The sequence below is a fragment of the Candidatus Pelagibacter sp. PS_37 genome (genome assembly GCF_059417825.1).
Map to the genome: position 1 here is coordinate 286,972 of NZ_CM182067.1, position 56,702 is coordinate 343,673.

At 27.8% G+C, this 56,702-nt stretch carries 63 protein-coding genes, 2 pseudogenes and 1 riboswitch (2 of these 66 only partly in view); of the genes and pseudogenes, 32 read left to right on the top strand and 33 right to left on the bottom strand.

Going from position 1 to position 56,702, the window contains the following annotated elements; genetic code table 11:
* The 7 genes from purF to rpsF form a co-directional block, all read right to left on the bottom strand.
* Nucleotides 1–647, bottom strand: partial view of an amidophosphoribosyltransferase gene (purF, locus tag AC5SL9_RS01505; protein ID WP_051316545.1) — the start only. Its footprint begins 835 nt before the window's first position; 647 of the gene's 1,482 nt are visible here — the first part of the coding sequence; the start codon lies at nt 645–647; its stop codon lies off the left edge, out of view.
* On the bottom strand, nt 601–1,146 hold the full coding sequence (locus AC5SL9_RS01510; RefSeq protein WP_494574211.1) for a CvpA family protein: 546 nt from the start codon (nt 1,144–1,146) through the stop codon (nt 601–603). The genes purF and AC5SL9_RS01510 overlap by 47 nt, the downstream gene beginning before the upstream one ends.
* Before the next feature lie 7 nt (nt 1,147–1,153).
* Nucleotides 1,154–3,538, bottom strand: coding sequence for an efflux RND transporter permease subunit (locus AC5SL9_RS01515; RefSeq protein ID WP_494574212.1), 2,385 nt, complete (start codon nt 3,536–3,538; stop codon nt 1,154–1,156).
* A gap of 21 nt (nt 3,539–3,559) precedes the next feature.
* Nucleotides 3,560–4,978, bottom strand: a complete 1,419-nt coding sequence (locus AC5SL9_RS01520; protein ID WP_006997211.1) for a replicative DNA helicase — start codon at nt 4,976–4,978, stop codon at nt 3,560–3,562.
* 67 nt (nt 4,979–5,045) lie between these two features.
* Complete coding sequence (gene rplI, locus AC5SL9_RS01525; protein ID WP_006997210.1) at nt 5,046–5,504, bottom strand: 50S ribosomal protein L9; 459 nt, start codon at nt 5,502–5,504, stop codon at nt 5,046–5,048.
* The gene (gene rpsR, locus AC5SL9_RS01530) at nt 5,505–5,783 is read right to left on the bottom strand and encodes a 30S ribosomal protein S18 (RefSeq protein WP_006997209.1); all 279 of its coding nucleotides are present in this window, start codon (nt 5,781–5,783) and stop codon (nt 5,505–5,507) included.
* A gap of 2 nt (nt 5,784–5,785) precedes the next feature.
* Nucleotides 5,786–6,151, bottom strand: coding sequence for a 30S ribosomal protein S6 (gene rpsF / locus AC5SL9_RS01535; protein WP_271625803.1), 366 nt, complete (start codon nt 6,149–6,151; stop codon nt 5,786–5,788).
* A gap of 86 nt (nt 6,152–6,237) precedes the next feature.
* On the opposite strand from rpsF, the gene fabD reads away from it, so the two are divergent.
* From fabD to gmk, 4 genes are read left to right on the top strand one after another with little or no spacing between them, the layout of a single operon-like run.
* The gene (gene fabD, locus AC5SL9_RS01540) at nt 6,238–7,170 is read left to right on the top strand and encodes an ACP S-malonyltransferase (RefSeq protein ID WP_271617137.1); all 933 of its coding nucleotides are present in this window, start codon (nt 6,238–6,240) and stop codon (nt 7,168–7,170) included.
* Nucleotides 7,163–7,900, top strand: coding sequence for a 3-oxoacyl-[acyl-carrier-protein] reductase (gene fabG / locus AC5SL9_RS01545; RefSeq protein ID WP_011281882.1), 738 nt, complete (start codon nt 7,163–7,165; stop codon nt 7,898–7,900). Before fabD ends, fabG begins: the two co-directional genes overlap by 8 nt.
* Before the next feature lie 48 nt (nt 7,901–7,948).
* Nucleotides 7,949–8,188 carry an acyl carrier protein gene (locus tag AC5SL9_RS01550; protein ID WP_006997205.1) on the top strand — a complete coding sequence of 80 codons (240 nt, stop codon included), beginning with the start codon at nt 7,949–7,951 and terminating at the stop codon, nt 8,186–8,188.
* Nucleotides 8,189–8,195: 7 nt separating this feature from the next.
* Nucleotides 8,196–8,828, top strand: coding sequence for a guanylate kinase (gene gmk / locus AC5SL9_RS01555; RefSeq protein ID WP_494574213.1), 633 nt, complete (start codon nt 8,196–8,198; stop codon nt 8,826–8,828).
* On the opposite strand, the gene rsmA is transcribed toward gmk, so the two are convergent.
* Genes rsmA through AC5SL9_RS01585 form a run of 6 tightly spaced genes read right to left on the bottom strand, consistent with a single transcriptional unit; the run spans nt 8,817 to nt 16,125 of the window.
* Complete coding sequence (rsmA, locus tag AC5SL9_RS01560) at nt 8,817–9,605, bottom strand: 16S rRNA (adenine(1518)-N(6)/adenine(1519)-N(6))-dimethyltransferase RsmA (RefSeq protein WP_494574214.1); 789 nt, start codon at nt 9,603–9,605, stop codon at nt 8,817–8,819. The two genes, gmk and rsmA, sit on opposite strands and share 12 nt — an antisense overlap.
* The gene (locus AC5SL9_RS01565; RefSeq protein WP_494574215.1) at nt 9,606–10,568 is read right to left on the bottom strand and encodes a 4-hydroxythreonine-4-phosphate dehydrogenase PdxA; all 963 of its coding nucleotides are present in this window, start codon (nt 10,566–10,568) and stop codon (nt 9,606–9,608) included.
* On the bottom strand, nt 10,561–11,478 hold the full coding sequence (locus AC5SL9_RS01570) for a peptidylprolyl isomerase (RefSeq protein ID WP_494574216.1): 918 nt from the start codon (nt 11,476–11,478) through the stop codon (nt 10,561–10,563). The genes AC5SL9_RS01565 and AC5SL9_RS01570 overlap by 8 nt, the downstream gene beginning before the upstream one ends.
* Nucleotides 11,479–11,484: 6 nt before the next feature.
* Nucleotides 11,485–13,929 (bottom strand): LPS-assembly protein LptD, encoded by a 2,445-nt coding sequence (locus AC5SL9_RS01575; RefSeq protein WP_494574217.1) that lies wholly within the window; start codon nt 13,927–13,929, stop codon nt 11,485–11,487.
* Nucleotides 13,919–14,992 (bottom strand): LptF/LptG family permease, encoded by a 1,074-nt coding sequence (locus tag AC5SL9_RS01580; RefSeq protein WP_494574218.1) that lies wholly within the window; start codon nt 14,990–14,992, stop codon nt 13,919–13,921. Before AC5SL9_RS01580 ends, AC5SL9_RS01575 begins: the two co-directional genes overlap by 11 nt.
* Nucleotides 14,989–16,125 carry an LptF/LptG family permease gene (locus tag AC5SL9_RS01585; RefSeq protein ID WP_494574219.1) on the bottom strand — a complete coding sequence of 379 codons (1,137 nt, stop codon included), beginning with the start codon at nt 16,123–16,125 and terminating at the stop codon, nt 14,989–14,991. The genes AC5SL9_RS01580 and AC5SL9_RS01585 overlap by 4 nt, the downstream gene beginning before the upstream one ends.
* Nucleotides 16,126–16,186: 61 nt before the next feature.
* Here AC5SL9_RS01585 and AC5SL9_RS01590 point away from each other — a divergent pair, with 61 nt between their 5' ends.
* The gene (locus AC5SL9_RS01590; protein WP_494574220.1) at nt 16,187–17,644 is read left to right on the top strand and encodes a leucyl aminopeptidase; all 1,458 of its coding nucleotides are present in this window, start codon (nt 16,187–16,189) and stop codon (nt 17,642–17,644) included.
* On the top strand, nt 17,637–18,047 hold the full coding sequence (gene ndk / locus AC5SL9_RS01595; RefSeq protein ID WP_020169223.1) for a nucleoside-diphosphate kinase: 411 nt from the start codon (nt 17,637–17,639) through the stop codon (nt 18,045–18,047). The genes AC5SL9_RS01590 and ndk overlap by 8 nt, the downstream gene beginning before the upstream one ends.
* Here the strand turns inward: ndk and purN are convergent.
* The gene (gene purN, locus AC5SL9_RS01600; protein WP_494574221.1) at nt 18,044–18,622 is read right to left on the bottom strand and encodes a phosphoribosylglycinamide formyltransferase; all 579 of its coding nucleotides are present in this window, start codon (nt 18,620–18,622) and stop codon (nt 18,044–18,046) included. The two genes, ndk and purN, sit on opposite strands and share 4 nt — an antisense overlap.
* A pseudogene (gene purM, locus AC5SL9_RS01605) lies at nt 18,600–19,629 on the bottom strand (phosphoribosylformylglycinamidine cyclo-ligase). Before purM ends, purN begins: the two are co-directional and overlap by 23 nt.
* An 11-nt stretch (nt 19,630–19,640) precedes the next feature.
* Between purM and AC5SL9_RS01610 the strand changes: the two are divergent.
* Genes AC5SL9_RS01610 through aspS form a run of 3 tightly spaced genes read left to right on the top strand, consistent with a single transcriptional unit; the run spans nt 19,641 to nt 23,164 of the window.
* Nucleotides 19,641–20,720, top strand: coding sequence for a hypothetical protein (locus AC5SL9_RS01610; RefSeq protein ID WP_494574222.1), 1,080 nt, complete (start codon nt 19,641–19,643; stop codon nt 20,718–20,720).
* Entirely contained in the window at nt 20,717–21,379 is a 663-nt protein-coding gene (locus AC5SL9_RS01615) for a P-loop NTPase family protein (protein WP_494574223.1), read from the top strand. The genes AC5SL9_RS01610 and AC5SL9_RS01615 overlap by 4 nt, the downstream gene beginning before the upstream one ends.
* Nucleotides 21,380–23,164, top strand: a complete 1,785-nt coding sequence (aspS, locus tag AC5SL9_RS01620; RefSeq protein WP_494574224.1) for an aspartate--tRNA ligase — start codon at nt 21,380–21,382, stop codon at nt 23,162–23,164. It begins immediately after the preceding gene.
* Between the two features lie 2 nt (nt 23,165–23,166).
* On the opposite strand, the gene AC5SL9_RS01625 is transcribed toward aspS, so the two are convergent.
* On the bottom strand, nt 23,167–23,988 hold the full coding sequence (locus AC5SL9_RS01625; RefSeq protein ID WP_494574225.1) for a TSCPD domain-containing protein: 822 nt from the start codon (nt 23,986–23,988) through the stop codon (nt 23,167–23,169).
* Between the two features lie 115 nt (nt 23,989–24,103).
* Here AC5SL9_RS01625 and AC5SL9_RS01630 point away from each other — a divergent pair, with 115 nt between their 5' ends.
* Both AC5SL9_RS01630 and AC5SL9_RS01635 read left to right on the top strand, forming a co-directional pair.
* The gene (locus AC5SL9_RS01630) at nt 24,104–24,463 is read left to right on the top strand and encodes an NADH-ubiquinone oxidoreductase subunit NDUFA12 family protein (protein WP_494574226.1); all 360 of its coding nucleotides are present in this window, start codon (nt 24,104–24,106) and stop codon (nt 24,461–24,463) included.
* Nucleotides 24,423–24,830 carry a DUF2155 domain-containing protein gene (locus AC5SL9_RS01635; protein WP_494574227.1) on the top strand — a complete coding sequence of 136 codons (408 nt, stop codon included), beginning with the start codon at nt 24,423–24,425 and terminating at the stop codon, nt 24,828–24,830. Before AC5SL9_RS01630 ends, AC5SL9_RS01635 begins: the two co-directional genes overlap by 41 nt.
* Here AC5SL9_RS01635 and accC read toward each other — a convergent pair.
* Genes accC through aroQ form a run of 3 tightly spaced genes read right to left on the bottom strand, consistent with a single transcriptional unit; the run spans nt 24,827 to nt 27,026 of the window.
* Complete coding sequence (gene accC / locus AC5SL9_RS01640; protein WP_494574228.1) at nt 24,827–26,164, bottom strand: acetyl-CoA carboxylase biotin carboxylase subunit; 1,338 nt, start codon at nt 26,162–26,164, stop codon at nt 24,827–24,829. The genes AC5SL9_RS01635 and accC overlap by 4 nt on opposite strands.
* Entirely contained in the window at nt 26,164–26,589 is a 426-nt protein-coding gene (locus AC5SL9_RS01645; protein WP_006997186.1) for an acetyl-CoA carboxylase biotin carboxyl carrier protein, read from the bottom strand. Before AC5SL9_RS01645 ends, accC begins: the two co-directional genes overlap by 1 nt.
* Nucleotides 26,586–27,026 (bottom strand): type II 3-dehydroquinate dehydratase, encoded by a 441-nt coding sequence (gene aroQ / locus AC5SL9_RS01650; RefSeq protein WP_006997185.1) that lies wholly within the window; start codon nt 27,024–27,026, stop codon nt 26,586–26,588. The genes AC5SL9_RS01645 and aroQ overlap by 4 nt, the downstream gene beginning before the upstream one ends.
* Nucleotides 27,027–27,042: 16 nt before the next feature.
* On the opposite strand from aroQ, the gene thiS reads away from it, so the two are divergent.
* Both thiS and AC5SL9_RS01660 read left to right on the top strand, forming a co-directional pair.
* A complete protein-coding gene (thiS, locus tag AC5SL9_RS01655) occupies nt 27,043–27,261 on the top strand; it encodes a sulfur carrier protein ThiS (RefSeq protein WP_271564260.1) in 219 nt (72 codons plus the stop codon).
* A gap of 2 nt (nt 27,262–27,263) precedes the next feature.
* Nucleotides 27,264–28,037 (top strand): thiazole synthase, encoded by a 774-nt coding sequence (locus AC5SL9_RS01660; protein ID WP_006997183.1) that lies wholly within the window; start codon nt 27,264–27,266, stop codon nt 28,035–28,037.
* On the opposite strand, the gene AC5SL9_RS01665 is transcribed toward AC5SL9_RS01660, so the two are convergent.
* Entirely contained in the window at nt 28,034–29,893 is a 1,860-nt protein-coding gene (locus tag AC5SL9_RS01665; RefSeq protein WP_494574229.1) for an Rne/Rng family ribonuclease, read from the bottom strand. The two genes, AC5SL9_RS01660 and AC5SL9_RS01665, sit on opposite strands and share 4 nt — an antisense overlap.
* 102 nt (nt 29,894–29,995) lie before the next feature.
* On the opposite strand from AC5SL9_RS01665, the gene AC5SL9_RS01670 reads away from it, so the two are divergent.
* From AC5SL9_RS01670 to AC5SL9_RS01680, 3 genes are read left to right on the top strand one after another with little or no spacing between them, the layout of a single operon-like run.
* Nucleotides 29,996–32,329 carry a penicillin-binding protein 1A gene (locus AC5SL9_RS01670; RefSeq protein WP_006997181.1) on the top strand — a complete coding sequence of 778 codons (2,334 nt, stop codon included), beginning with the start codon at nt 29,996–29,998 and terminating at the stop codon, nt 32,327–32,329.
* 45 nt (nt 32,330–32,374) lie between these two features.
* Nucleotides 32,375–33,424, top strand: coding sequence for a peptide chain release factor 2 (gene prfB, locus AC5SL9_RS01675; protein WP_494574383.1), 1,050 nt, complete (start codon nt 32,375–32,377; stop codon nt 33,422–33,424).
* Nucleotides 33,424–35,616, top strand: a complete 2,193-nt coding sequence (locus AC5SL9_RS01680) for a hypothetical protein (RefSeq protein ID WP_494574230.1) — start codon at nt 33,424–33,426, stop codon at nt 35,614–35,616. The genes prfB and AC5SL9_RS01680 overlap by 1 nt, the downstream gene beginning before the upstream one ends.
* On the opposite strand, the gene tyrS is transcribed toward AC5SL9_RS01680, so the two are convergent.
* Entirely contained in the window at nt 35,613–36,842 is a 1,230-nt protein-coding gene (gene tyrS / locus AC5SL9_RS01685; RefSeq protein ID WP_006997178.1) for a tyrosine--tRNA ligase, read from the bottom strand. The genes AC5SL9_RS01680 and tyrS overlap by 4 nt on opposite strands.
* Nucleotides 36,843–36,886: 44 nt before the next feature.
* Between tyrS and AC5SL9_RS01690 the strand changes: the two genes are divergently transcribed.
* A complete protein-coding gene (locus AC5SL9_RS01690; protein WP_494574231.1) occupies nt 36,887–38,014 on the top strand; it encodes an anhydro-N-acetylmuramic acid kinase in 1,128 nt (375 codons plus the stop codon).
* Between the two features lie 2 nt (nt 38,015–38,016).
* Here the strand turns inward: AC5SL9_RS01690 and AC5SL9_RS01695 are convergent, their stop codons facing one another.
* A complete protein-coding gene (locus AC5SL9_RS01695) occupies nt 38,017–38,673 on the bottom strand; it encodes an alpha/beta hydrolase (protein ID WP_494574232.1) in 657 nt (218 codons plus the stop codon).
* Nucleotides 38,674–38,809: 136 nt separating this feature from the next.
* Here AC5SL9_RS01695 and AC5SL9_RS01700 point away from each other — a divergent pair, with 136 nt between their 5' ends.
* Genes AC5SL9_RS01700 through AC5SL9_RS01740 form a run of 9 tightly spaced genes read left to right on the top strand, consistent with a single transcriptional unit; the run spans nt 38,810 to nt 45,203 of the window.
* A complete protein-coding gene (locus tag AC5SL9_RS01700) occupies nt 38,810–39,235 on the top strand; it encodes an RrF2 family transcriptional regulator (protein WP_006997175.1) in 426 nt (141 codons plus the stop codon).
* Between the two features lies 1 nt (nt 39,236).
* Nucleotides 39,237–40,679: a Fe-S cluster assembly protein SufB gene (gene sufB, locus AC5SL9_RS01705; protein ID WP_006997174.1), complete on the top strand. Its 1,443-nt coding sequence runs from the start codon at nt 39,237–39,239 to the stop codon at nt 40,677–40,679.
* On the top strand, nt 40,679–41,413 hold the full coding sequence (gene sufC, locus AC5SL9_RS01710) for a Fe-S cluster assembly ATPase SufC (protein ID WP_271480634.1): 735 nt from the start codon (nt 40,679–40,681) through the stop codon (nt 41,411–41,413). The genes sufB and sufC overlap by 1 nt, the downstream gene beginning before the upstream one ends.
* Nucleotides 41,414–42,658: a SufB/SufD family protein gene (locus tag AC5SL9_RS01715; protein WP_006997172.1), complete on the top strand. Its 1,245-nt coding sequence runs from the start codon at nt 41,414–41,416 to the stop codon at nt 42,656–42,658. It abuts the gene before it with no gap.
* Entirely contained in the window at nt 42,655–43,872 is a 1,218-nt protein-coding gene (locus AC5SL9_RS01720; protein ID WP_006997171.1) for an aminotransferase class V-fold PLP-dependent enzyme, read from the top strand. Before AC5SL9_RS01715 ends, AC5SL9_RS01720 begins: the two co-directional genes overlap by 4 nt.
* Nucleotides 43,872–44,342 carry a Fe-S cluster assembly sulfur transfer protein SufU gene (gene sufU / locus AC5SL9_RS01725; RefSeq protein ID WP_006997170.1) on the top strand — a complete coding sequence of 157 codons (471 nt, stop codon included), beginning with the start codon at nt 43,872–43,874 and terminating at the stop codon, nt 44,340–44,342. The genes AC5SL9_RS01720 and sufU overlap by 1 nt, the downstream gene beginning before the upstream one ends.
* 3 nt (nt 44,343–44,345) lie before the next feature.
* Complete coding sequence (locus tag AC5SL9_RS01730; protein ID WP_006997169.1) at nt 44,346–44,642, top strand: iron-sulfur cluster assembly protein; 297 nt, start codon at nt 44,346–44,348, stop codon at nt 44,640–44,642.
* Nucleotides 44,642–44,974, top strand: coding sequence for a HesB/IscA family protein (locus AC5SL9_RS01735; protein WP_006997168.1), 333 nt, complete (start codon nt 44,642–44,644; stop codon nt 44,972–44,974). Before AC5SL9_RS01730 ends, AC5SL9_RS01735 begins: the two co-directional genes overlap by 1 nt.
* Nucleotides 44,975–45,032: 58 nt before the next feature.
* A complete protein-coding gene (locus tag AC5SL9_RS01740; RefSeq protein ID WP_006997167.1) occupies nt 45,033–45,203 on the top strand; it encodes a hypothetical protein in 171 nt (56 codons plus the stop codon).
* A gap of 6 nt (nt 45,204–45,209) precedes the next feature.
* Here the strand turns inward: AC5SL9_RS01740 and glnA are convergent, their stop codons facing one another.
* On the bottom strand, nt 45,210–46,616 hold the full coding sequence (glnA, locus tag AC5SL9_RS01745) for a type I glutamate--ammonia ligase (protein WP_494574384.1): 1,407 nt from the start codon (nt 46,614–46,616) through the stop codon (nt 45,210–45,212).
* Nucleotides 46,617–46,762: 146 nt separating this feature from the next.
* Here glnA and AC5SL9_RS01750 point away from each other — a divergent pair, with 146 nt between their 5' ends.
* Nucleotides 46,763–47,242 carry a YbaK/EbsC family protein gene (locus AC5SL9_RS01750; protein ID WP_494574233.1) on the top strand — a complete coding sequence of 160 codons (480 nt, stop codon included), beginning with the start codon at nt 46,763–46,765 and terminating at the stop codon, nt 47,240–47,242.
* Nucleotides 47,239–48,126: a DMT family transporter gene (locus AC5SL9_RS01755; RefSeq protein WP_494574234.1), complete on the top strand. Its 888-nt coding sequence runs from the start codon at nt 47,239–47,241 to the stop codon at nt 48,124–48,126. Before AC5SL9_RS01750 ends, AC5SL9_RS01755 begins: the two co-directional genes overlap by 4 nt.
* On the opposite strand, the gene AC5SL9_RS01760 is transcribed toward AC5SL9_RS01755, so the two are convergent.
* The 3 genes from AC5SL9_RS01760 to AC5SL9_RS01770 all read right to left on the bottom strand — a co-directional run bounded on the left by AC5SL9_RS01760 (nt 48,119) and on the right by AC5SL9_RS01770 (nt 50,555).
* Entirely contained in the window at nt 48,119–49,027 is a 909-nt protein-coding gene (locus AC5SL9_RS01760; protein ID WP_494574235.1) for a homocysteine S-methyltransferase family protein, read from the bottom strand. The two genes, AC5SL9_RS01755 and AC5SL9_RS01760, sit on opposite strands and share 8 nt — an antisense overlap.
* 9 nt (nt 49,028–49,036) lie before the next feature.
* Nucleotides 49,037–49,100: riboswitch (SAM riboswitch) on the bottom strand.
* Nucleotides 49,101–49,188: 88 nt separating this feature from the next.
* Nucleotides 49,189–49,779, bottom strand: coding sequence for a 2OG-Fe(II) oxygenase family protein (locus AC5SL9_RS01765; RefSeq protein WP_494574236.1), 591 nt, complete (start codon nt 49,777–49,779; stop codon nt 49,189–49,191).
* Nucleotides 49,780–49,808: 29 nt separating this feature from the next.
* Nucleotides 49,809–50,555, bottom strand: coding sequence for a sulfite exporter TauE/SafE family protein (locus AC5SL9_RS01770; protein WP_271627128.1), 747 nt, complete (start codon nt 50,553–50,555; stop codon nt 49,809–49,811).
* A gap of 18 nt (nt 50,556–50,573) precedes the next feature.
* On the opposite strand from AC5SL9_RS01770, the gene AC5SL9_RS01775 reads away from it, so the two are divergent.
* On the top strand, nt 50,574–51,074 hold the full coding sequence (locus AC5SL9_RS01775) for a molybdenum cofactor synthesis domain-containing protein (RefSeq protein ID WP_018413982.1): 501 nt from the start codon (nt 50,574–50,576) through the stop codon (nt 51,072–51,074).
* Here the strand turns inward: AC5SL9_RS01775 and AC5SL9_RS01780 are convergent, their stop codons facing one another.
* The gene (locus AC5SL9_RS01780) at nt 51,075–51,320 is read right to left on the bottom strand and encodes a DUF1244 domain-containing protein (protein WP_271616996.1); all 246 of its coding nucleotides are present in this window, start codon (nt 51,318–51,320) and stop codon (nt 51,075–51,077) included.
* Between the two features lie 90 nt (nt 51,321–51,410).
* Here AC5SL9_RS01780 and AC5SL9_RS01785 point away from each other — a divergent pair.
* Nucleotides 51,411–51,572, top strand: a pseudogene (locus tag AC5SL9_RS01785) (DUF779 domain-containing protein); the annotation flags it as partial.
* Here AC5SL9_RS01785 and msrQ read toward each other — a convergent pair.
* The 6 genes from msrQ to moaA are packed head-to-tail and all read right to left on the bottom strand — an operon-like array spanning nt 51,569 to nt 55,317.
* A complete protein-coding gene (gene msrQ, locus AC5SL9_RS01790; RefSeq protein WP_494574237.1) occupies nt 51,569–52,138 on the bottom strand; it encodes a protein-methionine-sulfoxide reductase heme-binding subunit MsrQ in 570 nt (189 codons plus the stop codon). The pseudogene AC5SL9_RS01785 and the gene msrQ overlap by 4 nt on opposite strands.
* A 24-nt stretch (nt 52,139–52,162) precedes the next feature.
* Nucleotides 52,163–53,068: a protein-methionine-sulfoxide reductase catalytic subunit MsrP gene (gene msrP / locus AC5SL9_RS01795; RefSeq protein WP_494574238.1), complete on the bottom strand. Its 906-nt coding sequence runs from the start codon at nt 53,066–53,068 to the stop codon at nt 52,163–52,165.
* Nucleotides 53,055–53,507 (bottom strand): molybdopterin synthase catalytic subunit, encoded by a 453-nt coding sequence (locus AC5SL9_RS01800; RefSeq protein WP_494574239.1) that lies wholly within the window; start codon nt 53,505–53,507, stop codon nt 53,055–53,057. Before AC5SL9_RS01800 ends, msrP begins: the two co-directional genes overlap by 14 nt.
* Entirely contained in the window at nt 53,507–53,776 is a 270-nt protein-coding gene (locus AC5SL9_RS01805) for a hypothetical protein (RefSeq protein WP_020169255.1), read from the bottom strand. The genes AC5SL9_RS01800 and AC5SL9_RS01805 overlap by 1 nt, the downstream gene beginning before the upstream one ends.
* Nucleotides 53,777–53,778: 2 nt before the next feature.
* Nucleotides 53,779–54,324 carry a cyclic pyranopterin monophosphate synthase MoaC gene (gene moaC, locus AC5SL9_RS01810; protein WP_020169256.1) on the bottom strand — a complete coding sequence of 182 codons (546 nt, stop codon included), beginning with the start codon at nt 54,322–54,324 and terminating at the stop codon, nt 53,779–53,781.
* Complete coding sequence (gene moaA, locus AC5SL9_RS01815; protein WP_494574240.1) at nt 54,325–55,317, bottom strand: GTP 3',8-cyclase MoaA; 993 nt, start codon at nt 55,315–55,317, stop codon at nt 54,325–54,327.
* Between the two features lie 35 nt (nt 55,318–55,352).
* On the opposite strand from moaA, the gene AC5SL9_RS01820 reads away from it, so the two are divergent.
* Both AC5SL9_RS01820 and AC5SL9_RS01825 read left to right on the top strand, forming a co-directional pair.
* Nucleotides 55,353–56,174 carry a phytanoyl-CoA dioxygenase family protein gene (locus tag AC5SL9_RS01820; protein ID WP_494574241.1) on the top strand — a complete coding sequence of 274 codons (822 nt, stop codon included), beginning with the start codon at nt 55,353–55,355 and terminating at the stop codon, nt 56,172–56,174.
* Between the two features lie 34 nt (nt 56,175–56,208).
* On the top strand, nt 56,209–56,702 hold the start of the coding sequence (locus AC5SL9_RS01825) for an NAD-dependent succinate-semialdehyde dehydrogenase (protein WP_494574242.1). Its footprint extends 949 nt past the window's final position; the window shows 494 of its 1,443 coding nt (coding positions 1–494); the start codon lies at nt 56,209–56,211; its stop codon lies off the right edge, out of view.

A 56,702-nucleotide genomic window follows, 5' to 3' on the forward strand; every position in this document is an offset into this window, starting at 1 on the left:
TCAGAAGCAAAGACATAGCTATCTTTGATTTTCCCAATTACTAATGGTCTGATACCATGAGGATCTCTTACACCAATTAAAGTATTTTGTGTTAGCATGACAAGAGCGTAACCACCTTGTATTTGGAATATGGCATCTATAACTTTATCAATTGTTTTGTTTCTTTTTGATTTAGCAATTAATTGAACAATTGTTTCTGTGTCAGATGTAGTATGAAATATTGCACCATCTTGAACCAATCTATTTCGAAGAGTTATTGAATTAGTTAAATTTCCATTATGAGCTACACCGATACCTCCAGCATTTGTATCTGCAAAAAAAGGCTGTATATTTCTTAAAGTGTTTTCACCAGTTGTACTATATCTGTTATGACCAATAGCATAATCACCAGGCAAACTATTTAACACTTTCTCTTTATTAAAATTATCTCCAACTAAGCCAAATCTTTTTTCAGAGTAATATTTTTTTCCATCAAATGTAACTATTCCACAACCTTCTTGACCTCTATGTTGTAGAGCATGCAATCCTAAAGCGGTTAGTGCGGCTGAATCTTTATTGTTACTTACGCCAAAGACACCACATTCTTCTTTTAATTTGGGATTATAAATCTTGAATTTTTTCTTTGGAATCTTGATAGTTTTTTTCATTTGGAAACTCTTTCAATAAATAATTACTACCTTTTTCAATATATGGGAAGGTGTATGATTTATCAGTATTAATTGGCCATTTACTATAATTATACACAATATCTACAGCTGAAAATAAACAAATACAGATTACATAACTTCGGATAAATCCAAAAAATAACCCAAATAAGGAATCGAGTCTTCCAAGACCAACAAATTTTACCGTCTTACTAATAGCTTTATTTGTAATAAGAATAACAAAGATCACTAAAATAAAGATAGTTATGCCGAGCGCAATATCTAAAACATATTCATTATCGATTATGTTTTTAAAATAAGGCTTAGCTTTTGGAAAAAGAAGTAAAGTTACAACATAAGCCAATACCCATTTTGAAGCTGACAATAAACTTAAAACAAAACCTTTACTATAACACTTGATAACTGAAAAAATTGTAATGATTAGAAATATTAGATCTATTAAAGACACTGCTTGATAAAAATCTTTTAAAGCATCAAGCATAATAATATTATTTTCCGAATGGTTTACTTATTAAAATAAGAGAGGGCAGTAAAGTTAATACTGAAATCATTGCAAGTAACATTGCCAAACCAGTAAACACACCAAAATAAATTGTGGGTATAAATTTAGAGAAAACCAAAATTGAAAACCCAAAGACAATGGTTATTGAAGTATTTAGGATTGCAACACCCACTGTTGAATGACAAACTTTTAGTGTTTTGTTATAGTCTTTAATTTTTAAAAACTCTTCTTTAAACCTATAAATGTAGTGAATACTATTATCTACTGCGATCCCTATTGTGATTGCAGCAATAGTAATAGTCATCATATCAAGGGGTATTCCAAGCAGGCCAATAATTCCTAAAATAAAGAAAGCTGCAATAAAATTAGGAACAACACCAATAAGAGATAGTTTGAAATTTCTAAACAAAATCATAAACATTGCAAAAATTCCAACCATTACTAAACCTAATGTGAGTATTTGAGATTTAAAAAGACTTTGGAGTAAATTATTAAACAAAATTAAAACTCCAGCTAACTTAAATTCCTCTTTGTTAAGTTTTAGCTTATTTTCTAGATCAAAATTTATCTGGTTTATTAAATCATTTCTTCTTAAACCATCCTGTGAGTCAATAATTCTAAGGCTTATCCTAGCTTCATTATCTTTTATGGATATATAAGGGTCTATAATATCTTTTTTTATAGTTTCTGGAATTTTTGAATAAAGCACACCCATTTCTAAGGTTCCAAGGGGCTTGTTATTATTTAATTGTGTAGCAACTTCAATAATTGAACTAAATGATAAAACCTTTCCAACTGCAGGAAGATTATCTAAATAATTATGAACATTTTGAATTTTTTCAATTTTGTCTTTTGTAAACCAGTATTTTTCATCATCTTTACTACCTTCATCATCCCAGCTTTCAAATTCATCATCTTCGGTAGTCTCTACTATGATATTTTCTGGAAATTTTAATATAATTTCTAAAGGTGTCGTGCCACCAAGTTTTTCATCAATAAGTTTCATCCCTTTATAAATCTCAGTATTCTTATTAAAATAATTTATAAAACTATTTTCAACTTCAAGTTTGCTTATGCCAACAACACTTAAGGCAATAACCAAACCTGTTACTAAAAAAATTATACTTTTATTGTTAATAGAAATTTTACCAAAAAAAGAAGTAATTTTAGAGTCTGCATCTTCTTTAATTTTTACTTTATTACTAGACATAAAGCTCAATAGAGTAGGGAGTAAAGTAAATGTGATTATAAAAGAGGTTATTAATCCTAAGGTCATCATCCAGCCAAAATCAATAATAGGTTTTATTCCACTAAATACTAAAGATAGAAAAGCACATATAGTTGTAAGAACTGTATAAATAATAGGCCAAAACATCTTGCTAGTTGTCATTATAATAATTTTTAAATTATCTAAATTTGGAAAATCTTCTCTTAATTGTAGAAACCGGGTACTCATATGAATATTCATTGCCATAGTTAGAATTAACATTAAAGCAATAAAGTTTGAGGATATAACGGTAACCTTCCAGCCTAGAAGGCCAAGTAGACCTGTCATAATTAAAACTGAAAAAAAGCAACTACTAATTGGAACAATAATCCATATTAGTTTTCTAAATATAAACCACAGAGTAGCAATAATAAATAAAAGAACTCCTAGACCAAAAACAATAATATCACTTTTAATAAATGACATCATGTCATCAGTGATCATTGGAATACCTCCTAAGTATATTTTTCCAACATCTCCATAGGACTTAATAACCTCTCTTATTTGGGTGATATTTTCATGATTTTTCTTTTTTAAAGTATTTTTATATTCTTCAATTTCTTGAGCTGATTTATTTTCAATATCTTTTAGTTCATCTTTTTTTATATAAACAATAATGCCACTTGTTTTACCATCCTCACTTATTACAAAATTTCTAAAAACTGGACTATTTAATATTTCATTAAATCCTCTTTCAGTATCAACACCTTCATCTTTTAAAGTTTTAAAACTTTCTAGTCTCTCTTGAAGAGGTGCTTCTGAATTATTTAATAAAGGGATATCAAGTAGTGTAATAACACTATGAACCCAATCTAGACTTTGGATTTTATATTTTAAACTTAAAAGATTATTAATAGAAGATTCAGTAACCATTCCCTCATTGGGAGAATAAGTTAAGATTAAAAACTCTTTAGAGCCATATCTTTCAGTGACTTCTTTCAAGTATTCAAGATCGGGATCCCCTTCAATTAACAAAGTATCAGATGAGGCATCTAGTCTAAAATCTTTAGAAAAATACCCAAAACTTAAGAGAGTAATTAACAGTAATATAAAAATTGATTTAGGATTTTTTAAAACAATATTTTGATAAAATAGAGAAAGCATTCACAGCTAATATATTGGATATTAGTTAATTTGAGTATCTTTAAATTTGGTAAACATTGCTTCAAATTCTACCATAACATTACCCGTTGGACCGTGTCTTTGTTTTCCAATAATTAGCTCTGCTAGATTTGATACTTCATTCATTTTTGCTTGCCATTCAGCATGCTCAACAGTTGCAGGTCTAGGCTCTTTTCTCTCTAAGTAATAGGCCTCTCTATATACAAACATTACAACGTCAGCATCTTGTTCAATTGATCCAGACTCTCTTAAATCTGATAACTGGGGCTTATGATCATCTCTTTGTTCTACTGCTCTTGACAACTGTGATAGAGCAATTACTGGAAGCTTAAGTTCTTTTGCCATTGCCTTAAGTCCTTGAGTTATTTCAGAAATTTCTTGAACTCTACCATCTCTATTATTTCCAGATCCTCTCATCAATTGAATGTAATCTACAACAATCAAATCTAAACCAAATAATCTTTTAATACGTCTTGCTCTGTTGCTCATAGCAGCGATACTGATAGCTGGCGTTTCATCTATATACAAAGGAAGTTCAGAAATATTCTTTGATGTCTCAATAAATTTATCAAATTGCTCATCAGAAATTCTTCCACGTCTTATATCGTTTGATTTAATTCTAGATTGTTCTGCTAAAATTCTAGTTGATAATTGTTCAGAAGACATCTCTAATGAGAAGAAAGCTACTGCAGATTTCTTTCCACTTTCTTGTAGTTTTTGAGCAGCATTAAAAGCTATATTTGTTGCTAAAGCAGTTTTACCCATTGAAGGTCTACCTGCAATAATAATTAAATCTGAATTATGAAGCCCACCCAGTCTATCATCTAGGTCTCTTAGACCAGTAGGAACACCCACAATGCCTTCATCATTTTGATAAGCAGCTGAGGCCATCTCAATAGTTTGTTTCATCGCTTCATCAAATTTAATAAGTGATGAATTGAAAGAACCTTTTTCAGCAAGATCAAATAATAACCTTTCTGAATTTTCAATTATATTTTGGCCATTAACATCAAGTGCATTTAGTTTTGCAGCGTCAATAGTATTTTCAGATATTTTAATTAATTCTCGTCTGACGAACATATCATAAATAATTCTTGAATATTCTATTGCTTGTCTTGGAGGAGTAGAAAATTTTGTAACTTTTACTAAATACTCAGGAACATTTAATTCGTCCTTTTCATTTTCAAAATAATTTTTTAAAGTTATAGGGTTTGCAAGCATCCCTTTGTAAATTAGGCTTTCAATTGCTGAAAAAATACTTTGATGCATTGGGTCATAAAAGTTAACACTAGAAACAATAGTATTTATTTCATCAAACGTTTCATTTTGAACTAATATTGATCCAATTACAGCCTGCTCTGCTTCAATATTGTTTGGAAGTTCTTTAAAAGTATCTTTAACTAGACTGAGGTTATTTTCCATGAAGAAATCTTATCTCAATTCGGATTTAAAAAAATAACAAATATATGCTGGGGAAAAAATTGTATAATTATTGAATAGTATCAGCTGTAACTACATTAATAGTAATTTCAGAATCTACTTCAGAGTGTAGAATAATTTTAACCTTAAATTTACCAATTGATTTAATTTCAGTTATTGGTTGTATCATTGAAGGTTTAATATCTAGTTTGTCATTTTCTAATATCAGTTTTGAAATTTCAGTTGGTTTAACTGATCCATACAATTCTTTATTTTCAGTACTTAATTTTTTAATTTCATATTCTTTATTGTTAATTTGTTCAGAAATTTTTTGAGCTTCTTTTTTCTTTTCAGTATCTTTTTTACTTAGCTCAGATTTAATCTTTTCAACTTCTGCAATATTTTCTTTTGAGGCATAAAGAGCTTTTTTGTTTGATATTAAGAAGTTTCTAGCAAACCCTCTTTTAACATCTATAATTTCTCCAATAGATCCAATTCTTCTTAAATTTTCTAAAAGTATAACTTTCATTTAAATTAACGCTAAATTTCTAGCTCTCTTAATAGATAGAGAAAGCTCTCTTTGTTTTTTTTGTGAAACATTCGTAATTCTTGATGGTAAAATTTTACCATTTTCAGACATATATTTTTTTAATAATCTGATGTTTTTATAATCAACTTCTGGAGCACCCTTTGCAGATAAAGGGCAAGTTTTCTTAAATTTGTATTTATTAGGTTGAAAAATACTTAGTTTTGCAAAGTTACTTTGACTTCCTTTTTTTTTATTTCCTGCTCTTTTTTTTGATGGCATAATTAGTCTCTATTAAATTCTTTTTTATATTCTTTTTTTTCGTATTCATCTTTCTTTGAAAAATATTTAGCCTCTAAATTAAATTTTTTAACCTTAACTGTCATATATCTTAGAAGATTTTTATCAATTGCTTCATTTTTTTCTAATTCATCAATAATTTTTCCAGGACCTTTAATCTTAAAGTGCATATAGATGCCTTTTTTATTTTTTTTAATAATGTAAGCTAAATTTAACAAACCCCAATCTTCAGTTTGCACTATTTCTCCTTCATTTTTTTCAACTATTTTAGAATATTTTTCAGTTAATTGCTTAACTTGTGCTGGGCTTGTATCTTGTCTAGCAACTATTGTGTGTTCGTATAAATTCATAATTGTTCTTTAATAAAAAGTGAGGATATACTATTATAATTATTGAATTACAACACTTAAAACCATAATAAACTTTAGATATTTAAATGTTTTCTGTTATTTTTCCAGGTCAAGGCTCACAATTAGTAGGAATGGGTAAAGACCTACATGCTAAATATAGCTTAGTTCAAGATCTATTCAAGGAAGCAGATGATACTCTTGGTTTCTCAATATCAAACCTTATCTTAAATGGTCCTAAGGAAGAATTAGACTTAACTGAAAATACACAGCCAGCAATATTTTTGCTCAGTTATTCAATATTTAGGTTAATCAAAGAAGAGTTTAAAATCGATTTAGATAAAGCAAAATTTTATGCAGGACATTCTTTAGGAGAATATTCGGCATTAACTGCAGCTGGGTCATTGTCATTTTCAGATACTTTAAAGATATTAAAAATTAGAGGTAGTGCGATGCAAAACTCTGTTCCAAAAGGAGTGGGTGGAATGGTTGCAGTTTTGGGCTCTGAAATTGAAATAATAAAAAAAATTATTGATGAGAATAAAGATAAATACGAATGCTTTATAGCAAATGACAATTCTGTAGGTCAGATCGTTTTAAGTGGAAAAATTGAAGACCTGGAGAAAATTATGGTTGATTTGAAAGCTTCAAATATTAAAAATATTAAATTACCAGTTAGTGCTCCGTTTCATTGTAAATTGATGAATAATGCAACACTTGTGATGAAAGAAGAAATAGCAAAATTAAATTTTAATGAACCTAAAAACATCCTTATTTCAAATGTAACAGGAAAAGAAATATCTAATTCGAATGAACTAAAAGAATTACTAGTTAAGCAAATAGAAAGTAGTGTTCGTTGGCGTGAGAGTGTTTTATTAATGATTGAGAAGGGTGTTACAGAGTTTATTGAAATAGGACCAGGCAAAGTTTTATCAGGATTAATAAAGAGAATTGATAAAAATGTTAAAGTTAGTGCAATAAATTCAGAAGAAGATATAAAGTTAATTAATATCAATGAGTAGTTTAAAAGATAAAAATATTATAGTCACAGGTGCTTCAGGTGGAATTGGCAATTCAATAGTTGAGAAGTTAAACCAAAATGGTGCAAATATTTTAGCTACTGGTACAAGAATTGAAAAACTAGAAGAGTTAAAAGAAAAATTTAATAATATAAAAATACTTAAATTTGATATTTCTCAACATGATAAAATCGAAGAATTTATAGAAAATGCTACCAAAGAGCTAGGTGGATCATTAGATTGTATTGTTAATAATGCAGGCATTACAAAAGATAATTTAACAATTAGAATGAGCTTAGAAGAGTGGTCAAAAGTGATAAATATTAATTTAACTTCTACATTTCTAATGTGTAAATATTCGATTAAAAAAATGCTTAAAAATAAATCTGGAAAAATTATCAATATAACTTCTGTTGTTGGGCATACTGGTAATGTTGGACAAGCTAACTATACTGCATCTAAAGCAGGTATAGTTGCAATGTCAAAAAGCTTAGCTATTGAATATGCAAAAAAAAATATTAATGTTAATTGCATATCCCCAGGCTTTATAAGCACTGCTATGACAGATCAAATAGATGAAAAATTTAAAGAAACAATAATTGCTAAAATTCCATCTAATAGACTGGGTAAACCTGAAGATATTGCTAATGCAGTTAATTTCTTAAGCTCAGATCAGTCAGACTATATTAATGGAGAAACATTACATGTTAATGGAGGCATGTATTTGGGTTGACAAAACTACTTTTTGAACTAATAACGAAATATAACAAAAAGGAACATTATGTCAGAAGATATTTCAAGCAAAGTTAAAAAAATTGTAGCAGATCACTTAGGTATTGATGAAGCTAAAGTATTAGACGATTCAAGCTTCATAGATGACCTTGGAGCAGATAGTTTAGATACAGTTGAGTTAGTAATGGCTTTCGAAGAGGAATTTGGTTCAGAAATTTCAGATAGTGAAGCTGAAAAAATTCTTACTGTAGGTGACGCTGTTAACTTTATAGCAGGAAAAGCAAACTAGAAATTAAATGTCCATAAAAAAAGATGGGATAATGGTAATTTTATCATCCCCATCTGGGGCAGGTAAAACAACCTTAGTAAAACTCCTCTCTAAAAATAAAAATTTTCATATTTCAGTTTCCCATACTACAAGAAAGCCTAGACTTAACGAAATTGCAGACAAAGATTATTACTTTGTTGATCATGATAAATTTGAAAATTTAATAAAAAATGAAGAATTCTTAGAGTACGCAAAAGTATTTAATCATCTTTATGGAACAACTAGAACACCAGTAATTGAAAAATTAGAAAAAGGTGAAAATGTAATATTTGATATTGATTGGCAAGGAGCTGATCAAATCAAGAATAAAAAATTAAATTATAAATTAATTACTTTTTTTATTTTACCCCCTAGCAAAGAGATACTATTTGAAAGACTATCAAATAGAGACATGAAAGATAAACTGATAGTAGAAGAACGTATGAAAGAGTTTAGTAGAGATGTTTTGCATTGGATTAATTATGATTATGTAATTATTAATGATGATCTAGAAGAGTGTTATTCTAAAATTAGTAGTTTAATTGATGCTGAAATTAACAATGGTTCGAAAGACTACGATAAAGATTTCATTAGAAAACATGTTGAAAAACTAACCTCTTAAATCTTCATATTCTTTTACAAGTTTAAAATATACTTCTGGCTCAAGGTTTTGAGGTCTAAGATTAAGATCAATACCGAATTTTTCTGCAACTTCTTTTCCATTATCAAAAACTTGGTTAAAGGGTTTTTTTAACATTTTTCTTCTTTGGCTGAAGAATATTCTAGTAATTTTTTCAAGGTTTTTAGGATCCTTTAATTTAAAAAAATTTTCTTTGGGAGTGAATAAAAGTAAAGAACTATCTATTTTAGGTCTTGGTGAAAAGCTTTGTGGTTTAATGTCTAATATCTTTTTTACATTTAATTTCCAGCTAGATAAAATTGATAATCTACCATAATTAGAGTTATTAAATTCAGATATAATTCTATCAGCAACTTCTTTTTGGAACATTAAAACGAGACTATCGAACCAAAAATTTGAGTTAATATTAAGAATCCATTTAGATAAGATTTCTGTTGAAATGTTATAAGGTAAGTTACCAAAGACAGATAGTTTTTGATCCGAGATAGTACTTTCAGATACTTTTAAGATGTCATCATTGATGATTTCGATTTCAGTTTCAAACTTTTCTTTTAGCAATATGGCTAAATCATCATCTTTTTCTACAACATAGAGTTTCTTTGGTTTTTTTTTTAAAATGTATGTGGTTAGATTTCCACTACCTGGTCCAATTTCCAAGACTTCCTTGTTAGTAATATCGGTTATGGATACAATTTTTTCAAGCACCTCTCTATCTATTAAGAAGTTTTGCCCAAGGCTTTTTTTTGCTTTTATGAACACTTATTTATCCAAAAACTTTAAGGCCTGAATTAAGCTTTTTGGATCAGATAAATTTTTACCCAGCATTGAATAATTTGGTCCATGATCTGGAGAAATACGAGTAAATGGTAGGCCTAAAGTAATATTAATTGCATCAAAACCAAATAAAGCCTTCATAGGAGAAAGTACTTGATCATGATACATACCAATAATTACATCATATTTCTTTAATAAAAATTTTGTAAAGATAGTATCAGCTGGAAATGGACCATTAATTTTATTATTTTTTAATCGTAATTTTTTAATAGCTGGAATTATCACTTTATCTTCTTCAGAATTTTGAAAATTGCTTTCACAGTGGGGATTTAACCCAGTTATTGCAATCCTTGGTAGTTTATTAAATTTTGTTTTATAAAATTTATTAATCAGGTTAACTTGAATATATATTTTTTGTTTTGTTATTTTTTTATGAACATCTTTTAAAGCAAGATGGGTCGTAAGAGGACTAACAGATAAATTTTTATTAAATATTAACATTGCAAAATCTTTTTTTTTGGTTTTCTTTGCAAGATATTCAGTGATACCTAAAGTTTTTCCTTTTAAAAAAGACTTTTTGGAAACAGGACCATTAATAAATTTGGATAAATTATTTTGGTTCATAAAATTTAAAGCAACTTTAAAAGTTTCATCTATGTACTTATTTGATTTACTAGTAATTTTTTCAAAGCATTTTTTAAATTTATAATCAACATTAATTAAATTAATTTTTTTATTAGTCAGTTTAGAGAAATCTTTTAACTCTTTATCAATATCATTTATTTTGAAATAAAAATCTAATTTTTTCATCTGTTCTTGAAGTAATTTTTTAGAAATAATGATTATTAAGGGTGATTTATAAATATTAGTTTTTAAACTTTTAAAAAAAATTTCTAAAAAAACACTGTTGGGCTCACCACCCACTATTATTATTGGTTCCTTACCCATTAAAATCTAGATTCTTTTTGATTTTGTTATAATAAATTTTTGAATATTGATTCAACTGCCTGTTACGTTCATAGTTAATTGCTTTTTTTAATTCATTTTCAATATCAATAGTGGTTTCGGAATTTTTTATATTTATTAATTTTAATATTAATATACCATTTGATAAAATTATAGGTTTTGTAAATTCTCCCACTTTTAAGCTGCTTATATTTTTTCTAATATTATTATTAAGTGAATTTTCATTGATCCAACCAATATCACCACCAATTTTAGCTGAATCAGAAAAACTATATGTTGCAGCACTATTTTCAAAACCTATTTCATTTATGCTTTTAACAACTTCTTTATATTTTTTTTCGATCTCTTCTTTGTTTTTAACTTCAAAGATAATTTCAGATAATTGATATTCTTTTGATTCAATTTTACTATTTTTTAGAAGCTCTTCTTTTAATGCAGTCTCATTAATTACAACTTTAGATGAATATTTTTTTATAATCAGTTCATTCCACAAAGCATCAATAGTAATTTTTTTTTCGATATCACTTATTTTTAAATCATAATCTTTTAAATAAATTTCAAATTCATTTATTGATTTTAGATTTAACCTTGAGTAAATATTTTTTAGTAAAAGTACTAAATAGTCTTCATTTAGTTTTATCTCTTTAAAATTTTTTGATATTTCTATTTTTTTTATCTTCTCTCTTATTATTGATTCGTTAGAAATATTTAATATCTTTTCTTGATCTAACTCTTTTAAAGAATTATTTAGAGCCACAAGATATTTAAATTCATTTTTAATATCAATGTTAGTTATAATTTCGTTTTGAATATTATGAATTATTTTTGTTTCAATTGATTGAGCATGCACACACATTATGACAAATAAAAATATTAAAATTTTCTTTTTCATATAATCCTATTTTAAAGCCATTTTATCTGGTGAAAAAGTTCCAAGTGGAACAATTGTTATAGAGAAAAATAATTCTTCAACTGGTTTAATATCAGCATCGTTATAATAATTCTTTTTATATTTTACACCCGCAACCAAACAATCATTTTTATACTCATACACCAAATCATAGTATTCTGTTAAATCAAGCTTTCGATTTCTTCTTGTATTAAATGATATAGAATTTTGATTATCAAAGTTATATTTTGTTGTATTTTGAATTATATTGGTACTGCCAACAGTGCCTCTTTCCTCTAAATAATCAAACTGAGTAATAAAGTTTCCAAATTCCATTTTAGTTATTAAAGAATTATATTCAAAAGTATTCAAATCATCTGTTAAAGAAAAATTGTAGCCTAATGAAATATTTCTAGTAGGTTTAAAATCAAATTCCCCAAATATATTGGAGTTTTTTTTATTTAAAGTACTATTTGTAGGTATATTCTTTTCTTCATCTAATCTAAAAACTGATGCAAGTTTAAAATCAATATATTCTTCAATTTTATCTATTTTATTATTGGTATTAATTTTTTCTTTTTTGAAGTTTAAGCCCAATGTAATAGACTCACCGGACTCAAATGAGTTTCCTAAACTTAATCGATTAGAAGAAAAAACATTGCTTATGTCAATTCTTCTAGACTCGTTTCTATTATTTTTCATTTCATGGGGGCTAAACCTTAAAGACAGCTTTGGTTCTAAAGTATTGAATGTTGTGGAATTTTTTTTAATTAGTGGCAATGAAGCATTGTATGTATATGCGCTCATTAATTCTGATTGTGGACTATTTTTATATGTAGGGTTATTTTTACCAACAGTATTGATGTTTTTCAAAGCAATTTCAAAATTTGTTTTAATTCCATTATCAAAGAATTTACCTAAAGCAGAGTAAATTAAATCATTTGAAATTGTAGATTTAACAACATTCGTATCAGTTAAAGTATTATTGCCATATGAATTGAGATTAAAACTGCCATCGATATTATTCAAACTAAAATTTTTTGAAAAATCATAACTAGGTAGTACATATTGATATCTATCGCTATTGGAGCCATTTAAAGTTTCGTACATTTCAAATGAGGTTGTTAGATCATAGCTCTCATGCTCTAGATCAAATTGAATTTTAGACTCAAGCACACTGTTGTCATCTAGTAGAAGGGGAGATTGTAGATCAAATAGCTTTAAATAGTTATCATTTGATACTTTTTGATAGTTAATTTGAAGCATACTTTTTTTGAAGTTGTCCAACGACAAATCTACTAACGTATTAGTGAAAAGATGAGACCTTGTACCTCCCTTGTCTTGAGAACTAGAGTCATGGCCATTAACAAAGCTAAAATCTGCTATTGTAATTGAATTCTTTGTTTTTTGTCTAAACTCATTTTGGAATAAAAATTTATTATCATCAAAGAGCCTTGGTTTTATTGTTAGGTCTTTATCATCAGATATGGCCAAAAAATACGGCACATAAACTGAGCTACCAAGATTGTTTGAGCTACCTAATTCAGGCTTTAAAAGACCAGATTGTCTTTTTACAGATGGGTCTGGATGAAAAAATTTAGGAAAGTAAACAACAGGAAAATCATATATTTCTAACCAAGCATTTTTATAATTAATCTGTTTTTTAATTTTATCATGGTGAATTTCATCAGATGTAATTTTCCAGGGTGGACATTTATCTGTTTTTTTACATGATGTAAAAATACCTTTTTTAAAGTAGGTATTAATCTTGTCTCCAAATCCTGAAACTGCACTTATTCTTGGATCATTCTCGTTATCCCCGAATAAATCTTTGTGGAACTTTGCAGTAATATCTTTTCCTAAAAATTCATTTTTTTTTAAGTCAAAAAAACCAGTTTTAAAAAAAAATTCATCACTTTTATTTTCTTTATCACTAGTTATAGCTACTATATTTTTACCCTTAAGAATTTCTTGATTAATAGAGTATTGAAACTGCTCAAGTTTATAAGTATTAGACTCACTATCAGTAATAATTGAATTTTTTTTTGATGATAAAATCATCTTATTTTTAAAAAGAGTTAAATCAAAACCTTCAATATTGTATCTATTTGAAATTTTAATCAATGTTTTACCTACTGTAAAAATTTTTTCTTCATTTTTAAGATAAAAAATTTGTTGAGCATTAATAGTTATGTTGTTATTTAAGTCAAAAAGTTGAACATCACCATTTGCTTCCAGTCTATTGATTTCTTTTAAATACTCAAAGTTGTCTGATATTAATTTAAGCTGACTATCAGTTCTAATTGTACCTCTGTTATTGCCTTTATATATATTTCCATTTTCAGTAATTTCTAAATCAGAAATTTCAAAAATAAATTCTTCTCCAAGAACTCGACTAAAGTTAGATAGAGTAAATAAGATCACAAGAAAGAAAGTTATAAATTTATTTTTCATTTAACTTTATTATAGAGATGAAATTTATTATTGATAATATAATTAAAGGCAAAAAAATTGAAAGTGTTACAGGAATTTTTTCATTTGTGCCTAGGACACTTAAAAAACTATTAATATAGTAAATAATTACAGACAAAAAAATTCCTAATGTAATCTTAAAAAAGGTATTTTTTTGGTAGCCAATGTTAAACATAATAATAGCAGAAAAAATTGTAATTAGAGTTAAGTAAACCGGATAAGAGACAATTTTCAACAAATGAGAATTTATATCAGTTACAGAATAATTTAAAGACATATAACTTTTTCTTAGTGTAATTAAATCAATTATACTTAAAGAAGAAAGGTTTGAAAATAAGCTATTTATTTTTTGTAAGTCAAAATTTGAATGTAATATCAATTCATTCAAAGTACTTTGTGAATTACCTTTTAGAGTTATTGGATTAAATATTTTCCATTTTTTTGATGTAATATCAACTTTTTCACTTTGTAATACTTCAACTAAATCAAAATCTTTATTGAACTTTGTTATGGAAACATTAATTAAAAATTCATTGTTGACCTGGCGGGCATTAATTATGTTTATATTGTCATTTATTTCATCTTTGATCCAAAGACCATTTTCAGTAATAACAGCTAAATACTTATTATCATCTGAATAGTTATTTTTAATTAATAGATATGAGTTTTTTAAAATAGATGATCCGTTATAAAAAAAAATAACCAAAATAATGCCAAGAATGAATGAATATAAACCTAAAATTTTTATGATTTTTATATTATTTAAACCAGAGTACTTAAAGACCTGTAGTTCATTTTTGTCAATAAGATGAATAAAAAATACTTGAGTGCCCAACAAAAAAATAAAAGGAAGTATTTCAAATAAGACCGAAGGTGTATTTAATAGAGACAAAAAGAAAAGATAAAAAAAACTTAAATCTATATTTTTAAAAAATTCAATTTGTTCAAGGATATTTGTAATTAAAATGATAATAAAAAAAGTAATAAAAATTTTTAATAATGAGATGTTAAAAAGGTTAATTAAAAATTTAATATAGGTTTTCATACTTTATTAATTTTTAATTTTATTACAAAATAGAGATAGATAATTAATGTTAAGATTAATGGAAAAATTGAAAGAAATATGTTCTGCATTAAATTCGTACTTATTAATTTTGAAGATGATTCTAAAAAAATAATAAAAAGAAAAGCAAATAAATAAATCTTAAATTTATTGATATTAAATGAATGGTCACTTTTAGATTTTAATATAAATAAAAGTGAAATTGAAATTAGAAAGGTTATATATAAAGGTTTTACCAATCTTGAGTATAGCTCTTTATAGACATTCTCTAAATTTTCTAATCTACAGTTTTTAATATTTTCTATTTCTATATTTGTAGAATTAATTATTGAACCATTAAAAAATAAAGAGCATTTAATTAAATTTATTGTTTTTGCTTCTTGTGTCTTTTGGTAGGAAGTTGTGTTAGAATTAAATTTTGAAATATTATAATCAGTTTTTGAGAATTCAAATTCTGAAATTTTCCCATTTATGACATTGATAGATTTACCATCATATAATGTTAATATCTTTTTATTATTGTCTATATTTACTATTGCAGTTTTAGCAAAAGTAGTTTGTGAGTTATTAATATCTGTTTTTTCATTTAAGAATATATTTATTAATTCACCTTTTTTATTTTTTTCATCAAAGTAAATTGTCAAGTTTCCAATAATATCTATAAACTTTTTAGGTTTGAGAACACTTTCAAAAAAATCTAAGTTAGATGATCTTATAAAGGATCTTGCTTTATCTTGAGCAAAAGGAGTTATTACAGCATTCAATAATAAACTAATAAGTACGAACCAGAGAGAAAATTTTATAAAAAAATTTATAAAATTAATTTTTTTAATTCCAAAATTCCAAAATATAACTAGCTCATTTTTATTCTCATACTTTAATAATATGTATGAAAATGCCAAAAATATAGCAAAGGGAAAAATTCTACTAATTATTTTAGGAAAGCTAAGTAATGTATATTTAAAATATACAAGAAAACCATGACCGTCCTCTATAACAAAATCGAGATAATTAACTGCCTGCAATACCCAAATAATTATACTGATGGTAAATACAACTAATAAGAAAAAATTTACACAATCTTTAGATAATTTTTTATAAACAATTTTTTTCATTGAAATACAGTAAATTAGCTCTTATATACCACTCAACTCACATAGAGTGTATTTAAAATTTATGACTATTCAAATTAATTACAAAAAAATAAGTTCAAAAAAAGACTTAGCCAACCTTGTCTTATTTGTTGATGAAAAATTCAATATTAACAATTTAAAAAAATATCTATCAAATTTAGAATTTTCTTACATATCTGATTTATTAAAAAATAGTGATTTGAAAAAAGATTTACTTTCTTTTGAAGTTAATTCAAAAAAGACAGTATTTTTAGTATCCATTAAGAAAGATATAAAGATATCAGATATAGAAAATTTAGGAGCTAAATTTCATAGTTATATTAATAATGATAAGAAAAAAGAATACTTTGTAAATTCAGATACAATTAATAATAAAATTAAAAATTTTGTTGGTTACTTTCTGCATGGACTTAAATTAAAATCATATGAATTTAATATTTATAAATCTAAAAAAAACAAAGAAACTGTTCTCATAAATGTTATAGGAAACAAAAATAAAATATCTACTCAAGATCATTTAAGATTTAAAGCTCTAGAAGAAGGAAGTTTTTTTGCAAGAGACCTTGTGTCTGAACCAGGAAATGTTTTACACCCTGATGAATATGCAAAAAGAATAAATACACTTAAAAAATTTGGATTGAAAATAAATATCTATGATGAAAAAAAATTAAAAAAACTTGGAATGAATGCGTTACTTGGTGTAGGGCAAGGTAGTATTAGAGGATCATATCTTGTAACAATGGAATGGAATGGAGTAAAAAATAATTCTAATCCTTTAGCTTTTGTTGGAAAAGGTGTTTGTTTTGACACTGGAGGTTACTCTTTAAAACCAGCAAAGTTTATGGAAGATATGACTTATGATATGGCAGGCTCAGCTACTGTGGTAGGTTTAATGAAAAATTTAGCAATAAGAAAAGCAAAAATAAATGCTGTTGGTGTTGTAGGGCTTGTTGAGAATATGGTTAGTGGAAACGCTCAAAGACCTGGAGACATTGTAAAATCTTATAGTGGTAAAACAATAGAGGTATTAAATACAGATGCTGAAGGTAGATTAGTTTTGGCTGATGCTTTAACTTTTACTGAGAAAAAATTTAAACCTAAGTTTATGGTTGATCTAGCAACTTTAACAGGCGCCATTATAGTTTCGTTAGGCTCTGAATATGCAGGTCTATTTTCAAATGATGATAAATTGTCAAAACAATTATTAGAAGCGGGTGATAAAGTTGAAGAAAAATTATGGAGAATGCCATTGCATAAAAACTTTGACAAACTTATAGACTCAAAAAATGCAGACATGCAAAATATAAATTATGTAGGTGGCGCAGGATCCACAACTGCAGCACAATTTTTACAAAGATTTATTTTAAATAAAACACCTTGGGCTCATTTAGATATAGCTGGTATGGCATTTTCAAAATATGGTGGTGCTTTAAATTCAGGTGGTGCAACTAGCTATGGAGTAAGATTATTAAACCAACTAATAGAGGATAATTATGAGTAATATAGAACAAACACTATCAATCATTAAACCTGATGCTGTTGAAAGAAATTTAGATAATGAAATCAAAGAAATGTTTACGGATAAAGGTTTTAAAATTATTAAAGATAAAAAAATTCAGATAACAAAAGCAGAAGCAGAACAATTTTATAAAGTTCATGAAACTAAACCTTTTTATAATGATTTATGTGCTTATTTGTCTTCAGGCCCAATTGTCGTGATGATACTTGAAAAAGAAAATGCAGTTTTAGGAAACAGAGAATTGATGGGTGCAACTAAACCAGAGGAAGCTGCAGAAGGAACTATAAGAAAAAAATATGGAATTTCTATTGATAAAAACTCTGTACATGGTTCTGATAGTGTTGAAAACGCTAAAATTGAAATTAATTTTTTCTTTAAAGATTAATTAAATAATTTTTTTATAGCCGCTGGATAGAGCTTGTGCTCTTGTTTTAAAACTTTTTTAGCTAAAGAAATAGAAGTATCTTTTTTTGAAATTTTAACTTTCTTTTGCAGAATTATTTTTCCTGAATCAAGTTTTGCTGTTACAAAATGAACAGTACAACCAGCTACCTTATCTTTATTTTGTATTGCTTTAAAATGAGTATCAAGCCCTTTATATTTTGGCAGTAAAGAAGGATGTATATTAACTATTTTTCCATTAAATTTTTTAATAAAATTTTTAGATAAAATCTTCATAAAGCCTGCAAGGCAAATAAACTTTATATTTTCTTTTTTTAATAAATTTAATATTTTTGTTTCAGCTATTTTATAGTTTTTAAAGCTTGATACATATTTTTTAATATTAAATTGACTTGAAAATTTTAAACCTTTAGCTTTTGAAGTATTTGAAAAGATTAAATCTATGGATATAGGTGAATTTTTTATTTTAGAAAATTTTATTAAATTTTTTAAATTACTTCCAGTTCCAGATATAAATACTGCTGTTTTAATCTTTTTAGGACCAGTCAATTTTACCATTAAGTTTAACTTTATATTTTCCTGCAGTTATTTTTCCAATAACATAGGGTTTAAATTCTTTTGTAAAAAATTTAGTAATTCTATTTAAGTTTTTAGGATTAACTATTAAACAAAAACCAACTCCACAATTGAATGTTTTTAACATTTCCTCATCATCAATGTTATTTTGCTTCAACCATTTAAAAATTTTTTTAGTTCTAACTTTATTTAAATCTATATCAGCGACTAATTTATCTGGAATAACTCTCTTAATATTATCTGCTAGGCCACCTCCAGTAATGTTTGCACATCCATTTAAAAGATTGTTATTAATTAAATTTAGAACTTCTTTGACATAAATTTTTGTAGGTCTTAGTAATTCTTTTTTTAAAAAAGAATTATTTTTTAAATTAATCTTTTTTTTATTAAGCACATGTCTAACTAAAGAATAACCATTTGAGTGAACACCACTAGATGGTATAGCCAGCACTAAGTCATTTTTTTTTATATTCTTCTTTGATAGTATTTTCTTTTTCATCAACCAAACCTACTGCAAAACCTGCTATATCGAATTTACCTTTTTCATAGGTACCTGGCATTTCTGCTGTTTCGCCACCAACCAATTCACAGTTTGAAACTTTACAGCCTCTTACTATTCCTTTGAGGATCAATTTTAATTTATTTAAATCAATTTTATTAATAGAAATATAATCCAAAAATAAAAGTGGTCTTGCTCCTTGAACAATTAGGTCGTTTACACTCATAGCAACTAAATCAATGCCAATTGTGTCATATTTATTGAGTAAATTGGCAATCTCTACTTTTGTACCAACACCATCAGTGCAAGCTACAATTTTAGGATTTTTAAGATTTTTTGGAATATTAGTTATAGAGCCGAAGCCACCAATATTATTAAACTTTTTTTGGCCTTTTTTGTTTGATGATATTGACGATATAAATTTAACAAAATTATCAGCAGCATTTATGTTTACACCACTTTTTTCATAGGTAAATTTTTCTTTTTTCATTAGTATAGTATATGCAAATAATTAATAAATTTTATAAATTACTGAATGTATATATTTATTTTATTTCATTCTCTCTATTAATAGTATTTTTTTCCACAACTTATTCAAATGCAAATGCATTTAGGGTATCTAAAATTGAAATATCCTCTCCATTTGAATTAAATTTTGAAAAAAATAACGTTATTGACAAAGGATTTCAAACTTCCTTTTCTGATTTGATTTCAATGATTACAACCTCTGGTGATAGAAAAAAGATTAAAAATGTTTCTATAAAAGAAATTAAGGGCATGATTGATTCTTTCACCATTAGTGATGAAAAATTTATAAATAATGAGTATTTTGCAAATTTAGAAACAACATTTAATAAAAAAAAAATTCTTAAATTTTTAGAAAATAAAAATATTTTTCCATCAATACCCCAAAGAAATAAGGTCCTATTATTTCCTATCCTTATAGAAACTAAAAATAACAATATATATCTTTTTAATAATAATATTTTTTACGATAAATGGAATGAACAAAAAAACTCTTATGATTTGTTAGATTATTTATTACCAAGTGAAGATATTGAAGATTTGATAGAATTACAAAAAATCTCAAAAGATATTGAAACTTATGATTTTTCAAATCTAATTAATAAATATGATATTAAAGATGATATAATTCTAATAATATATAAAGAAAGCAACAGAATAAGAACACTTTCAAAAATTAATTTAAATAACAGCTTGAAAATTCAAAATAAGAACTATCCTAAATTAGATATTTTGAATAATAATGACTTTTCTAATATTGTTGAAAATTTAAAACAGCTTTATGAAGATCAATGGAAAAGAAATAATGAAATTAATACTTCCATAAAACTTCCTATAACAATATCTATTAATTCCAAAAAAACTAAAAAAATTATAGAGTTGGAACAGGTGCTTTATAGTTTAGATCTAGTTTCTGACTTTAGTATTTTGAATTTTAATAGTGAGATTATTCAATTTAAAATAACTTATAATGGCACTCCTAATATATTTTTAAATGACATGAAAGAAAAGAACCTTGAATTAGAAATGAAGAATAATATGTGGATATTAAAATGAAAAATTTAAATCAATTATTATTAGATTTTAATTATGAACAAAACTTTAAAGATGATGATTTTTATGTTGGAAAGAGTAATTTTTATGCTTTTGAAATGATTAATAAATGGCCAAAGTGGGAAAAAAATTTTTTAAACATTAATGGTGAAAAATTTTCAGGAAAAAGTCACCTGGTTAATATTTTTTTGAAAAAATTTAATGGCATTAGGATTGATATTAATTCATTAAATGACGAAAACATTAAATCCATTAAACCTTACCAAAATATTGTTTTAGAGGATTTAAATTTAAATATAAATGAGAAGCTGATTTATTCACTTTTTAATATAATAGATCAAGATAATAAGTTTTTGATAGTCACATCAAAGAAACCAATATCTGAGATCAATTTTAAACTTGAAGATCTTCGATCTAGAACAAAGAACTGTCTTTTTGCAAATATTCAAAACCCTGATGATGAGCTAATGTTTGCATTAATATTAAAAAATTTATCAGACAGACAAATTACTTTAGATAAAAAGCTGATTAACTTTATTATTAAAAGAATTGAGAGATCGTATGGCAAAATATTTGAATTCATATATAAAATTGACAAGATTAGTTTAAAAAAAAAGAAATCTATCGATTTTAAAATTATTAATGAAGCTCTTGAGGAATAAGTGAATAAATATAGAACACATACATGTAGTGAGTTAACAATTGATAGTAGTGGTAAAGATGTTGTTTTATCAGGCTGGATAAACAAAAAAAGAGATCATGGAAATTTACTATTCATAGATTTAAGAGACAATTATGGAATGACTCAATGCATTATAGATAAAAGTAACGAAAATTTTAATTCATTAGAAAAAATTCAATTAGAAAGCGTAATTAAGATAAATGGTAAGGTTGTAGAGAGAACAAAAGAAACTATTAACACCGATCTTCAAACTGGAGAGATTGAAGTTAATATAAATTCATTTGAAGTACTGGGTACTTGCAAAGAGTTACCAATGCCAGTTTTTAGTGATCAAGAGTATGCTGAAGAAATTAGACTCAAGTATAGATTCTTAGATCTAAGAAGAAAAAAAATTCATGACAATATTATATTAAGGTCAAAAGTTATCTCTTTTATTAGAAGCGAGATGTCCAAACTTGGGTTTTTGGAATTCCAAACACCAATATTAACATCCTCTAGCCCTGAAGGTGCAAGAGATTTTTTAGTACCAAGTAGACTAAATCCTGGAAAATTTTATGCACTGCCACAAGCGCCACAACAATTTAAACAACTTATAATGGTTTCTGGTTTTGATAAATATTTTCAAATAGCTCCATGCTTTAGAGATGAAGATGCAAGGGCAGATAGAAGTCCAGGTGAATTTTATCAGCTTGATTTAGAAATGTCTTTTGTTGAACAAGAAGATGTCTTTCAAGTTGTTGAAAAACTAATAGTCAATGTTTTTAAAAAATTTTCTGAAAAAAAATTGATGTATGAAAAATTTCCAAGAATACCTTATGAAAAATCTATGCTTAAGTATGGATCAGATAAGCCAGATTTAAGAAACCCATTAATAATTTCAGATTTATCAAACATTTTTACACGTGATGATGTTACGTTTGAGATATTTAAAAAGCTTGTAAAATCTGGTTCTAAAGTGAGATGTATAGTAACAAAAAATACAAAAGATAAACCTAGGAGTTTTTTTGATAATATTGATAAGTGGGCAAAAGAACAAGGGGCGTCTGGTCTTGCTTATTTTACAATTGAAAAAGAAGAAAATATTTCAGCAAAAGGACCGGTGGGAAAATTTTTTTCTAAAGAAGCACTAGAGGAAATTATGAAAATCACTGGAGCTGAAATAGGGGATAGTATATTTTTTGCTTGTGGAAAAATAAATGATGTTGAAAAAATAACCTCTTTAGCTAGAGATAAAATTGCTAAAGATTTAAAATTAATTGATGAAAATACTTTCGCATTTTGTTGGGTTGTTGATTATCCAATGTTTGAAAAAAATGAAGTAACTAATAAAATCGAATTTAGTCACAATCCATTTTCAATGCCTCAAGGAGACTTAAAAGATATTAATTTTGATAATCCTCTTAATATTAAAGCCTATCAGTACGATATTGTTTGCAATGGGATAGAGCTATCTTCTGGTGCAATTAGAAATCACGTGCCTGAATTGATGTATAAACTTTTCTCGATTGCTGGATATCAAAAAGAACAAGTTGATGAAAAATTTAGTGGAATGATCAATGCTTTAAGTTATGGAGCTCCACCTCATGGTGGTATAGCACCTGGTATTGATAGAATTGTAATGCTGTTAGCAAATGAAAAGAATATTAGAGAAGTTACAATGTTTCCAATGAATCAAAATGCTCAAGACTTAATGATGAACGCTCCATCAAACGTTAACGAAGAGCAACTTAAAGAGCTTGGTTTAGCTTTAAAACTGAAAAAATAATATTACTTTTTACCTTTTAAGCTTATCTTAACGTCAGATAAATCAACAAGATTTTTTTTGTAGTTATTTCTAACAAAACCTTTGCTAGTAACATCTTTTATAATTTTAAGTAATTGATTTTGATCCTCAGTATTTTCTTCCTCAGATAAAGATCTATCTGATCCACCAATTGATGGAGTGTGAGCAAGATCTTCTCTATTTTGATATGAAATTGCTAATTCTCTAAAAATATAATCAAGTATTGAAGAAGCACTCATTATTCTGTCATTACCGTGTACTTTTCCAGATGGTTCAAATTTAGTATCAACATAAGCACTGATGAACTCATCTAAAGGAACGCCATATTGAAGACCAAGTGAAATTGCTATTGCAAAATTGTTCATCAAAGCTTTTACCAGTTCACCCTCTTTACTTGTGTCTATAAAAATTTCTCCAATTTTACCATCTTCATATTCACCAGTATGGAGATAAACTTTATGGTCACCAATTGTCGCTTTTTGGATGTAGCCTTTTCTTCTGTCAGGCATACTAAATCTTTTACTGACACCCTCGTTAATTTTTTTAACAAAATTAGTATTATTTTCTTTTGAAATGACCTTAGGTTTGCTTTGTTCAGTAATAATATCTATTTTTTTAGTTTCGCTTACTTTATTATTTGCATCTAAACTTTTTGTTTTTCTTGTATCAAGTTTAACGTCTAAAACTTCAAATTTTCCATCGTCTCGCTTTTCAAGATTTGCCAACTCTGTTTCATTAATATCATCTAGATAATGATTAACTTTAAAGCTACAAGTATAATAAGTTTCTACTAAATATTTTGCCATTTTTCCTTTAATTAATTTTTTATTTTGAATCGTAAGATAATTAATTTATATACAAATCCTTACTTTAGTCTAATTTAAATAATACAATTTAGGATTGAAGAATTAATGAAATAATATGTTGACACTTTTAAAAAAAATTTTCATTTGGTGGAACCAAGAAACACTAGGTACAAAATTAAAAACTATTTTTTATGGAAAACTTGCTGGAAAAGATTCTAGTGGCAACAAATATTACGAAAGTAAATCTGGAAAACGATGGGTGATTTACAATGATGAAATTGATGCATCGAAAATCCCTAATGAATGGTACTCTTGGATGCATTACACTAATAATAGAATTGAAAACAATCATGAATTGAAAAAATATGATTGGCAAAAACCGCATCAATCAAATCAAACGGGTACTGAGAATGCCTATCATCCTAATAAAAACAATGATCCTATTAAAAAAAAATATACAATCTGGAAAAGTTAGTTTCTTATTTCTTTTAATTTATTTTTTTTTAACAAACTTATCATCACCCCTAGTAGCTAATGAAAATAATGAAGGAAAATTTGTTGAAATAAAAATTTTAGATAAAGTAAGTTCAAAGACTGATCTTTTAAGATTAAAGATAGGAGAGGAGCTAAGATTTAAAAGTTTATTAATAAAAAATCTAAAATGCAAAAACTCTGAATTTGATGACAACCCAGAAATTACAGCTTATATTCAAGTTAAAGATACGATTAAAAATGATAACAACGAAGTGTTTATATTTAATGGGTGGACTTTTTCATCTAGTCCTGCAGTAAATCCTTTTGATCACCCAGTATATGATATTTGGTTAACAAGATGTTATTAGAATACTTTTTCATTATCTAGCCAGCTAACATTAAAGTCTGACTCAACAAATTTTTTATGATTTAGTAAAATTTTATGAAGAGGTATTGTTGTTGTTATTCCTTCAATGACAAATTCATCTAAAGATCGGTTCATTCTTTGTATTGCTTCAGTTCTATTTCTGCCATGTGTGATGACCTTACAAATCATACTATCGTAAAATGGTGTAACTTTATAACCTTGAAAAATTGCACCATCTACTCTTGTTCTAAAACCTGATGGTTGGTGACACATTCCTATAGTTCCAGGCGATGGTTGAAAATTTTTACTTGCATCCTCTGCATTAATTCTACATTCTATTGCATGCCCCCTAGGATTAATGTCACTTTGTTTTAAAGCTGTTTCACCAGTGTAAGCTATCCAAATTTGCTCTTTAATAATATCAATACCTGTTACCATTTCAGTTACAGGATGCTCTACTTGAACTCGGGTATTCATTTCTAGAAAATAAAATTTTCCATCTTCATATATAAATTCAACAGTTCCAGCACCCTCATAACCAATTTTACTAACCATATTTACAGTTCTTTCAAAAAGATCTTTTCTGATCTGATCTGTTAAAACTGGACTAGGAGTTTCTTCTATTAATTTTTGATGTCTTCTTTGAACTGAGCAGTCTCTTTCATGTAGATGTACTGTTCTATTTTTTCCAGATAATACCTGAACTTCAATATGTCTTGGATTTTGGAAAAATTTCTCAATATAAATTTCATCATTGCCAAAATATTTTTGTGCTTCAGACTTTGCTGTTGAAAATAATGTTTCAAATTCTTCTTCTTTACGAACGATTTTCATTCCCTTGCCACCACCACCTGCGGATGCTTTAATCAGAACTGGAAAGCCTATTTTTTTACAAAGTTCTTTGGCTGCCTTTATATCTGTTATTCCGCCTTCAGAACCTTCAATAACAGGTAGACCATGTTCTTTTGCAATTTTTTTTGCTTGAATTTTATCTCCCATCATCTCTATGAGTTTTGAAGAAGCACCAATAAATTTAATATTATTTTCCTCTAGTACTTTAGCAAAATTTGCATTTTCAGATAAAAAACCATATCCAGGGTGAACTGCTTCTGCTTTTGTAAGTTCTATTGCTGACATCAAAGCTGGAATATTTAAATAACTATTTGCAGGTTGGTGTGAGCCAATGCATACACTTTCATCCGCCAGTCTTACATGCATACTATCTTTATCAACATCAGAATGAACAGCGACAGTTGATATACCCCATTCTTTGCAAGCTCTTATAACTCTGACTGCAATTTCCCCTCGGTTTGCAATTAGAATTTTTTTAAACATTACTCTACGATGATAATAGTTTGGCCGTATTCAACAGGTTGGCCATCTTCTACACAGATTTCTTTTATAATTCCATCTGCTGTTGATGGAACGTGGTTCATAGTTTTCATAGCCTCAACTATCATAACCGTTTCACCTTTTTTAATTTTTTTACCAACTTCTACAAATTTTTTACCACCAGGTTCTGCAGCAAGATAAGCTGTACCAATAATAGGAGATTTAACTTCAGTTCCAGACACAACAGTTGACTTAACTGTATCAAGGGCTGGTGTTGAAGCAGAAACACTTACAGTTTGATTTGAACTAGCTGGATTCGATTTTGATACTTTTATTTTAGTATCTTTATCAGTGTATTCAATTTCAGTTAAATTGAATTCATTTAAGTAGTCTGTTAATTCTTTAATGATATTTTTATCTATTTTCATTTCTGTAACATGTTTTGCATTGCAATTATGGCTAAAATATAACCATTATCACCTAAACCAAAAATTCCACCAGTAGCAATATCGCTGATTAAAGATTTGCGTCTAAATTCTTCTCTTTTATATATATTTGATATGTGAAGTTCAATAATTGGTTTTTTATAAATATCTAAAGCATCCCTGATAGCTACAGATGTATGTGTAAAACCTGCAGCATTAATAATTATACCATCAAATTTACTTTTAGCCTCTTGGATGGTTGTAACTATTTCGCCTTCTATATTTGACTGGGAAAATTCTAAATTAATATTTAAATCTTTAGCTTTATCTAAACAATTTTCTTTTAACTTATCAAACGTTATTGATCCATATTGTGATTGTTCTCTTTCACCTAATAGATTAAGATTAGGACCATTAATAATTATAATATTATTACTCATCAAATTCTTATACATTATGAAAAAAATAAAAAAAATAAAAATTAAACTAAATGGTAAATTTTTAACAATAAATGAAAATTTAAGCCTCTTAATTTTTTTAAAAGAACTAAAAATACCTCTTAAAAAAGTAGCAATTGAATTAAATCAAGAAATAATAGATAAAAATAATTTAAAAACTATAAAACTAAAAAATAATGACAAAATAGAAATTGTTCATTTTATTGGAGGTGGATAAAATTGGTTAACGATAAATTAATAATTGATAAAAAAAAATTTAATTCCAGATTAATAGTTGGAACTGGAAAATATAAAAGTATGGCAGAATGTGCGAAAGCTATTAAATTATCTGGAGCAGAAATTGTTACTGTTGCTGTGAGAAGAGTAAACATTTCTGATAAAAAAAAACCTTTATTGATGGACTACATTGATCCAAAAAAAATAACTTACTTACCAAACACTGCTGGCTGCTTTAATTCTGAAGAGGCTCTTAGAACATTACGTTTAGCAAGAGAAATTGGTGGATGGAAACTGGTAAAACTTGAGGTTTTAGGAGATAAAAAAAATTTATTTCCAGATATGATTGAAACATTAAAATCTACAGAAGTTTTAACTAGAGAAGGATTTAGAGTAATGGTTTACTGTAATGATGATCCTTTAATGGCTAAAAGATTAGAGAATGTAGGAGCTTGTGCAATTATGCCTCTCGCAGCACCCATAGGATCTGGCCTTGGAATTCAAAATACAACAAACATAAAAATAATAAGAAGCCAAACAAAGCTTCCTTTGATAATTGATGCTGGCTTAGGACAAGCGTCAGACGCAGCTATTGCCATGGAGTTAGGTTGTGATGGAGTGTTGGCTAATACTGCAATTGCCAAAGCTAAAAAACCATTTCAAATGGCACTGGCATTTAAAAATGGAGTAATTGCAGGAAGACAATCTTATTTAGCAGGTCGTATAGAAAAATCTATATATGGAAGCGCATCTTCTCCAAAAACTGGAATTATCTAGGCTACTGGTTTTTTAAAAAATTTCTTTTTAAAAAAAGGTTTTTTTTTATAAGGCTTTTTTTTAATAGGACTTTCAAAAGATTTAAATTCTTTTTTTTGCTCTTCTAGGTTTTTTAACTTTTCTATATGTTGAACTATTTCTATTGTTTTTTTAGTTTTGTTTTGAAGATCAATTATGTATTCAGGAATAATAAGACTGTTATCTGCAATTATATCGATCTTAATTAAGTTTTTTTCTTCAAAATACTTTAAATCTTCAATAAAGTTTTCTTTCATAAAGTCCGATATCTTTTCGCAAATCTTAAGTTCTACAAATTTTGCTTTTGTTAAAACAGCTTTAACCTCGACTAATTTAAGAATCTTCATCGCAAAAGACTCATCTGTAAGTGTAACTTTCCATTTTACAGCACTTTCCCTTAATCTTTGTCTAGACATTTCTAAAAGTCCAAATGTACTAATTCTTCCAATTTGAATTCTTGCCCTATCAGTTCTGCATTGTTCTTTAAGTTTTCTCTCAACCAACCTTCTATTTCCAAAACTCAACATATCAATAAAATCAATAATAATTAGACCAGACAGATCTCTTATTTTTATTTGTCGAGATATCTCTTCTGCTGCCTCAAGATTAGTGTCTAAAGCAGTACTTTCTACATTTTTTTGTTTAATAGAGCTTCCTGAATTTATATCAATTGAAACTAGTGCTTCAGTTGGATTTATAACTAGGTAACCTCCTGATTTTAGTTTTATTTCTGAGTCATAAATTTGATTTAATTTTTCTTCAATGTTCTCTTTAAAAAATAAAGGAACTTTTTCTCTATATTTTTTTATTTTTTTTACATGAGAGGGCATCATTAACTTCATAAAGTTTTGGGCTTTTTTGTAACCCTCATTACCTTCAATGACGATACTATTTGTGCTTTCATCATACATATCTCTCAAAGTTCTTTTTATAATATCACTTTCTTGATGGATTAATGATGGAGCTATAGAGTTTAATGCATTTTCTTTAATTTCATTCCAAGTTTTAATCAAAGTTTGAAGATCATGATCAATATCATTTTTTGTTTTGTTTGATCCTGCAGTTCTTACAATAAGCCCCATTTCTTTTGGAATAACTATATCGTTTAAAATAGTTCTAATTTTTTTTCTTTCTCCTGGGTTAAATATTTTACGAGATATGCCACCACCTTTTGGTGTATTGGGCATTAGGACAATATATTTACCTGCTATAGAAATAAAAGTACTCAACGCAGCACCTTTTTGTCCTCTTTCATCTTTTAAAACTTGTATTAAAATTACTTGATTAGGTTTTACAACTTCTTGAATCTTATATCTTTTAGATCTAAATCTTGTTTCAGGTTTTCTACCGTGTAATACAGGCGAAGGTTGCTCTTTATCTTCATCTACTTGAGTGGTATCTGTAATTGGAGTATCACTCCCTTCTGTTACCTGATCATTGGTTTCAAATTCAGACTCAAGTTTTACTTCAACTGGATCATTAATATCAAGATTACCCTCGTTAATATTTTTTTGTTCTTCTAACTCACTTTTTTTTAATAGTTCTTCTCTGGCTTTTTCTTCTTCTTCTTTTATTTTTGCTAAATCACTCTGAGGTATTTGATAATAGTCAGATTGAATATCGTTAAAGGATAGAAAACCGTGTCTATCTCTTCCAAAATCAATAAATGCAGCTTGTAAAGATGGCTCTACTCGACTTACCTTGCCAAGGTAGATATTATTTTTTATTAAATTGTTTTTTAAGCCTTCGTACTCGTAGTCTTCAATGTTTTCACCTGACTTAAGTACAACTCTTGTTTCATTTGGATGCGAAGCATCAATGTATAAATTTTTTTCCATATATTTTTGATTAATTGTTTCATTTTATATTTAAATAATTTTAAATTTTGTTTGAATTCTGATGCCTTAACTTTAACAAATTCTTATATATATTAAACTAAAATGCATAGAATAATTAAAAATATATTTATAGTAGTTTTAAGCGTTGGTTTGTTATCTGCATTTTCTGTATTAGCTGTTTTGTGGGCTTTTTCTAACAATTTGCCAGATTATAAATTCCTCAAAAATTATAAACCATCAGTTTCTAGTAAAGTTTACTCAGGGAATGGTGAGTTGGTGAATGATTTTTCATCAGAAAAACGAATATTTGTACCCTATAAATCAATACCAGAAAAAGTGATTAATGCTTTCTTATCTGCAGAAGATAAAAATTTCTATTCGCATCCAGGAGTAGATGCCAAAGGAGTGTTAAGAGCAATAATTAATAACATTTCCAATGTAGTTGCATCAAGAAGATTGGAAGGTGCATCAACAATAACTCAACAAGTGGCAAAAAATTTTTTATTAACAAACGAAGTAAGTTTAAATAGAAAAATTAAAGAGGCAATTCTTGCCTTTAGAATAGAAAGAGCTCTTTCAAAAGAAAGAATATTAGAACTATACTTAAATCAAATATATCTGGGTGAAGGTACTTATGGCGTTGCATCTGCTAGCTTAGAATATTTTGACAAATCAATTAGTGAATTGAATTATGAAGAAGCAGCTTTATTAGCAGCTCTGCCAAAGGCTCCAAGTAGATATAACCCGTATAAAAATATAGAACTTGCAAAATTTAGAAGAGATTTAGTTATAAACAATTTGTTTGAAAATAATTATATAAGCAAACAAAATCAAAAAGAGCTTTTGTCGAAAAAAATAATATTAAAAAAAAGAAAAAAAATATTTACAGAAGATACTAGCTATTATGTAGAAGATATTAGAAAAGATGTAGTTGAAAAATTAGGATTTGATAAAGTTTACAAACAAGGATTAAATATAAGTACACCTATTAATATTAGCTTGCAAAAAATTGCAACTGACTCATTGAGACAAGGTCTTATCGAATACGATAAACGAAAAGGGTGGCGTGGTCCATTGACTAATATTAAAAATTTAGAAAAATGGAATAAAGATTTAGATAAATTTAGATTAGAAAGATCAATTAATTGGGATTTAGCAATAGTTAAAAAGATAGATAAATTTTCAATAGAAATTGAATCGGAATATGAAAAAAAAGGAATTATTAAGTACGAAAACATCTCGTGGATAAAAAAAGATTTTGATGAAATATTGAAAATTGGGGATGTTATTTATACTGAAAACATAAATAAAAATATATTTGCCTTAAGGCAACTGCCAGAAGTTAATGGAGGGATTGTTGTTATGGACCCTTTTACTGGACGGGTATTAGCTCTAAGCGGTGGATTTAGCTTTAAAAAAAGTGAATTTAATAGAGCCACACAAGCACTAAGGCAGCCAGGTTCTGCTTTCAAACCTTTTGTTTATGCTTTAGCTCTTGAGAATGGATATACACCATCAACTTTAATTCTAGATGCACCACTAGTTTTAGAGCAAGGATCTGATTTAAAAATGTGGAAACCTGAAAACTACGGTAAAAAATTTTATGGACCATCAACACTTAGAATGGGGTTAGAAAAATCTAGAAACTTGATGACTGTCAGAATTGCACAAGATCTTGGAGTTAAAAAAATTGTTAATTTTTCAAAAAAACTTGGTATTTATGAAAATCCCAGCGAGCTTTTATCAATTTCATTAGGCTCTGCAGAGACAACTTTATTGAAGCTAACATCAGCATACTCTTCATTTATTAATGGAGGAAAATTAGTTAAACCAATAATGATAGATAGAATTCAAGACAGTGAAGGGATTACAATTTTTAATAATGAAATGAGAGAGTGTATAAATTGTGATCAAATATCTCACTTAAGTGACAATTATCCAAATATAAAGGACAGTTTTGAGCAAATATTTTCCCCAGAAACAGCATATCAAATGACCTCGATATTGGAGGGAACTGTTCAAAATGGAACAGGAAAAAATTTAAAAGATTTAAATTTGGATTTGGCTGGAAAAACAGGCACAACAAATGGAAATACAGATACATGGTTTATAGGATTTACTTCAAAATTAGTAATAGGAGTTTATGTAGGTTCAGATAATCCAAGATCACTTGGAAGGTATGAAACAGGAGCAAAAACAGCATTACCAATTTTTAAAAGCTTTGTAAAAAAAGCTGTAAAAAAAGAAGATGCAAGACCGTTTAAAGTTGCAAAAAATATTTTAATGAAAGTTATTGATCCTATTACAGGAGAAAAAGCTGAAATTGGAACAAGAAGAACAATTATTGAAGCTTATAAAGAAGTGAAAGTAGAAAATTTATTAAATAAAGATATTAATAATAGATTAAAAAATAATAATATATTAAGGTTCTACTAATGGACAATGAATATTTAAATTACAAATCTGAAATAGAAAAAATCAATCAAAGAGTTAAGGAGTACCTTTGAAAAAAATGATATTCATAAAAAACTAGAAAAGAATAACCAAAAAATATTAGAAACTAATTTTTGGCAAGATAAAGCAAATTCTCAGAAAGTTATTAAAGAAAAAAAATTATATGAAGAATTAATAAATTCATATGAAAATTCATCTAAATCGATAATTGATCTTGATGAATTGAACGAACTTGCTTTAGAAGAAAAAAATCAATCTGTCATAAACGAAGTTCTTGAGAGTATTAAAAATTTAAAAAAATTAGCTAAAAAAAATGAAACTAAATGTTTTTTGTCAAATGAAACTGACAGTTTAGATTGCTATATAGAAATTCATGCCGGTGCTGGTGGAACAGAGAGCCAGGATTGGGCAGAAATGTTAAGAAGAATGTATTTAAAATGGTCAGATATTAAGAATTTTAAATCAGAATTAATTAGCGAACATAAGGGAGAGGAAGCAGGCATAAAATCATCAACTATTAAAATTGAGGGTGATTATGTTTTCGGATGGTTAAAAGCTGAGTCAGGAATTCATAGGTTGGTTAGAATATCTCCTTTTGATTCTGGAGCTAGACGACATACCAGTTTTGCAAGTATCTGGATTTATCCCGTCATAGATGAAAATATTGAAATAGAAATTAATGAAAAAGATTTACGTATTGACACCTATCGATCAAGTGGAGCAGGAGGGCAACATGTGAATACTACAGATAGTGCGGTAAGAATAACCCATCTACCTTCTAAAATAGTAGTTCAATGTCAAAATGAAAGATCACAACATAAAAATAAAGATACCTGTATGAATATGCTTAAGGCAAGACTATATGATTTTGAATTAAAAAAAAAAGAACAAGAAAGCCAAACAGTAGAGTCTTCCAAGTCAGAAATTGGTTGGGGTCATCAAATTAGATCTTATGTACTTCACCCATACAGAATGGTAAAAGATAATAGAACTAACTTTGAAAGCTCAAATCCTGATAAAATCTTAGATGGTGAGATTGATGATTTTTTAGAAAGTTCGTTATATAAAGTTAAATAATGAAAAAAATAGTTAAAATTCTTGTAATATTAATATTAACGCTTGCAACAATTGTTATTTACTTGAGCCTCTATGGAGTAAAAACTGACAAGTTTAATAAAGAAATTATAAAGAATGTTTCAAAAATTAATAAAAAAATTAACCTTTCATTAAATGAGGTTAATTATCTATTAAACCCACTGAATTTTAGTATCAATATTTCAACAAAAAACCCTAAAATATTATTGGAAGATAAAAGTCTAGATTTAAAAGACATTACTAGCAATATTTCATTAAAATCTTTTATAAGTAATCAGTTTTCTATTGATGATTTAAAAATTTCAACAAAAGAAATTAAAATCAAAGATTTAATCTCATTAACAAGAACAGTTGAAGGATCACCACAACTTTTTGTTTTAGACAACATCACTAAAGAGGGATTAATTTCTACAGAAATAAATCTTAAATTTGATTCAGATGGAGAAATAAAAAACAATTATCAAATAAATGGGACTGTCAAAAAAGCAAAATTTAATATTTTTAACAAGGTTGAAATTGATGATTTAAACCTTTTATTTAATATAAGCAACAATCAACTAACATTAAAAAAGATAGAAACAAATCTTAATAGTATAAAATTAAAATCGCCCTTAATCAAAATTGAAAAAAAGAAAGATATATTTTTTGTTGATGGAGAAGTGGCAAATAAAGAACAAAATTTTGATATAAAAAAATTAAAACCTATATTTGGTGATTTACCAAACAATATAGAGATAGAAAAAATTGACTTTAATTCTGTAAATATTTTTTCTTTCAATATTAACAAAAAATTAAAATTAAAAGATTTAAAACTAGAGACCATCTTGAACTTAGAAAATTTTCAAATAGTTAAAAATCCCCTTAATTTAAAAACTTTTTTACCTAATTATGCAGAGCAAATTAAATTTAAAGATCATAAAATTAAAATTAAATTAATAAAAGGTATATTGGATATTAGGGGAGATGGAGATATCTATATTGGAGACGAGTCTGAACAATTATCTTACAACGTTATTAAAGATGATAGAAAAATAACATTTAATACAAACCTTAATATTAAAAATAATCCATTAACAATAAATTTTTTAGATTATAAAAAGAAAAAAGGAAACAGTTCAGAAATTTTATTAAAAGGTATTTACAAAAAAAATAAAGAATTGATATTAAATGATATTTCTATAACAGAAAAGAATAATCAAATTTTAATTAAAGATTTAATGTTTAGTAAAAATTTTAAAGTTAAAGATTTAAGTTACATTAAACTTAATTATCGAAATAAAAATGATCTTCTTAACAATTTAGAGCTAAAAAAAAATAAATCTAATTTTTCCATAAATGGTAAAAGTTTTGATGCAACACAGTTAATTAACAACAGCATGAGTGATGATGAAAGTACTGCAATTTTTGAAAATTTTAATTCTAAATTTAATATTAAAATAGGTACAACTTATATAAATAAAAACGATTATACTAAAAATTTAGCTGGATACTTCACTTTTAAAAATAATAAATTAGATAAATTAAATCTAGCATCTACTTTTTCTAACAATAAAAAAATGAACTTATCTATTGAAACTAATAACCAAAATGAAACTATTACAAAATTCTTTTCAAACTACCCAAAACCTTTGATTAAAAGATATGATTTCATTAAAGGATTTGAAGAAGGTTATCTAAATTTTAATTCTATAAAAAAAGATGGTGTTTCTAATTCTGTATTAATTATTGATAACTTTAAAGTTAAAGAGGTACCTGTTTTTGCTAAGCTTTTAAGCCTAGCGTCACTTCAAGGTATTGCAGATCTTTTAACGGGTGAGGGAATAAGATTTACCGATTTTGAAATGAGATATTCAAGTCAAAAAGGTCTTACTAATATTGAAGAAATGTATGTAATTGGACCTGCTATTTCTATATTAATGGATGGTTATATTGAATCAAAGAAATTGGTTAGCTTAAGAGGAACATTGGTTCCAGCAACAACTATAAATAGATCTATAGCCTCAATTCCACTACTGGGTAAAATACTAATAGGAGAAAAAACGGGAGAAGGTGTTTTTGGTGTAAGTTTTAAAATAAAAGGACCTCCAAAGAATTTATCAACAACAGTTAATCCAATTAAAACACTAACACCTAGATTTATAACAAGAACTTTAGAAAAAATTAAAAAGAACTAAATTAACTCAACTTTAATATGTTTTTTCTTGCCAAGTGAAAGTTTAATTAAACTACTCTTAAATAAATCTTCAGTAATTAAAAACTTTTCATCAGAAATAGCCTGACCATTTATTTTAATTCCATTCCCTTTAATTAATCTTCGAATTTCACTTTTAGAACTTTCTAATTTTGATAAAATTACCAAATCTAGAATACTTATATTATCATCTAACATTTTTTTATTAATGTGAGTTGTTGGCAGATTATCACCTAACGAATTTTCAGAAAATGTTTGTTTGGCTGTTTCTTGGCATTTACTTGCCTCATCTTCTCCATGCAACATAGAAGTAGCTTTGTTGGCAAGTAAAATTTTTAACTCATTAATATTGTCATCTTTAATATTTTCAATTTCATCAACATTAATATCTGTAAAAATTTTTAAAAACTTTAAGACATCTCGATCATCAATATTTCTCCAAAATTGCCAGTAGTCATATGATGAAAGAAATTTTTTATCTAGCCAAACAGCTCCAGATTCAGTTTTACCCATTTTTGCACCTGAGGCTAATGTAATAAGAGGTGTCGTTAAACCGTAAACATGATTATTTGAATATCTTTTTATAAGATCAACTCCATTAACGATATTACCCCATTGATCAGAGCCACCAATTTGAAGCATACATTTTTCTTTTTTGTTTAATTCTAAAAAATCGTATGCTTGTAAAATCATATAGTTAAATTCCATATAACTTAATGACTGCTCTCTCTCTAATCTAATTTTGACACTATCAAAACTCAACATTTTGTTAATAGTAAAATGTTTTCCAACATCTCTTAGAAAAGAAATATAATTTAAATTTTTAAGCCATGTGTAGTTATTAACAAATATAGGTTTTGTCTCTGGATCTTTATCATCTAAAAAATTTTTTAGAATTTTTTCAATATTATTTATATTTTTTTCTATTTCTTTTTCAGATAAAATTGTCCTAGTTTTATCTTTTCCGGATGGATCACCTATTCTAGTAGTACCCCCTCCTAATAAAACAATTGGTTGGTGGCCATGTTTTTGGAGCAATCTAAGACACATAATTTGAAGTAAGCTACCAACGTGAAGACTTTCAGCTGTACAATCAAAACCAATATAAGCTCTGATTTTTTCTTTATCTAATAATTGAGATAGATTTTCTTCACCTGTACACTGGTAAAAGAAACCACGATCTTTAAATTCTTTTAAAAATTTATTCATAAATATGCTATCTAGAATATACAATATTTACTTTAAAAATAAGAATGGAAAAATTTTATACTTCTTTAGGGTTAATGAGTGGCACATCTATGGATGGGGTTGATGCATCAATTATTAAATCAGATGGTGAAAGTAACTATGAGCCTATATTTGATAAATATTTTGAGTATGATGGGTTAATTTACTCAAACTTACTAAATCTAAGAGATAAAATAAATTCAATAAAAGATTTACAAGATAATTCTTATCAAATTAACGAGCTTGAGAGAAAAATTACCTTATTTCATGCAAAAATTAGCAAAGAAATTATAAAGAATGCAGGAGTAGATGTAGATATAGTTGGGTTTCACGGTCAAACAATTTTTCACAATGCTCAGGAAAAAATATCAAAACAAATAGGAGATGGCAATTTACTATCAAGTCTTTTAAAAAAAAATGTAGTTTATAACTTTAGAGAAAATGACATTCATAATGGAGGCCAAGGAGCTCCATTGGCTCCAATCTTTCACAACTTACTTATAAACCAGAATAAAATAGAGAAACCTGCTTGTGTTTTAAACATAGGAGGTATCGCAAATATTACTCTTGTTATCTCAAAAAATAATGAAGATTTAAAAAGTTTTGATGTAGGTCCTGGTAATTGTCTTTTAGATGAATGGGTTAGAAGACACACACAAATGAAATATGATGAAAATGGAAAAGCATCAATTATAGGAAAAACAAGTGAAGTTATTCTAAATCAAGCGATTGATAATTTTGACAATATAAGTAATCAAAAAAAACTTTCATTTGATATAAAAGATTTTGATTTAAGTTTTGTAAAAGGTCTCACATATGAGGATGGCTTATCTACATTAGTAGATTTTACAGCAATAATAATTTATCAATCAATTTTAAAATCAATCAACAGTGAAGAAAATAAAAAGTTATTAATAATAGTTTGTGGTGGTGGAAGAAAAAACCTTTCATTAATGGAGAGCATAAGAAAAAGACTACCAAAAAATATTTATTTAAAAATAATTGATGATTATAAAATTGATGGTGATTTCATCGAGTCTCAAGCTTTTGCTTATCTTGCAATTAGGTCTGCACTTAAAAAAGTAATTTCATTCCCCAATACTACAAATGTCAAAAAACCGTCAATAGGTGGGGTTTTAGTTAAAAACTATTAAGATTAAAATAAAGCAGATTCTTTTTTGATATATTTATCTAAACATTTTACTAATACGTCTTCTGTTTTAGTAAAAAAATGATTAGCATCATTTATAGCCTGAAAGTCAACTTTAATACCTTTTTGGGCACTCAATTTTTTATCTAGATCTGTAATATGTTCTAAGGGAACTAACTCATCCTTTTTTCCATAAATCATTAAACCTGAAGTTGGACATGGAGATAAGAATGAAAAGTCATAAACATTTGGTTGTGGCGAAATTACAATAAATCTATTTATTTCTGGTCTTCTCATTAACAATTGCATTGCGATTAAAGACCCAAAGGAAAATCCTGAAACCCAACATTGTGAGTTATCAAAATTTTCACGCTCTAACCAATCTAATGCTGCAGCAGCATCAGCTAGCTCACCTTGACCATTATCAAATTCACCATCACTTTTTCCAACACCTCTAAAATTTACTCTACATACAGAAAATCCATTTTCCATAAAAGTATGAAACGTATCAACCACAACTTTATTATTCATTGTTCCTCCATATTGAGGATGAGGTTGTAATACTAACGCTATTGGTGATGTAATTTTTTCACTTTTGTAATACTTTGCCTCCATTCTTCCAGCAGGCCCAGGTATAAAAACTTCAACTATTTTATTGTCCATAAATGATATTGATTATTATTCTCAAAAAAAAATACACATATCATAACTAAGCGACAATATGTTATCTTTTTTATGTATTGTATACTTGACTAATTTAGTCAGGTTTGTATAAAAAGCCCACTTAAATAAGGATAATATGAAATTAACTTCAAAAGGTAGATACGCAGTAATGGCTTTAGCTGATCTTGCTAAGTTTAATAGTGTTAATCCAGTATCTTTAAGAGATATATCGTTAAGACAAGGTATTTCTTTGGATTTTTTAGAACAAATTTTTTCTAAGTTAAAAAAATATAATATCGTAAAAAGTATTAGGGGTACTAATGGAGGTTATATCTTAAACAAAGAACCAGAAGAAATTAAATTAGCAAACATACTTAGTGCCGTAGATGAAGAAGTTAAAACTGTTCAATGCAAGAAGGAATCTAAAAAAGGATGCAATAGTAAGACTACGAAATGTATCACTCATAATTTATGGGACGAACTTGAAGTTCATATCAATCATTTTTTCGAACAAAAAAATTTAAAAGATCTTATAAGCAATTCTTCAGAAAGTAGAAATTAAAATGGATGCAAGAGAAAAAGAAATAGAAAAATTAAAAGATTATAAATATGGATTTTCAACTGATATTGAAAATACTAGAGCACCCAAGGGTTTAAATGAAGAAGTAATTAAGTTTATTTCAAATATTAAAAAAGAACCACAATGGATGCTTGATTGGAGATTGAAAGCCTTTGAAAGATTAAAGCAATTAAAAGAACCCAATTGGCAAAAACCTAAATATCCCAAAATAGATTATCAAGATCTTTATTATTATTCAGCACCGAAAAGCATGGATGACAAACCAAAAAGTTTAGACGAATTAGATCCAAAATTATTAGAAACTTATAATAAACTTGGAATACCTCTTCAAGAACAAGCAAGACTTAATGGAATAGCAGTTGATGCTGTATTTGATTCAGTTTCTGTTGCAACCACTTTTAAGGGTGAGTTAAATAAAAAAGGAATTATTTTTTGCTCTATGTCAGAAGCTATACAAGATCATCCTGAATTAGTAAAAAAATATTTAGGGTCTGTAATTCCAATATCAGATCATTATTTTGCAACACTTAACTCTGCAGTGTTTACTGATGGTTCATTTGTATATATTCCTGAAGGAGTAAGGTGTCCAATGGAACTGTCAACTTATTTTAGAATTAATGCTACTGAAACAGGTCAATTTGAAAGAACTTTAATCATTGCAGATAAAGGAAGTTATGTAAGTTATCTAGAAGGATGCACAGCACCAATGAGAGATGAAAATCAATTACATGCAGCAAATGTAGAATTAGTTGCACTAGATGATGCTGAAATAAAATATTCAACTGTACAAAATTGGTATCCTGGAGACAAAGATGGAAAAGGTGGAATTTATAATTTTGTAACTAAAAGAGGTTTGTGCAAAGGAAAAAATTCAAAAATTTCTTGGACACAAGTTGAAACAGGTTCAGCAATTACATGGAAATATCCAAGCTGTATATTGATGGGTGATAATTCTGTAGGAGAATTTTACTCAATAGCAATAACAAACAATCATCAAAAAGCAGATACAGGTACTAAAATGATTCATTTGGGTAAAAATACAAAAAGCAAAATAATATCAAAAGGTATTTCAGCTGGATTTGCAGATAATACTTATAGAGGCTTAGTGGATATTGCAAAAAATGCTGACAATGCAAGGAATTTTACTCAATGCGACTCTCTTTTGATGGGTAATAAGTGTGGAGCGCATACTGTTCCATACATAAAGAATAAAAATTCTAGCTCAAATATTGAGCATGAAGCAACCACATCTAAAATTAGCGATGAACAATTATTCTATTGTAATCAAAGAGGTTTAAATCAAGAAGAGGCTGTTAGTTTAATTGTTAACGGTTTTTGCAAAGAGGTTCTGCAACAATTGCCAATGGAATTTGCTGTTGAAGCTCAAAAATTAGTAGGAATAAGTTTAGAAGGGAGTGTTGGTTAATGTTAACAATTAAAAATCTTAAAGCGAATATTGATAATAAAGAAATTTTAAAAGGTTTAAATTTAGAAATTAAACCAGGAGAGGTGCATGCAATTATGGGGCCTAATGGATCTGGAAAAAGCACTCTATCAAATGTTCTTTCAGGGAAAAAAGGATACACTGTAACTGGTGAAGTAAAGTATTTTAATGAAAATCTTTTAGAATTAGAGATTGAAGAAAGAGCTCATAAAGGAATATTTTTAGCATTCCAATATCCATTAGAAATACCAGGGGTTAATACTAATATATTCTTAAAAACATCTTTAAATGCAATTAAAAAAGCTAAAGGTGAAAAAGAACTAGATGCTATTGAATTCTTAAAATTAGTTAAACAAAAAGCTGGAGAATTAAAATTTGATGAAAAAATATTAAGCAGACAATTAAATGTAGGGTTTTCTGGTGGAGAAAAGAAAAAAAATGAAATACTTCAAATGTCTATCCTAAATCCTAAGCTGTCTATTTTAGACGAAACAGATTCTGGGCTTGATATTGATGCTTTAAAAATAGTATCTGAGGGTGTGAATGCATTAAGAAGTAAAGATAGTTCTTTTTTAATCATTACCCACTATCAAAGATTACTTGATTATATTAAACCAGATTTTGTTCATGTTTTAATTAATGGTCAAATTGTTAAATCTGGAGGATCTGAATTAGCAATGGAATTAGAAAGCAAAGGTTACGAAACTCTTAGTTAAATGATTGAACAACTAAAATCAGATTTCAATAAGATGACAGAAAATTTAAAATTTTCTGAAAGCAATATTGAGTTTAGAAAAAAAAATTTAACAAATTTTATTGATAAAGGCTTTCCAAATAAAAGAATTGAAGATTGGAAATTTTCAGATTTAAATCAAATAATATCATCTAATATTAAAAATTTAAGTTTTTATAACGATAAAACTTACGAACCTAAAGATCAATTATCTTTAATTAATAAGTTTGAACATAATAAGATAATTTTTATTAATGGAGTTATTTCAAAAGTAGACATTAAGTACGAGGATGACACTAAAGTATTAATTAATAATGGTTTAGATTTAAGTAATAATATCAATGGAATTAATCCATTAGTATCATTAAATCATGCTCTTGCTAGCGCACATATAGGTATTACCGTTAAAGAGAATTATTCATTAAATAAACCTCTAGTTTTATACAATATAACTACTGAGAATGTTAATTCAACTGCACTCAATTTAAGAACAGATATTAAGTTAGAAAAAAATAGTAACTTGAAATTAGTTACTATATTCGATGATCAGTCTCAAAATAACTTCATTAATATAAATCAAAATTTTGATATTGCTCAAGATGCAATCCTTAAAAGCTACAAAATTGATCATAAAACCAATTCTAATATTAAATATTTTTATAATAATATTAATCTTGAAAAAAATAGTATTTCTGAAAATTTTATTTTTTCAACAGGATCTAAATTTATCAAAAATGAAGTAAATTGTAATTTAAATGATCAATACAGTTCAGCATTTATTAATGGTGTGATAAATTTAAAAAACTTACAACATCATGAAATTAAAACGAACATAAATCATTTAGCAGAAAATACAAAAAGCTATCAATTAATCAAAACGGTTTTAAATGACAATTCTAAAGGTATCTATCAAGGTAAAATTTTTGTTGATCAAAAAGCACAGAAAACAAATGGGTACCAACTAAGTAAAGCTTTACTTTTAAATGAAAATACAGAATTCGATGGTAAACCTGAACTTGAAATTTATGCAGATGATGTAAAATGCTCACATGGATCAACTTCAGGTAACCTAGACGAAGACTCGATATTTTATCTAATGTCTCGAGGTCTAAGTTATCAGCAATCAAAAGAATTATTGATTAATGGTTTTCTAATGGATGCAGTTGAAAAAATTACTGATTTAGAAATCAAAAATTTAATCAAAGAGATGATGGGAGTTGTAGAGTGAGTATAGAAAATATTAAAAAAGAATTTCCAATATTTAATAATAAAGTTCATAATAATGATCTTGTATATCTTGATAGTGCTAACTCATCTCAAAAACCACAATCTGTAATTGATAGAGTTAATGATTTTTATACAAATGAATTTTCAAACACAGGTAGAAGCGTTCATTACTTAGCGGTAGCTGCAACTAATCTTTATGAAAATACAAGATCTTCTGTTCAAAAATATATTAATGCTAAAGATAAAAATGAAATTGTATTCACTAAAGGTGCGACTGAGGCAATTAATCTTGTAGCTAATACCTATGGTCAAAAATTTTTAAATGAAGGGGATGAAATACTTATAACAGAACTTGAACATCATTCTAATTATGTGCCCTGGCATTTTTTAAGACAATCTAAAGGTATTAAAATAGAGTTTGCAGAAATTAATGATGATGGAGAGATTACTTTAGAAAGCATTGAAAAAAAAATTACATCAAAAACAAAATTAATTGCTATTACACACTTATCAAATGTAACGGGATCAGTTTTACCAGTTAAAGAAATAACAGAACTTGCTCATTCAAAAGGTATTGCGGTTTTAGTAGATGGATGCCAAGGTGCTCCTCATTTAAAACTTGATATGCAAGACATAGACTGTGATTTTTATGCTATTTCTTGCCATAAAATGTACGGGCCAACAGGTCTTGGTGTTTTATATGCAAAGAAAAAGTGGCTAGAGGAATTACCACCCTATCAAGGTGGTGGTGGAATGATTCAAGATGTAAAAAAAGATAGTATTTCATATGGTGATTTACCCAATAAATATGAAGCCGGAACAATGGCTACAGCACAAGTTATAGCATTTGATCAATCTATAAAATTTTTAGAAAAAATCGGAATTGAAAACATGATTAAACATGAGCAAGAATTAATCGAATATGGTCAAGAAATTTTAAGAAAAAATAATTCAGTTAAATTAATTGGTAACCCAAAACATAGATCAGCAGTTTTGTCTTTTACTATAGAAGGTGTTCATCCTCATGACATAGCTACAATATTGGATGAAGATGGTGTTGCAATTAGAGCAGGTCATCATTGTTGTCAAATCCTACATGACAAATTAGGAATACCCGCAAGTGCACGCGCTTCATTAGGTGTTTACAATACAAAAGATGATTTAGATCAACTTAATAATTCTATCAATAACTGTAAGAAAATTTTTAATCTCTAATGAATATAAAAGAACTTTATCAAGAAATAATTTTAGAGCATGGTAAAAATCCACGCAACTTAAGAAAAACTGAAAATTTTAATAAAGATGCAATGGGTAAGAATCCATTATGTGGTGATAATGTACATATATTTTTAAAACTTGATGAAAATAAAAAAGTAGAAGATATTTCATTTGAAGGTAGTGGCTGTGCAATTTCAATGGCCTCAGCATCAATTATGACTGATTTAATTAAAGGCAAAGAAGAAGTAGAAGTTAAAGAAATTGTAAATGACTTCTTAGGTATGATTAAGGAGAATCCTGAATTAAAATCAAAAAACCTAGAAGAAGATGAAAAAACTAAATTAATGTGCTTGTCTGGAGTAAAACAATATCCAATGAGAGTAAAATGTGCGACTTTATCATGGCACACTTTAATTTCTGCAATTGACAATACTCAAGAAGAAATTAATACTGAAAAATTAGATTAAATTATGGATTTAAGAGAACAAGTAATAGCTGAAATTAGAAAAATTTATGACCCAGAGATACCGGTCAATATTTATGAATTAGGTTTAATTTATGATGTTAAGGTAAAGGAGTCTAAAGCTAAAATTATAATGACCTTGACTACACCAAATTGTCCTGTTGCAGAAAGTTTACCTCAGGAGGTTAAGGATAGTGCAATGCAAGTAGAAGGCATTGAAGAGGTTGACCTAGATTTAGTTTTTGAACCACCTTGGGAAAAATCAATGATGTCTGAAGCTGCTAAATTGGAGTTAAATCTATAATGAGCCCTATCATTAAATTAAGTGATAATGCTGCAAGTCGTATTAAAGAAATTATGTCTGGGGTTGAGTCGAATTCAATTGGAGTTAGAGTTGCAGTTAAGTCTGGTGGTTGTGCTGGCATGTCTTATGTAATGGAATATGCAAAAGAAATAAATCCTTCAGATGAAATAATTGAAGATAAGGGCGTTAAGGTTTTTGTTGATGCTGCAGCTGTTATGTACTTATTAGGCACTGAAATGGACTATAAAAAAGAAGAATTTTCCTCATCATTCGTATTCAATAACCCCAATGAATCTGAACGTTGTGGTTGTGGCGAGTCATTTAAAGTATAACATTACTTAAACGCATATCAGTATTGCAAATATCACATATCTATGGTATTAATTAGTCATGAATAAATTTGAATTTAAAAATCTTGTTAAATCTTTAGAAAAGTCACTGAAAGAAAGAACTTTTTTTAAGACTCTTAGAAAAGAAGTAAACACTGGTGCTAACGGCACACAGGATTACGTTGTCAAAAAAGGAATTAACAAAGATACAATCGCAACAACTAGACAGTAATTAGTCTTAACTGCTGTAATACATCTCAAACTCTACAGGATGAGGTGCGTGTTCAAATCTATGTATCTCTTCAAATTTTAATGCAATGTAAGCATCAATTTGATCATCAGTAAATACACCACCTTCAGTTAAAAATTCTCTATCTTTATCTAAACTTTCCATTGCTTCTCTTAATGATCCACAAACAGTCGGAATGTTTTTAACTTCTTCTGGAGGTAATTCATAAAGATCTTTATCAAAAGATTCACCTGGATGTATTTTATTTTTAATTCCGTCTAAACCAGCCATAAGCATAGCAGCAAAAGTTAAATAAGGATTTCCTGAAGCATCAGGAAATCTTATTTCACATCTTGCACCATTTTTACTTAATGAAATTGGTATACGACATGAAGCAGATCTATTTCTTGCAGAGTAGGCAAGCAGAACAGGGGCTTCAAAACCTGGAATTAATCTTTTGTAACTATTTGTTGTAGCATTTGAAAAAGCATTAATTGCTTTTGCATGTTTCAAAATACCACCAATATAGTGAAGTGCTGTTTCAGATAACCCTGCATAAGCATCACCAGAAAAAACTGGTTTGTCGTCTTTCCAAATTGATTGATGAATGTGCATACCTGAACCGTTATCTCCTGCAATCGGCTTTGGCATAAAAGTTGCTGTTTTTCCAAATGAATGTGTAACCATTTGAACTACATATTTATATAATTGAACATTATCAGCTTGATCAACAAGTGTTCCAAAGTACATACCAAGTTCATGTTGACTTGGTGCTACTTCATGGTGATGTTTTTCAACTTTAATACCTACCTCTTTTAAACTTTTTAAGTATTCACCTCTCATATCTTGTTCACTATCAACTGGAGGGACTGGAAAGTAACCACCTTTTACTGGAGGTCTATGACCCATATTTCCATTTGCATACTCTGTTCCAGAATTATAAGGACCTTCTTTACTATCTATTTTAAAACCAGTGTTGTTTGGATCATTATTAATTCTAACATCATCAAAAACAAAAAATTCAGGTTCAGGACCAAAAAAAGCTTTATCACCAATGCCAGATTTTTTTAAATATGCTTCTGCCTTTTTAGCTGTTCCTCTTGGGTCTCTCTCATAAAGAGATCTTTTAACAGCATCTAAAATATCACAAAAAAGGATTAGAGTATTATGAGATGTAAAAGGGTCCATAATCATTCTAGAAGTATCAGGTATTAAAATCATGTCAGACTCGTTAATTGCCTTCCAACCAGCAATAGATGAACCATCAAAAAATACACCTTCATTTAACATTTCTTCATCAACGATAGTGTGATCCATTGTTAAATGTTGAAGTTTTCCTCGAGGGTCAGTAAATCTTAAATCAACAAATTCAACTTCTTTTTCCTTCATGAATTTTAGAACATTGGCAGCAGTCATAGTTTCTCCTTTTTTAAATTTTGTGGTCAATTAATAACAAATGTTTCTTTAATAATATTGCTTGAATAATAAATATCACCTATGCGTTTTTTACATATGAATTACAACATTATTTGTTAAATTATCAATCAATTATTAGTTGAAATATGAGCTTATTAGATAAAGAACCTGTTAAAAGAGCTGAAAAATTTCTTAAAAACTTTGACCACTCCTTAGAGGTAATAGTTTTAGAAAATTCAGCAAGAACAGCACAGGATGCAGCAACAGCTTTAGCTTGTGATGTAGGTGCAATTGTCAAAAGCTTATTATTTAAAGCGGAAAATACTTTTATATTATGCTTAGTAGCAGGCGATAAGAGGTGTTCATTAAATAAACTAAAAAAAGTTAAAGATAAAAAAGATATTTCAATGGCATCACCAGAAGAAGTTAAGACACAAACGGGCTATACAATAGGGGGTGTCTCACCTGTTGGGCATTTAGAGAGAATTGAAATTATAATAGACAATTCTTTAGAAAGGTTTAATGAATTGTTTGCTGCAGCAGGACATCCAAACTGTGTATTTAAAACAAACTATAACGATATTCAAAAGATTACGAATGGAAAAGTTGAAGATATAATTGAATGAGACAACCTAGATTAATTGATTATACATTATTAGTAGTTTTAGCTTTAATATGGGCATCAGCTTTTTTTAATATCAAAATTGCAACAGAATCTTTTGGACCAATTATGATTGCATTCTTGAGAGTTTTTTTTGGATCAATTCCAGTATTATTATTATGCTTTTATAAAAAAATTAAGATTGAAGCATTTTCCAAAGATTGGTATTGGTTTGCTATAATAGGATTTGTCAATTTGGTATTACCTTTTTTCTTAATAGCTTACGGTGTGAAATCTGTACAAAGTAATTTGGCAGCAATCTTAATGTCAACAACACCCTTGAGTTCAACAATATTGGGTCACTTTTATACAAAAAATGAAAAGTTCAATTTAGTTAAAACTTTTGGAATACTAATTGGTTTTTCAGGAATTATTTATTTGTTTTCAGATAATCTATTAATAAATGATAGTAATTTTATTTCTGCGTTATTAATATTACTTGGGTCAACTTGTTATGTTATTGGAGGAGTTTTAACTCTTAAAATTAGTAAGAAAAAGAATGAAAATGTAACAGGCTCTATATTAATTTGGGCTGTCCTAATCTTAATACCATTTGTTTATTTTATTGAAAAACCATGGAACTCGGTTCCAAGCGTTGAATCTACAATATCAGTAGTTTATCTAGGAATGGTTTCAACAGGTGTTGCTTGGTTGCTAAGATTTAAAATTCTAAAAGATAATGGTCTTATATTTCAATCACAAGTCTCTTACTTAATTCCAATATTCGGTACTATATTGAGTTATATTTTTTTAAAAGAAATAATAACACCTAAAATTTTATTATCTTTATTAGCAGTCGTTGTTGGAATTTACTTTGTTAAAAAAGCAGATCAAAAAAAGACTACTTAAACTGAACCATTTCTTTAATATGAGAAGGTCTCGTTTCGCAACATCCACCTAAAATAGTAGCACCAGCATTTTTAAATTTTTTAACAAAATTTGCCATCAATTCAGGTGTTAAATCTTTTCTTTGACCCAAAAATTCATTTGGGTTACCAGTTTTACTGACATTATAACTATTAGTATAACCATCTTTAGGATTAGTTGTCACAAAAGCATTAAGCTTAAATCCAAATGGAACACCTAAATTTTTTACTTCTTCTAAATTTTCATAAAAGTTTTCAGGAGAAACACAGGATAAAATTAATCCTAGTAAATTATTATGATTAATATTGTTAATAATATCTGATATTTTTTCACCACTTGGAAGATTTATTCCCTCAGAAATGTGAGCACCTATTAAGTATGGCTTATTAAATTCTTCAATTGCTTCAATTGCTAATTTAAACTCTTTTACACTAGATAAAACATCTAAGTAAAAAAAATCAATATAAGGATCTAATAATTTTGCTTGATCATAAAAGTTTTGCTTAATTTCATCATCTGGTCTTGTATCTTCTTCGTATGTTAAATATTGAGGTGGAAGACCGCCTGCAATTAACACATTAGGATATTGTTCTTTAGCTTTCTTAGCTATTTCACCAGCTTTTTTGTTTAAGTATTCAAACTTATCTTCAATTTTATTATCACGTAATCTTATTCGTCTTGTAGTAAAGGTTGCTGTAACAATAACTTCAGCACCCGCTTTAATAAAGTCTAAATGTGTGTCTAGTAAGAGTTGATGGTATTCTTCTTTTAAAACAGCATTTGCACTCCACAATGTGCCGTTTGGCTTCATACCACGAGCTAACAATTCTTGTCCCATACCACCATCTAAAATTCGTGTTGTTTTAAAAAAATTAATATCCATTTTTATTCCTTACTTTTTTAGTGCCTTAGCTCTATGCCAGGTGCACAATACAGTTCAACTACCTTTACCAATTATATAATGATTTCCTTTTTAGCAGTTAGTACCTGCAATATGGATCAAATCGGTTAACTATTTATATATCTATTAGACTGATTAGTAAATCACTTCTTGAATAATATTTTAGCATTAAATGAGAAGGATCTTCTCTCACCATCAACGTTAAATGGATAAGCTGTGTGCATTAAATAATTTGGAAAAATCAATAGGTCTCCTAATTTAGGGTTTAAATTATAGATACTTTTACTTAAAAAGTTTTTTTGACCATTAATAAAATCAATAGTTCCATTAGTTTTAATCTTTTTATTCTTAACTAGTTTATTTTGATTCATATTTTTTGGGATTTTAAGATAGCCAACACCTGACAGTTGTCCTTCATGATAATGAATTGGATTATATTCATTTTTTAATTGCCTAACCACCCATAGATTTATTATCTTAATTTCTTTAATTTTTTTAACACCTGACTTATCAAGGTAAACTTTAATATTTTTTATTAATTTTTTAGACAAACTCTTATTAATTAAAGTTTTAGGTATCTTAATTTCATTCTTAATTTGACTTGCAAGTTTAGGGCTATAATCATTTTTTTTAGATAATTGGGACTTATCAACGTGATTATTTAATATAGTAATAATTTTTTTGGATAACTTTGTTTTTCCTATAGTGGGTCCAAATGCTCTAAATGTTTTCATAATCTTTCTATAATAATTTAATACTTCTGTTATGCAAACAACTTCAGTCCCATTCGAATAGCGACAAATATGACAAGTCCCGATGTGACTAGAGCTAATATTCTTGCAGGAAAAATTTTAAGATTTAAATAGTTTCCAAGCTGGCCGCCTATTAAAACAAACAGAAATAATGGCCAATAATCATAAATTCCATTTATTGTTGATGCCTTTGTAAATTGGCCAGCAAGTCCTGATAAAGAATTAATCAGTATGAATAATGATGCTGCTGTTGCAATGTTTTTTGCTTTATCTACTCTAATTAATAACAATATAGGGCTTAAGAAAATTCCACCACCAATTCCAACTACACCAGACACAAATCCAACAGATGCACCAATTAATATCGATAATATTTTTGGTATCTTGTTATAAACTTCAATTTTTTGATCAAAAGATTGAAATTTCATGAGAAGTAGAACTCCTGCTAGTGCTAAGACTAAAAAAAGTAAAATTTCAAAAATTTCTTTATCTACCGATAAAGATCCTCCTATGAATGCAAGTGGCACAGATGATATCAAATATGGGGTAAGGATCTTAAAATTGATATTTCCAGCTTTAATATAATTTATACAATTTCCTGATACGACAATAATATTACAAAAGAGAGCAATTACAGGAAAGATCAAGTAAGGAATATCCCAAATTAATAGAAGGGCTAGATAGGTAGAGCCACCACCAAAGCCAACACTTGAATATAAAGTTGCTGTTAGAAGAAATAAAAATGATAATATAATCATAATAATTATTTTAAATTTATGATTGTAAATATAGCACTTTTAACTGTTACGGACACCAGAACTTTTGAGAACGATAAGTCCGGTGCGATCTTAGTAAAAAAAATAGAAGAGGCTAAACATAAATTAATAGATAGAAAAATTTGTAAAGATAACAAAGATGACATCATTAAAATCCTTAAAGATTGGATTAATCAATCAGAAATAGATGTTGTAATTACAACAGGGGGCACTGGGCTTACAGGTCGAGATATTACACCAGAGGCAGTAAACGAGATAGCTGACAAGCATATTCCAGGTTTTGGAGAGGTGTTTAGAACAATAAGTTTAAAAACAGTTGGTACATCTGCCATTCAATCTAGAGCTTGTGCAGTACTAGCTAATGGCAAATATGTATTTGCTTTGCCAGGTTCTTCAGGGGGAGTAACGGATGCCTGGGATGGAATTTTAAAACATCAGTTAGATATAAATCATAAACCTTGTAATTTTGTAGAACTTTTTCCAAGGCTTAAAGAAAAATAATTATTTTTGATATTTTTCTTTCCACTCAGTATAAGGCATACCATAAACATGCTCACGTGCATCTAAGTCTGAAATTTCAATACCTTTTTTCTCTGCTTCTTCTCGATACCATTTTGATAAACAGTTTCTGCAAAAGCCAGCAAGGTTCATAATATCTATATTTTGAACATCTTTTCGTTCATCTAGATGTTTGAGCAATCTTTCAAATGTAGCAGACTGTAATTCTTTTTTTATATTATTATCCATAACTAAATTATTAGACACATTTCAATTAAGCACAAGATGTAGACTATATTCAATCTTAAGTAGAAAATAATAATATAATTAATGGATCTTTTTTACATAAGTGAAACTCAACATGAAGCATGGAAAAATACAGATTTAATTATTGATTGCATTCAAGGTATGGGTGGAATGTTTTCACTTGATAATGGAACTGGCAGAAGATTTTTAACAAGATCTGAGATTTGCGTTCCTGAAAAAAAATCAATTAATTAATTAAATTTCATTTTAACTCTTAGTGTAAGTAAAATTACTATAATAATAAGATAAATCAAAGGTTCAACTGTAACTACTTTAACTAACCATAAGTAGTGAATAATTCCTAATAAAGAAATTATATAAACAAGCTTGTGTAGTTTTTTCCACTTGTCTCTCAATAACCTTATCATTCGTTTAGATGAAGTAAGAGCAAGTGGCACTAATAAAAGCCAAGCTAAAAATCCAGCAAATATAAATTTCTTTTTTATAATATCATCACCAATACTAGACCAATCAAAACGATAATCTATTCCAACATATGTCATCATGTGTGCTGATGCATAAAAAAAAACAAACAAGCCAAACATTCTCCTATAGCTAATCCAAAAATTTAATTTAGTAAATTTTTTTAAAGGAGTCATTGCAAGAGTGATTATGATAAAACGAAGTGTCCACTCACCAGTTACATGTGTTATTTTTTTCACAGGTTCCGGACCTAATTGATTAAAAATAATTTGATAAACAATGATTAATATTGGCAGTAAACAAAAAAAGAAAATTGGTATTTTTATATATTTCTGCATGCTTTATAAAACAAATTTATGTATCTAAAAGTTTTTCTTTAAATCCATACCTGAATATAAATGTGCAACTTCATCACCATACCCATTAAACATTTCAGTCTCAATTCTAGGAGCTAAAATACCTTCACCTATGATACGTTCTGTGGCTTGTGACCACCTAGGATGTGATACGTTTGGATTAACATTTGAATAAAACCCATATTCTCTTGGGGACGATCTCATCCAAGATGAGGTAGGCATATTTTCAACTAATTTTATTTTAACAATTGCTTTTGCACTTTTAAAACCATATTTCCAAGGAACGAAAATTCTTAATGGAGCTCCATTCTGATTGGGCAATGCCTTTCCATAAACCCCTGTAACAACTGTTGTTATGGGATGCATCGCCTCATCAATTCTTAGACCTTCTCTATATGGCCAATTTAGAACAGGGTATCTTTGACCTTTCATTTGTTCAGGATCATAAACACTTTCAAACTCAACAAACTTTGCTGTATTTTTTATTGATACTTTATTAAGTAATTTGCTAAGAGAAAATCCCATCCAAGGGATAACCATTGACCAACCCTCAACACACCTTAGTTTGTAGATTCTTTCTTCCGAAGGAAATAAAGAAATTATTTCTTCAGCTGAAATTGTAACTGGATTTTCTACTTCCCCTTCAATAGTTACACTCCAAGGTTTAGTAACAAATTCTTGTGAATTTCTATAAGGATCACTTTTACTGGTACCAAATTCATAATAATTGTTATACGTCGTAATATCTTCATATGATGTTAGCTTAGTTTTACTTTGTGAATAAGCATTGTTTAAGAATGGTATACTGCTTAAAGATATTGAACCAACACCAAGCCCAATTGATTTAATAAATTTTCTTCTTTTATTGTAAATTAATTCTGGTGTAATTTCTGAATGTTTATATTTTTTCATTTTTAATAGGATTACCCTTTAACCATTCACTTTGATCATTTTTATAATGTTCTTTTTTCCAAATTGGTGATCTTTTTTTGATTTCTTCAATTATATACCTAGATAATACGTAAGCTTCATCTCTATGTTTGCAGGCAACAGCGATAATTATACTAGTTTCTCCAAGCCCCACATAGCCCTTTATATGCTCTATAAAGACTGCTTTATCTATAATTTTAAGTTTTTCAGTTGTTTCTTTATAAATCTCCTCAAAACTTTTTAATACTAGTTCGTCATGACTATCATAAGTTATACCAATAACTTCTTTATTTTCATTAATGTTTCTGACTGTGCCATTAAAAATAATTGATGCACCATATGAGGAGGATTTTATAAATGCTTCTGCATCAGAAGTTTTTATTTTATTTTTTTCAATATCAATAATTTTTGCATGTAACATCAGCCACCACCTATTGGAGGTATAATCCCAATTTTTTGATCTTTTGTAATTTTAAAATTATCATTAACAATATTATTATCTTCAGAGCAAAAAGCAGAGCTTTTAACTATTTTTATAAAATCTTCATTACCTTTAAAATTAATATCCAAGTAATCTATGATTTCTCTCCTTAAATCTTTGATTTCAATTTTTTCTTTAATATCAAATTCTAAGTAATCTTTATTGCTAAAATCTCTACTTGCTCCAAATAACTCAAGTTTAATTTTCATGTTTAAAAAATATCTTTTAAAAACTCTGGTAGTCCGTCAGGATTGATCCATAGACCACTTTTTCCACCCTCTTTAATTAATAATTTCACATTATCAATTTTAAGATGTGGGTTTACAATTTTACTAAGATCATAGATTGTAATTAATGCAGCATTAACACCCATAATAGCTTCCATTTCTACACCAGTTTTTGCAACAGCTGACACAACACAAAAAACCTCTAAAGAGCTATCATCTTCATGCATGATAATTTTTGTTGCAGTATGATCTATTGGAAGTGGGTGACATAATGGAATTAATTCACTAGTTTTTTTAACACCTAAAATTGCTGAAACTTCAGCTAAAGTGATCGGATCACCTTTAGGCATTTCTTTATTTCTAATTAGATTAAAAACTTCTTTTCCTACATAAATTCTTCCAGAAGCTAACGCTCTTCTAAATGTTTCTTTTTTTGATGAAACATCAATCATGTTAAAAGAATTTTTTTTAAAAATTTCTTTAGCCCAGTCTTTTAATTTTTCCTCGTTTATCACTTTTAAGTTTGTCATTTATCCTCCAGTACTAGATAAATTTGGAGTAATTCCAGTATCTCCAAGCTCTAAATAATGTGACTCTTTTTTAAGATGCAATTGTTTTATGATAAGATCAACAAGCTCATCTTTTTGAGTATCATCTTGCAATAGATGTCTGATGCTAATTCCAGTATTCCCAAATAAACATAATCTTAGATCTCCTCTAGAGGTAACTCTTAATCTATTACAAGTTTGGCAAAAATCTTTAGTATAAGGAGCAATTAATCCAAATTTACCCTTAAAATTTGGATGTATAAAATTTAATGAAGGGCCCGCATCTTTCCCATAAGTTTGCGGTATCCAGTTATTTTTCTCTAAATAATCTTTGAATAATTTAGAGGAAACATGATTTTTTTTAAAATATTCTAAATTATCACCAGTTTGCATCAATTCTATAAATCTAAAATCAATATTGTTATCTTTTATGAAATTTCCAAATTTTTCAAATTTTTCATAGGTATCATTAATACCTTTGAGTAAAACGGCATTAATTTTTATATTTTTAAAATCTAGTTTTTGTAAAATCTTTATGCCTTCTAAAATTTCATTAAGCCTGTCATGTCCTGTTAGTTTTTTAAAAGTTTCTCTATTTAAACTGTCAATACTAATATTTATTCCATCTAAACCAGCTTCAAATAATTGTTCTGCAATTTTGTTTAAACGATAACCATTAGTTGTCATTGTTACTTTGGGTATATTGGAATTTTGCTTCATATCTTTTAAGATATCAAAAAAGTCTTTTCTAACTGTTGGTTCTCCACCAGTTAATCTAATTTTACAAACACCCAATTCAGACAATGCTTTTGTCAATCTGGATATTTCTTCTGCAGACATAAAACTTCTCGTGTCACCAGGTGTCTTTTTATATCCTTGTGGCAAACAATAGGTACAACTGTAATTACATACATCTGTAATTGATAATCTTATGTAGGGAAATTTTCTTCCAAAAGTATCACTTAGTAATTTCATCTTATATTTATTACATTATATTATAATAATAATATATGAGCAAAATTATTACCAAATCAGAACTGGATCTATTTAAAAAAGATGGAGCTGTCTTAATCAAGGGTAAATTTGATAACGCATGGATTGACAGGTTAAAAACAGGGATTAATAAAGCCAAAGAAAACCCTAGTCCTCGATTTGTAAATCATACTAAAGATCAAAATCAACCTGGATATTATGAGGATTTTTGGACTTGGGATTTGCATGAAGAATTTAGAGATTTCGTGTTTAAATCTCCTACTGCAAAAATTGCAGCAGAACTTTTGGAAGCAAAAAAAATTAATTTAGTAATGGATAATTGGTTTTTTAGAGAAGCAGGGTCAAAATCATTACCCCCTTTTCATCACGATATATCATATTTTGATTTTGAAGGATCTATGTGTGTTTTGTGGATACCACTTGAACCAATAAAAAAAGAGGATGGTATAGCATGGGTTAAAGGTTCTCATTTGTGGGATAAATTATTCCTAAGAACGCGGTTTAATGACGGCCATGAAGTTGATGGTGAACCAGGGATTGTTAATGGAAAAAAATATGAATTAACTCCCGATATATTAAAAAATAAAAATGATTATGAGTTTTTGCAGTGGGATCTAGATATTGGGGATTGTATTTATTTCGATATTAGAACATTACATGGAGGATTAGATACCGTTATACCAAATAGAGATATACATCGTTACACATTAAGAATGGCAAAAGAAAATTCGCAGATTATTTATAGGGGAGAATGGGCAAGAGAGGAAAGGTCTATTATGGAAGCTAATGGCTATAAAAATGGTGATAAATTAGAAGGTATAATGTTTCCAAAACTTTGATCTTTAGGATAAAAGTAGTAAAAATTTATAAATTATGTACGAAAAATTTGGACAATTTATTGATGGTAACTGGTCTCCTTCAGCAGACAAGGGAACTTATGAGGTTATCAATCCAGCAACAGAAGAAATTTTAGGTCATGCTTCTAAAGCAACATCTGTTGATGTTGATAAAGCATTAAAGTCAGCTGAAAAAGGATTACAAATCTGGAAAAAAACAACACCCTGGGACAGATCTTATATTCTTAGACGTATAGCAGATAAACTTCGAGAGAAAAAAGATTTATTAGCTAAATGGATGACTTTAGAAAATGGAAAACCTTTAGCAGAAGGTGTTGGTGAAACAAACGGAGCAGCAGACATTTTTGAATGGAATGCTGAAGAGACAAAAAGAATTTTTGGACAAACTATTGAAAGTAGATTTGAAGACACAAGAGTTCATGTTTATTATCAACCAGTTGGAGTTGTAGCAGCATTATCGCCTTGGAATTTTCCACTTATTTTAGCAGCTAGAAAAATATCTACTGCACT

Excerpts from the sequence above, each read along its gene's own strand:
- AC5SL9_RS01520 (WP_006997211.1), bottom strand. The coding sequence starts at position 4,978 with ATGGAAAATAACCTCAGTCTAGTTAAAGATACTTTTAAAGAACTTCCA.
- accC (WP_494574228.1), bottom strand. The coding sequence starts at position 26,164 with ATGTTTAAAAAAATTCTAATTGCAAACCGAGGGGAAATTGCAGTCAGA.
- AC5SL9_RS01665 (WP_494574229.1), bottom strand. The coding sequence starts at position 29,893 with ATGGAAAAAAATTTATACATTGATGCTTCGCATCCAAATGAAACAAGA.
- AC5SL9_RS01585 (WP_494574219.1), bottom strand. The coding sequence starts at position 16,125 with ATGAAAAAAATTGTTTATAAAAAATTATCTAAAGATTGTGTAAATTTT.
- msrQ (WP_494574237.1), bottom strand. The coding sequence starts at position 52,138 with ATGCAGAAATATATAAAAATACCAATTTTCTTTTTTTGTTTACTGCCA.
- AC5SL9_RS01580 (WP_494574218.1), bottom strand. The coding sequence starts at position 14,992 with ATGAAAACCTATATTAAATTTTTAATTAACCTTTTTAACATCTCATTA.
- AC5SL9_RS01820 (WP_494574241.1), top strand. The coding sequence starts at position 55,353 with ATGAGCAAAATTATTACCAAATCAGAACTGGATCTATTTAAAAAAGAT.
- purN (WP_494574221.1), bottom strand. The coding sequence starts at position 18,622 with ATGGTAAAATTGACTGGTCCTAAAAAGATTAAAACAGCAGTATTTATA.
- msrP (WP_494574238.1), bottom strand. The coding sequence starts at position 53,068 with ATGAAAAAATATAAACATTCAGAAATTACACCAGAATTAATTTACAAT.
- AC5SL9_RS01805 (WP_020169255.1), bottom strand. The coding sequence starts at position 53,776 with ATGAAAATTAAACTTGAGTTATTTGGAGCAAGTAGAGATTTTAGCAAT.
- sufB (WP_006997174.1), top strand. The coding sequence starts at position 39,237 with ATGGATGCAAGAGAAAAAGAAATAGAAAAATTAAAAGATTATAAATAT.
- AC5SL9_RS01800 (WP_494574239.1), bottom strand. The coding sequence starts at position 53,507 with ATGTTACATGCAAAAATTATTGATATTGAAAAAAATAAAATAAAAACT.
- AC5SL9_RS01550 (WP_006997205.1), top strand. The coding sequence starts at position 7,949 with ATGTCAGAAGATATTTCAAGCAAAGTTAAAAAAATTGTAGCAGATCAC.
- AC5SL9_RS01715 (WP_006997172.1), top strand. The coding sequence starts at position 41,414 with ATGATTGAACAACTAAAATCAGATTTCAATAAGATGACAGAAAATTTA.
- rplI (WP_006997210.1), bottom strand. The coding sequence starts at position 5,504 with ATGAAAGTTATACTTTTAGAAAATTTAAGAAGAATTGGATCTATTGGA.
- sufC (WP_271480634.1), top strand. The coding sequence starts at position 40,679 with ATGTTAACAATTAAAAATCTTAAAGCGAATATTGATAATAAAGAAATT.
- AC5SL9_RS01570 (WP_494574216.1), bottom strand. The coding sequence starts at position 11,478 with ATGAAAAAGAAAATTTTAATATTTTTATTTGTCATAATGTGTGTGCAT.
- AC5SL9_RS01735 (WP_006997168.1), top strand. The coding sequence starts at position 44,642 with ATGAGCCCTATCATTAAATTAAGTGATAATGCTGCAAGTCGTATTAAA.
- AC5SL9_RS01680 (WP_494574230.1), top strand. The coding sequence starts at position 33,424 with ATGAAAAAAATAGTTAAAATTCTTGTAATATTAATATTAACGCTTGCA.
- AC5SL9_RS01780 (WP_271616996.1), bottom strand. The coding sequence starts at position 51,320 with ATGGATAATAATATAAAAAAAGAATTACAGTCTGCTACATTTGAAAGA.
- rpsR (WP_006997209.1), bottom strand. The coding sequence starts at position 5,783 with ATGCCATCAAAAAAAAGAGCAGGAAATAAAAAAAAAGGAAGTCAAAGT.
- AC5SL9_RS01765 (WP_494574236.1), bottom strand. The coding sequence starts at position 49,779 with ATGAAAACATTTAGAGCATTTGGACCCACTATAGGAAAAACAAAGTTA.
- AC5SL9_RS01610 (WP_494574222.1), top strand. The coding sequence starts at position 19,641 with ATGCAAATAATTAATAAATTTTATAAATTACTGAATGTATATATTTAT.
- gmk (WP_494574213.1), top strand. The coding sequence starts at position 8,196 with ATGTCCATAAAAAAAGATGGGATAATGGTAATTTTATCATCCCCATCT.
- AC5SL9_RS01730 (WP_006997169.1), top strand. The coding sequence starts at position 44,346 with ATGGATTTAAGAGAACAAGTAATAGCTGAAATTAGAAAAATTTATGAC.
- thiS (WP_271564260.1), top strand. The coding sequence starts at position 27,043 with ATGAAAAAAATAAAAAAAATAAAAATTAAACTAAATGGTAAATTTTTA.
- AC5SL9_RS01630 (WP_494574226.1), top strand. The coding sequence starts at position 24,104 with ATGTTGACACTTTTAAAAAAAATTTTCATTTGGTGGAACCAAGAAACA.
- AC5SL9_RS01625 (WP_494574225.1), bottom strand. The coding sequence starts at position 23,988 with ATGGCAAAATATTTAGTAGAAACTTATTATACTTGTAGCTTTAAAGTT.
- AC5SL9_RS01760 (WP_494574235.1), bottom strand. The coding sequence starts at position 49,027 with ATGGATATTAATTTTTTTAAAACAACACGAATTTTAGATGGTGGTATG.
- AC5SL9_RS01645 (WP_006997186.1), bottom strand. The coding sequence starts at position 26,589 with ATGAAAATAGATAAAAATATCATTAAAGAATTAACAGACTACTTAAAT.
- AC5SL9_RS01615 (WP_494574223.1), top strand. The coding sequence starts at position 20,717 with ATGAAAAATTTAAATCAATTATTATTAGATTTTAATTATGAACAAAAC.
- fabD (WP_271617137.1), top strand. The coding sequence starts at position 6,238 with ATGTTTTCTGTTATTTTTCCAGGTCAAGGCTCACAATTAGTAGGAATG.
- AC5SL9_RS01695 (WP_494574232.1), bottom strand. The coding sequence starts at position 38,673 with ATGGACAATAAAATAGTTGAAGTTTTTATACCTGGGCCTGCTGGAAGA.
- AC5SL9_RS01755 (WP_494574234.1), top strand. The coding sequence starts at position 47,239 with ATGAGACAACCTAGATTAATTGATTATACATTATTAGTAGTTTTAGCT.
- AC5SL9_RS01590 (WP_494574220.1), top strand. The coding sequence starts at position 16,187 with ATGACTATTCAAATTAATTACAAAAAAATAAGTTCAAAAAAAGACTTA.
- AC5SL9_RS01770 (WP_271627128.1), bottom strand. The coding sequence starts at position 50,555 with ATGATTATATTATCATTTTTATTTCTTCTAACAGCAACTTTATATTCA.
- glnA (WP_494574384.1), bottom strand. The coding sequence starts at position 46,616 with ATGACTGCTGCCAATGTTCTAAAATTCATGAAGGAAAAAGAAGTTGAA.
- AC5SL9_RS01700 (WP_006997175.1), top strand. The coding sequence starts at position 38,810 with ATGAAATTAACTTCAAAAGGTAGATACGCAGTAATGGCTTTAGCTGAT.
- AC5SL9_RS01510 (WP_494574211.1), bottom strand. The coding sequence starts at position 1,146 with ATGCTTGATGCTTTAAAAGATTTTTATCAAGCAGTGTCTTTAATAGAT.
- aroQ (WP_006997185.1), bottom strand. The coding sequence starts at position 27,026 with ATGAGTAATAATATTATAATTATTAATGGTCCTAATCTTAATCTATTA.
- rpsF (WP_271625803.1), bottom strand. The coding sequence starts at position 6,151 with ATGAATTTATACGAACACACAATAGTTGCTAGACAAGATACAAGCCCA.
- AC5SL9_RS01670 (WP_006997181.1), top strand. The coding sequence starts at position 29,996 with ATGCATAGAATAATTAAAAATATATTTATAGTAGTTTTAAGCGTTGGT.
- ndk (WP_020169223.1), top strand. The coding sequence starts at position 17,637 with ATGAGTAATATAGAACAAACACTATCAATCATTAAACCTGATGCTGTT.
- AC5SL9_RS01750 (WP_494574233.1), top strand. The coding sequence starts at position 46,763 with ATGAGCTTATTAGATAAAGAACCTGTTAAAAGAGCTGAAAAATTTCTT.
- AC5SL9_RS01515 (WP_494574212.1), bottom strand. The coding sequence starts at position 3,538 with ATGCTTTCTCTATTTTATCAAAATATTGTTTTAAAAAATCCTAAATCA.
- AC5SL9_RS01565 (WP_494574215.1), bottom strand. The coding sequence starts at position 10,568 with ATGGGTAAGGAACCAATAATAATAGTGGGTGGTGAGCCCAACAGTGTT.
- AC5SL9_RS01740 (WP_006997167.1), top strand. The coding sequence starts at position 45,033 with ATGAATAAATTTGAATTTAAAAATCTTGTTAAATCTTTAGAAAAGTCA.
- sufU (WP_006997170.1), top strand. The coding sequence starts at position 43,872 with ATGAATATAAAAGAACTTTATCAAGAAATAATTTTAGAGCATGGTAAA.
- fabG (WP_011281882.1), top strand. The coding sequence starts at position 7,163 with ATGAGTAGTTTAAAAGATAAAAATATTATAGTCACAGGTGCTTCAGGT.
- moaC (WP_020169256.1), bottom strand. The coding sequence starts at position 54,324 with ATGACAAACTTAAAAGTGATAAACGAGGAAAAATTAAAAGACTGGGCT.
- AC5SL9_RS01575 (WP_494574217.1), bottom strand. The coding sequence starts at position 13,929 with ATGAAAAATAAATTTATAACTTTCTTTCTTGTGATCTTATTTACTCTA.
- AC5SL9_RS01775 (WP_018413982.1), top strand. The coding sequence starts at position 50,574 with ATGATTGTAAATATAGCACTTTTAACTGTTACGGACACCAGAACTTTT.
- AC5SL9_RS01690 (WP_494574231.1), top strand. The coding sequence starts at position 36,887 with ATGGAAAAATTTTATACTTCTTTAGGGTTAATGAGTGGCACATCTATG.
- tyrS (WP_006997178.1), bottom strand. The coding sequence starts at position 36,842 with ATGAATAAATTTTTAAAAGAATTTAAAGATCGTGGTTTCTTTTACCAG.
- moaA (WP_494574240.1), bottom strand. The coding sequence starts at position 55,317 with ATGAAATTACTAAGTGATACTTTTGGAAGAAAATTTCCCTACATAAGA.
- AC5SL9_RS01635 (WP_494574227.1), top strand. The coding sequence starts at position 24,423 with ATGATCCTATTAAAAAAAAATATACAATCTGGAAAAGTTAGTTTCTTA.